The 57,671-nt window shown below is 69.9% G+C and carries 41 protein-coding genes, 2 tRNA genes and 1 riboswitch (2 of these 44 only partly in view); of the genes, 23 read left to right on the forward strand and 20 right to left on the reverse strand.

Features of this window, described 5'->3' with window-relative positions; genetic code table 11:
- Positions 1–251, forward strand: partial view of a phosphatase PAP2 family protein gene (locus tag BLR05_RS07550; RefSeq protein ID WP_092833319.1) — the 3' portion only. The gene continues 1,696 nt to the left of window position 1, outside the view; only the last 251 of its 1,947 coding nucleotides appear in the window; its start codon lies off the left edge, out of view; it ends in the stop codon at positions 249–251.
- Positions 252–300: 49 nt separating this feature from the next.
- Here the strand turns inward: BLR05_RS07550 and BLR05_RS07555 are convergent, their stop codons facing one another.
- The 16 genes from BLR05_RS07555 to BLR05_RS07630 form a co-directional block, all read right to left on the reverse strand.
- Positions 301–1,212: an EamA family transporter gene (locus tag BLR05_RS07555; protein WP_092833321.1), complete on the reverse strand. Its 912-nt coding sequence runs from the start codon at positions 1,210–1,212 to the stop codon at positions 301–303.
- 3 nt (positions 1,213–1,215) lie between these two features.
- Positions 1,216–2,040, reverse strand: a complete 825-nt coding sequence (gene hutG, locus BLR05_RS07560; RefSeq protein ID WP_092833457.1) for an N-formylglutamate deformylase — start codon at positions 2,038–2,040, stop codon at positions 1,216–1,218.
- Between the two features lie 27 nt (positions 2,041–2,067).
- Positions 2,068–3,489 (reverse strand): formimidoylglutamate deiminase, encoded by a 1,422-nt coding sequence (locus BLR05_RS07565; protein WP_092833323.1) that lies wholly within the window; start codon positions 3,487–3,489, stop codon positions 2,068–2,070.
- On the reverse strand, positions 3,486–4,742 hold the full coding sequence (gene hutI, locus BLR05_RS07570) for an imidazolonepropionase (protein WP_092833459.1): 1,257 nt from the start codon (positions 4,740–4,742) through the stop codon (positions 3,486–3,488). The genes BLR05_RS07565 and hutI overlap by 4 nt, the downstream gene beginning before the upstream one ends.
- A 32-nt stretch (positions 4,743–4,774) precedes the next feature.
- The gene (locus tag BLR05_RS07575) at positions 4,775–5,383 is read right to left on the reverse strand and encodes a HutD/Ves family protein (protein ID WP_192883913.1); all 609 of its coding nucleotides are present in this window, start codon (positions 5,381–5,383) and stop codon (positions 4,775–4,777) included.
- A gap of 4 nt (positions 5,384–5,387) precedes the next feature.
- Positions 5,388–6,248, reverse strand: a complete 861-nt coding sequence (locus BLR05_RS07580; protein WP_092833326.1) for a phytanoyl-CoA dioxygenase family protein — start codon at positions 6,246–6,248, stop codon at positions 5,388–5,390.
- A 27-nt stretch (positions 6,249–6,275) separates the two neighbouring features.
- Entirely contained in the window at positions 6,276–7,058 is a 783-nt protein-coding gene (locus tag BLR05_RS07585; RefSeq protein ID WP_092833328.1) for an amino acid ABC transporter ATP-binding protein, read from the reverse strand.
- Entirely contained in the window at positions 7,055–7,723 is a 669-nt protein-coding gene (locus BLR05_RS07590; RefSeq protein WP_092833330.1) for an amino acid ABC transporter permease, read from the reverse strand. Before BLR05_RS07590 ends, BLR05_RS07585 begins: the two co-directional genes overlap by 4 nt.
- 26 nt (positions 7,724–7,749) lie before the next feature.
- Positions 7,750–8,499: a transporter substrate-binding domain-containing protein gene (locus tag BLR05_RS07595; RefSeq protein WP_192883935.1), complete on the reverse strand. Its 750-nt coding sequence runs from the start codon at positions 8,497–8,499 to the stop codon at positions 7,750–7,752.
- A 65-nt stretch (positions 8,500–8,564) separates the two neighbouring features.
- Positions 8,565–9,314 (reverse strand): IclR family transcriptional regulator, encoded by a 750-nt coding sequence (locus tag BLR05_RS07600; RefSeq protein WP_092833334.1) that lies wholly within the window; start codon positions 9,312–9,314, stop codon positions 8,565–8,567.
- A 147-nt stretch (positions 9,315–9,461) separates the two neighbouring features.
- Entirely contained in the window at positions 9,462–11,195 is a 1,734-nt protein-coding gene (gene hutU / locus BLR05_RS07605; protein ID WP_092833336.1) for a urocanate hydratase, read from the reverse strand.
- Positions 11,196–11,231: 36 nt separating this feature from the next.
- Positions 11,232–12,770 carry a histidine ammonia-lyase gene (hutH, locus tag BLR05_RS07610; protein ID WP_092833338.1) on the reverse strand — a complete coding sequence of 513 codons (1,539 nt, stop codon included), beginning with the start codon at positions 12,768–12,770 and terminating at the stop codon, positions 11,232–11,234.
- A 118-nt stretch (positions 12,771–12,888) separates the two neighbouring features.
- Complete coding sequence (hutC, locus tag BLR05_RS07615; RefSeq protein WP_092833340.1) at positions 12,889–13,671, reverse strand: histidine utilization transcriptional repressor HutC; 783 nt, start codon at positions 13,669–13,671, stop codon at positions 12,889–12,891.
- A gap of 43 nt (positions 13,672–13,714) precedes the next feature.
- A complete protein-coding gene (locus BLR05_RS07620; protein ID WP_092833342.1) occupies positions 13,715–14,494 on the reverse strand; it encodes an ABC transporter ATP-binding protein in 780 nt (259 codons plus the stop codon).
- A 1-nt stretch (position 14,495) separates the two neighbouring features.
- Positions 14,496–15,347, reverse strand: coding sequence for an ABC transporter permease (locus BLR05_RS07625; protein WP_377778510.1), 852 nt, complete (start codon positions 15,345–15,347; stop codon positions 14,496–14,498).
- Between the two features lie 44 nt (positions 15,348–15,391).
- Entirely contained in the window at positions 15,392–16,357 is a 966-nt protein-coding gene (locus BLR05_RS07630) for an ABC transporter substrate-binding protein (protein ID WP_092833344.1), read from the reverse strand.
- Between the two features lie 403 nt (positions 16,358–16,760).
- Here BLR05_RS07630 and BLR05_RS07635 point away from each other — a divergent pair, with 403 nt between their 5' ends.
- From BLR05_RS07635 to BLR05_RS07710, 16 genes are all read left to right on the forward strand, one after another.
- Entirely contained in the window at positions 16,761–17,624 is an 864-nt protein-coding gene (locus BLR05_RS07635) for an STAS domain-containing protein (RefSeq protein ID WP_092833346.1), read from the forward strand.
- 15 nt (positions 17,625–17,639) lie between these two features.
- A complete protein-coding gene (locus BLR05_RS07640) occupies positions 17,640–18,014 on the forward strand; it encodes an STAS domain-containing protein (RefSeq protein ID WP_092833348.1) in 375 nt (124 codons plus the stop codon).
- Entirely contained in the window at positions 18,004–18,408 is a 405-nt protein-coding gene (locus BLR05_RS07645; protein WP_092833350.1) for an anti-sigma regulatory factor, read from the forward strand. Before BLR05_RS07640 ends, BLR05_RS07645 begins: the two co-directional genes overlap by 11 nt.
- Positions 18,408–19,484, forward strand: a complete 1,077-nt coding sequence (locus tag BLR05_RS07650) for an anti-sigma regulatory factor (protein ID WP_092833465.1) — start codon at positions 18,408–18,410, stop codon at positions 19,482–19,484. Before BLR05_RS07645 ends, BLR05_RS07650 begins: the two co-directional genes overlap by 1 nt.
- 28 nt (positions 19,485–19,512) lie before the next feature.
- Entirely contained in the window at positions 19,513–20,412 is a 900-nt protein-coding gene (locus BLR05_RS07655; protein ID WP_192883911.1) for a sensor histidine kinase, read from the forward strand.
- A 5-nt stretch (positions 20,413–20,417) separates the two neighbouring features.
- On the forward strand, positions 20,418–22,409 hold the full coding sequence (locus BLR05_RS07660) for a hybrid sensor histidine kinase/response regulator (RefSeq protein ID WP_092833352.1): 1,992 nt from the start codon (positions 20,418–20,420) through the stop codon (positions 22,407–22,409).
- 21 nt (positions 22,410–22,430) lie between these two features.
- Positions 22,431–25,100, forward strand: a complete 2,670-nt coding sequence (locus BLR05_RS07665) for an ATP-binding protein (RefSeq protein ID WP_092833354.1) — start codon at positions 22,431–22,433, stop codon at positions 25,098–25,100.
- Complete coding sequence (locus BLR05_RS07670) at positions 25,097–25,759, forward strand: biliverdin-producing heme oxygenase (protein WP_225979312.1); 663 nt, start codon at positions 25,097–25,099, stop codon at positions 25,757–25,759. Before BLR05_RS07665 ends, BLR05_RS07670 begins: the two co-directional genes overlap by 4 nt.
- Before the next feature lie 76 nt (positions 25,760–25,835).
- Positions 25,836–28,073 carry a GAF domain-containing protein gene (locus BLR05_RS07675; protein ID WP_092833356.1) on the forward strand — a complete coding sequence of 746 codons (2,238 nt, stop codon included), beginning with the start codon at positions 25,836–25,838 and terminating at the stop codon, positions 28,071–28,073.
- Positions 28,074–28,106: 33 nt separating this feature from the next.
- Positions 28,107–28,496: a response regulator gene (locus BLR05_RS07680; RefSeq protein WP_092833358.1), complete on the forward strand. Its 390-nt coding sequence runs from the start codon at positions 28,107–28,109 to the stop codon at positions 28,494–28,496.
- A 312-nt stretch (positions 28,497–28,808) separates the two neighbouring features.
- Positions 28,809–30,116, forward strand: a complete 1,308-nt coding sequence (locus BLR05_RS07685; RefSeq protein WP_092833360.1) for a glucose-1-phosphate adenylyltransferase — start codon at positions 28,809–28,811, stop codon at positions 30,114–30,116.
- Positions 30,113–32,269 (forward strand): glycogen debranching protein GlgX, encoded by a 2,157-nt coding sequence (gene glgX / locus BLR05_RS07690; protein ID WP_092833362.1) that lies wholly within the window; start codon positions 30,113–30,115, stop codon positions 32,267–32,269. Before BLR05_RS07685 ends, glgX begins: the two co-directional genes overlap by 4 nt.
- Positions 32,266–34,089: a malto-oligosyltrehalose trehalohydrolase gene (gene treZ, locus BLR05_RS07695; RefSeq protein ID WP_092833364.1), complete on the forward strand. Its 1,824-nt coding sequence runs from the start codon at positions 32,266–32,268 to the stop codon at positions 34,087–34,089. Before glgX ends, treZ begins: the two co-directional genes overlap by 4 nt.
- On the forward strand, positions 34,086–39,074 hold the full coding sequence (locus tag BLR05_RS07700; protein ID WP_092833366.1) for a malto-oligosyltrehalose synthase: 4,989 nt from the start codon (positions 34,086–34,088) through the stop codon (positions 39,072–39,074). The genes treZ and BLR05_RS07700 overlap by 4 nt, the downstream gene beginning before the upstream one ends.
- Positions 39,071–40,591, forward strand: a complete 1,521-nt coding sequence (gene glgA, locus BLR05_RS07705) for a glycogen synthase GlgA (protein WP_092833369.1) — start codon at positions 39,071–39,073, stop codon at positions 40,589–40,591. The genes BLR05_RS07700 and glgA overlap by 4 nt, the downstream gene beginning before the upstream one ends.
- A gap of 58 nt (positions 40,592–40,649) precedes the next feature.
- Positions 40,650–40,871, forward strand: a complete 222-nt coding sequence (locus tag BLR05_RS07710) for a hypothetical protein (RefSeq protein ID WP_092833371.1) — start codon at positions 40,650–40,652, stop codon at positions 40,869–40,871.
- 75 nt (positions 40,872–40,946) lie between these two features.
- Here BLR05_RS07710 and BLR05_RS07715 read toward each other — a convergent pair whose 3' ends face one another.
- Both BLR05_RS07715 and rnr read right to left on the reverse strand, forming a co-directional pair.
- The gene (locus tag BLR05_RS07715; RefSeq protein WP_092833471.1) at positions 40,947–41,711 is read right to left on the reverse strand and encodes an SDR family oxidoreductase; all 765 of its coding nucleotides are present in this window, start codon (positions 41,709–41,711) and stop codon (positions 40,947–40,949) included.
- A gap of 81 nt (positions 41,712–41,792) precedes the next feature.
- The gene (gene rnr / locus BLR05_RS07720; protein ID WP_092833373.1) at positions 41,793–44,108 is read right to left on the reverse strand and encodes a ribonuclease R; all 2,316 of its coding nucleotides are present in this window, start codon (positions 44,106–44,108) and stop codon (positions 41,793–41,795) included.
- A 19-nt stretch (positions 44,109–44,127) separates the two neighbouring features.
- On the opposite strand from rnr, the gene BLR05_RS07725 reads away from it, so the two are divergent.
- Positions 44,128–44,212, forward strand: a tRNA-Leu gene (locus BLR05_RS07725).
- Positions 44,213–44,413: 201 nt separating this feature from the next.
- Positions 44,414–44,498 (forward strand) — tRNA-Leu (locus tag BLR05_RS07730).
- Positions 44,499–44,985: 487 nt separating this feature from the next.
- On the opposite strand, the gene BLR05_RS07735 is transcribed toward BLR05_RS07730, so the two are convergent.
- Complete coding sequence (locus tag BLR05_RS07735) at positions 44,986–47,685, reverse strand: DUF349 domain-containing protein (protein ID WP_092833375.1); 2,700 nt, start codon at positions 47,683–47,685, stop codon at positions 44,986–44,988.
- Between the two features lie 212 nt (positions 47,686–47,897).
- Positions 47,898–51,845 carry a DUF748 domain-containing protein gene (locus BLR05_RS07740; RefSeq protein WP_092833377.1) on the reverse strand — a complete coding sequence of 1,316 codons (3,948 nt, stop codon included), beginning with the start codon at positions 51,843–51,845 and terminating at the stop codon, positions 47,898–47,900.
- A gap of 705 nt (positions 51,846–52,550) precedes the next feature.
- Between BLR05_RS07740 and BLR05_RS07745 the strand changes: the two genes are divergently transcribed.
- From BLR05_RS07745 to BLR05_RS07760, 4 genes are all read left to right on the forward strand, one after another.
- Complete coding sequence (locus BLR05_RS07745) at positions 52,551–53,441, forward strand: lytic transglycosylase domain-containing protein (protein ID WP_092833379.1); 891 nt, start codon at positions 52,551–52,553, stop codon at positions 53,439–53,441.
- A 41-nt stretch (positions 53,442–53,482) separates the two neighbouring features.
- Positions 53,483–53,641, forward strand: a riboswitch (ZMP/ZTP riboswitch).
- Between the two features lie 38 nt (positions 53,642–53,679).
- Positions 53,680–54,924 carry a serine hydroxymethyltransferase gene (glyA, locus tag BLR05_RS07750; protein ID WP_092833381.1) on the forward strand — a complete coding sequence of 415 codons (1,245 nt, stop codon included), beginning with the start codon at positions 53,680–53,682 and terminating at the stop codon, positions 54,922–54,924.
- Positions 54,925–54,957: 33 nt separating this feature from the next.
- The gene (gene nrdR / locus BLR05_RS07755; protein WP_092833383.1) at positions 54,958–55,407 is read left to right on the forward strand and encodes a transcriptional regulator NrdR; all 450 of its coding nucleotides are present in this window, start codon (positions 54,958–54,960) and stop codon (positions 55,405–55,407) included.
- Between the two features lie 133 nt (positions 55,408–55,540).
- Positions 55,541–57,671, forward strand: the 5' portion of a protein-coding gene (locus tag BLR05_RS07760) for a hypothetical protein (RefSeq protein ID WP_092833385.1). It continues 143 nt past the right edge of the window; 2,131 of the gene's 2,274 nt are visible here — the first part of the coding sequence; its start codon is at positions 55,541–55,543; its stop codon lies beyond the right edge, outside the window.

Consider the following 57,671-nt stretch of genomic DNA (forward strand, 5'->3'; position numbering starts at 1 on the left):
CGCTGTCGCTGCAGATGACTGCGGCCGGCGGCACGGCCGGCACGCTGACCGTGAATGGCCCGGCGGCGCTGGCGGGCACGCTCGAGGTGAATTTCGCCCAGGGCGTGCGCCCCGCCGTCGGTTCGACGATCACCGTGCTGCGCCATGGCGGCCTCAACGGGTCCTTCGATGCGGTGTCCGTGCCGGGCTACCGCGTGACGCCGGTGTATCTGAACAACGCCGTGCAGCTGCGCATCGACGCCGCCGCCTGAGGGTCTGGCCAGGTGCCTGCGGAGGGCGGCCGCAACAGGGTCTGAGCGGTCAGCAGCGCGAGGCCACCCCTGCGTCCGGTGATGGCTCGGTCTGCGGCCGCGGGGACCGCCGCGGTGCAGTGAATGCGCATCCCATGGAGGCCGCGACGATCATGCCGATGGCCAGCCACTGGGCCGGGCTCAGGTACTCGCCGAGCAGCACCAGCGCCAGCAACGCGGCGACGGCGGGCTCCATGCTGATCATGGTGCCGAAAGCCTGCTGGGGAAGGCGCTTGAGCGCCACCATTTCCAGCATGATGGGCACGGCGCTGGACAATGCGGCCACGCCGATGCCGGTGAGCAGAACACCCGGCGCGAGCAGGCCGGCCCCGGCATGCCCGATGCCCACGGGCACCACGACCAGCGATGCCGCGGCCAGCCCGAGGGATACGGAATGCCCGGTGTGCAGGTGCCCCAGGCGCTTGCCGAACAGGATGTAGCCTGCCCAGAACACGGCGGCCGCCAGCGCGAAGAGCACGCCCCGGAGGTCCAGCATTCCGGTACCCTGCTGCCAGGGCAGCAGCAGGCCCAGCCCCGCGACCGCCAGGACCACCCAGAGGAAATCCAGCGGACGGCGGGACGACAGCAGCGCCACCGCCAGCGGACCGGAGAACTCGATCGCCACGGCCACGCCGAAGGGAATGGTCTGCAGCGACAGGTAGAAGCAGAGGTTCATCGCGCCCAGGGCGGCGCCGTAGGCGGCGATGCGCGCCGCATCGGCCCGCGCGAGCTGCCGCCGCCAGGGACGCCACAGGAGCAGCAGCAACAGGGCCGAGAAGCCTACGCGCAAGGCCGTCGTGCCCTGGGCGCCGACCAGCGGGAACAGGGTGTGCTTGGCCCAGGACGTGCCGATCCCGAGGAAGGTCACGGAGCCCAGGATGGCGAGGGCCGGTATCAGCGGTGAATCATGCGATGCGGACATCGCTCAGGCCGCCGCGCGCTCCGCGGCGAAGTCCAGGCAGGCCTGCAGCATGCGCCGCAGGTGCGGCTGCACGCCCATGGCGGTATCGGGCAGGTAGTCGAACGGCAGGGCCTCCTGCATGTAGCTGGCCTGCGTCATCTCGAGCTGCACGGCATGCACATTGCGGCCCGGATCGCCGTAGTGCCGCGTGATGTAGCCGCCCTTGAAGCGGCCGTTGAGCACCGCGCTGTAGCCGGGCGCGGCCATGCCGATGGCGAGCAGTTCGCGCGCGAGCGCCGGATCGCAGCTGGCGCCGTCGGCGGTGCCGAGGTTGAGGTCGGGCAGCCGGCCGTGGAAGAAACGCGGCAGCACGGAGCGGATGGAGTGCGCATCCCAGAGCACCGCCACGCCGTGCTGCGCGCGGATGCTGTCGATCTCCGAACGCAACTGCGCGTGGTACGGGTCCCAGTAGCGGCGGCGACGCTCCTCGATCTCCGCGGCAGCGGGAACCTGGGCCGGGTCGGCGTAGAGCGGCGTGTCGTCGAAGGTGTCCACGGGGCACAGCCCGGTCACGCTCTGGCCCGGGTACAGGCTGCTGCCGTCGGGCGGGCGGTTCAGGTCCACCACATAGCGCGAGTGCGTGGCCACGAGCAGGGAGGCGCCCAGGCCGCGCGCGAAGGCATAGAGGCGCTCCAGGTGCCAGTCGGTGTCCGGCACCTGCCGGGCTTCCGGGGTCAGGCGGCCGGCGATCTCCGGCGGCACGTGGGTGCCGGCATGCGGCATGGACAGCAGCAGCGGCGCAGTGCCGGCGTGGAAATGGAAGAGCGGCGTGGCCGTTGCGTCGTTCATGGGCATTCTCGTGGCAAAGGGACAGGTTCAGGATTGCAGCAGGCCCGAGCGCACCGCGGCGAAGGCGGCCGCGCTCTCGCGATGCTGGGCGTGGCGGCCCGCGGTGACGCGCTGCACGCCGGCCGTCCAGACGGCATCGAGGGCCGACGTGCGGTGGCTGGCGAAGACATGGGCCGCGAGCTGGCTCTCGGCCGGCAGGCCGCGCAGTGCGATGTGCTCCGGATCGAGCGTAACGAAATCGGCCGGGGCGCCCTGCGCCAGCCCCGCCTGCGCGCCGGGCAACGGCAGGTGGCCGGCGGCCTGCGCGCCGCCCTGCACGGCCTGCAGCAGCATGGCCGTGGCCACCTGCGGCTGCGCATCGGTGCCCAGCACGTTGCGGCGGCGCAGGGCGAGCCGCTGGCCGTATTCGAGCAGCATCAGTTCCTCGGCCGCATTCACGCAGGCATGGCTGTCGGAGCCCAGGCCCCAGCGGCCGCCGGCCGACTGCCAGCGTGGCAGGTCGAAAAGGCCGTCGCCCAGGTTGGCCTCGGTCGTCGGGCACAGGCCCGCCACCGCGCCGGAGCGGGCCGCGCGCATGGCCTCGGCATCGCTCAGGTGCGTGGCGTGGACCAGGCACCAGCGCGCATCCACGGGCGCATGGTCCAGCAGCCACTCCACCGGCCGCTGGCCGCTCCAGGCAATGCAGTCATGAACCTCCTGGGTCTGTTCGGCGATGTGGATGTGCACCGGCGCCCCGGGGACGATGGCGTCCAGCCCCTGCAGCGCCGCCACCAGGCTGTCGGGCGGCACCGCGCGCAGGGAATGCGGCGCCAGGCCCAGCACGCCGCCCTGCGCCCGCACCACGGGCGCCAGGCGTTCGAGCAGCGCGAGCATGCCGTCGGTGCGGTGCAGGAAGCGCCGCTGGCCCTCGCGCGGCGGCTGGCCGCCGAAGCCGCTGGCCTGGTAGAGCACCGGCAGCAGCGTGATGCCGATGCCCGCGCGCCGCGCCGCGCGCAGCAGCGCGAGCGACATCTCGGCATCGTCGGCGTAGGGGCGGCCGTCCTCCGCATGGTGCAGGTAGTGGAACTCGCACACCGCCGTGTAGCCCGCTTCCAGCATCTCCACGTAGAGCCAGGTGGCGATCGCCTCCAGGGCCGCGGGCGACATGCGCGCGGCGAAGCGGTACATGAGGTCCCGCCAGCTCCAGAACGAGTCGTCGCTGGCCGCGCGGAATTCGGTCAGGCCGGCGAAGGCGCGCTGGAAGGCATGGGAATGCAGGTTGGGCAGGCCGGGCAGCAGCGGGCCGGGTGCGTGCGCCACGCCCGGCGGCGGCGTGCTGCCGGGCTGCACGGCGGTCAGGCGCCCCGCGGCGTTCCAGTGCAGCAGCACATCCTTCGCCCAGCCGCCGGGCAGCAGGGCCTGGGCGGCGAAGAGTGCGCCGCCACCGGTGCGGGAGGTATCGCCCGTCATCGCCGCACCACCCTGCCCTGCCGGACGATCGCCTGCGGCGGCTGGTGTCCGAACCAGTAGGCCAGCTCGGCCGCGTCCGCAAACGGCCAGAGCACGAAATCGGCCGGACGTCCGGCAGCGATGAGGCCGTGCGTATCCTGCAGGCCCAGGGCGCGCGCGGCATGGGTGGTGATGCCGGCCAGGGCCTCGGGCACGGTGAGCCGGAACAGCGTGCAGGCCATGTTGGCCATGAGCCGCAGGCTCAGCGCGGGCGAGGTGCCGGGGTTGTGGTCGGTGGACACGGCCATGGGAACGCCCGCGTCGCGCAGCGCCTGGATGGGCGGCAGGTGCGTGTCGCGCAACGTGTAGTAGGCCCCGGGCAGCAGCACGGCCACCGTGCCGGCCTCCTTCATTGCGGCAATGCCATCGGCGGACAGGTGCTCGATGTGGTCGCACGACAGGGCCCCATGGCGCGCCGCGAGCCTTGCGCCGCCCATGTCGGAGAGCTGCTCGGCGTGCAGCTTGACGGGCAGGCCCAGCGCCTGCGCGGCCTGGAAGACCTGCCCGGTCTCGGCCAGGCTGAAGGCGATGCGCTCGCAGAACACATCCACCGCGTCCACCAGGCCCTCGCCGGCCAGCGCGGGGAGCATTTCCCGGCAGACGAGGTCGATGTAGTCCTGGCTGCGGCCGGCGTATTCCGGTGGCAGCGCATGCGCGCCCAGGAAGGTGGTGCGCACGGTGACGCCGCAGGCCTCGCCCAGCCGCCGCGCGGCGCGCAGTTGCTTGCGCTCGTGCTCCAGCGCCAGGCCGTAGCCGGACTTGATCTCGATGGCGCATACGCCCTCGTCCAGCAGCGCCTGCAGGCGGGGCAGGGCCTGGGCGAACAGTTCGTCTTCCGTGGCGATGCGCGTGGCCTTCACCGACGAGACGATCCCGCCGCCGGCCCGGGCGACCTCCTCGTAGCTGGCGCCGGCCAGCCGCATGGCGAACTCGTTGGCACGGTGCCCGCCATAGACCAGGTGGGTATGGCAGTCCACGAGGCCCGGCGTGGCCAGGCTGCCGTTGCCGGGATGGCGCGGCAGTGCGGCGAAGGCATGCGGCAGGGAAGAGTCGGGGCCGACCCACAGCACCCTGCCCTGCTGCACGACCACGCAGGCGGCAGTGCCTGCGGGCACCGGTACATCGGCAAGGAAGAGGCCTTCCGCCAACCGCAGCCCGGTCCAGCAGCCGTCGGCCTCGGGAAGGGAAGAGAAAGGAGAGGAACTGGATTGCATGGGGTCCATCGGGCACCTTTGAGGGCGCCGTGTCAATTGCACGGGCAGGAGGATGCCGCACGGGCAGCCGCATCCGGCGCCAGTGCGATCCAGGCCAGCGCGGCTTGTGCGGGGTCATGGGGGATGAGGCTCTGCGGTTGCGGCAGCCGCTCGCTCCACCACACGCCATGGCCCGGCAGGAAGCCTGTGCGCTCGCCATGGCGCCATATGCCGGCGAGCACGAGGCAGACGCCCGCGGGCGTGGAGCCTGGCCGCACGTCGTCCGACACCACCTCGATGGCGCCCTGCCAGGCTCCGCGGCGCAGCATGAGGTTGAAATCCGTGGAGCGGCCCCCGAGGGGCGTGCAGTCGAGCGGCGCGCCTCCGTCGAACGACCAGGGCTGCCAGGGCTCGTCGAGCCGGTGGTCGATGCCCTGCGCCCGCAGGTGCACGCCGTCGCCGTCGAGCAGCATGATCTGCCGCTGTATGCCGGGATAGGCCGAGAACGGGCCGGCACGGTCGATGGTGGCCGCGCTCACGCGCCAGCCGAAACCGTCCATGCCCGCGCCCGGCGGCCAGCAGACGATCTCGCGGGTGGCGCCGCCGCCGTTCTTCCAGGGGGTGGGCACGATGGCGGCCAGGTCGAACCGCTGCAGCGCCATGGCGTCAGGCCCCCTCGCCGGCCAGCAGCGGGAAGAGCGGATGCACCAGGGGGGCGCCTGCTGGCAACTCGTCGGCCAGGCCGGGGAACTCCGGCGAAGTTCGCCAGGCGCGCGGCGCATGGCGCACGTCATCGCCCAGGAAGCGCACGGAGAACACGCGCCGCCGGCCCGGCCCCTCGAAACCGCCGGCCGCATGCAGCGTGAGCATGTGGAAGCACACCACGTCGCCGGGCTCGATGTCCCAGCCCAGGATGTCGAAGGCGGCGCGATCGGCCTCCACGTCGGGCAGGTCCTGCAGGCTGCCCTCGGGGAACCACTTCGCCTGGTGGTCCATGAAGCTGCGCGGCATGAGCCACGGACCCCGGTGCGAACCGGCCACGAACTCCAGCGTGCTGGCGCGCGGCACCGGGTCCACCGGGATCCAGCAGCTGATGTTCTGCGCGCCGTCGATGTTGTAGTAGGGCTGGTCCTGGTGCCACGGCGTGCGCTGGCGCGTACCCGGTTCCTTGACCAACACATGGTCGTGGTAGAGGCGCACGCTGCGCGACTGCATGAGCCGCTGTGCGGCCAGGGCCGCGGGCGACTCGGCGATGAAGCGGCCGAACGCGGGAATGTCCTGCCAGTTGCAGAAATCCTCGAAGAAGCGGCCCGGGTCGTCGGGGCGGCTGGCGACCTTGGCGCGCGGGCTGGGCGCGGCCAGGTTGGCGTCGATGCCATCCCGCAGCAGCGCCACCTCGCCCGGCATGAGCAGCTGGCGGATGCATACGACGCCGTCACGCGCGAAGTCGGCCACCAGGGCGGGTGTCACGCGGGCCTGCACGCGCTGGCGCAGGTCGTCGCTGAAGGCATGGGGTGCAGGTGCCATGGGCGGCTGTCTCCGTATTGGCCCCGGTCAGGCGCGCGTGAGCACGGCCTGCAGGAACGAGCGCGTGCGCTCCTGGCGCGGAGCGGTGAAGATGGTGGCCGGCGGACCCGATTCGATGATGCCGCCGCCATCCATGACGACCACGACGTCGCCGACTTCCCGCGCGAAATCCATCTCGTGGGTCACCACCATCATGGTCATGCCTTCGCGCGCCAGCACCTTCATGACCTGCAGCACCTCGCCCACCAGCTCGGGGTCGAGGGCCGAGGTGGGCTCGTCGAACAGCATCACGCGCGGCTTCATGGCCAGCGCCCGGGCGATGGCCACGCGCTGCTTCTGGCCTCCGGAGAGGCTGGCGGGCATGGCTTCGGCCTTGTGGGCCAGGCCGACCTTCTCCAGCAGCACCCGGGCCTGCGCCTCGGCCTCGGCGCGCGACACGCCGTGCAGCTTGCGCGGGCCCAGCGTCACGTTGTCGATCACCGACAGGTGGGGAAACAGGTTGAACGACTGGAACACCATGCCCACTTCCTCGCGCAGCGCGTTGAGGTCGCGGTCTGGCAGCATGCGGCCTTCGTCCGTCAGCGTGCGGCCGCAGATGTCGATGCGCCCGCCCTGGGGCTGCTCCAGCCCGTTGCAGCAGCGCAGGAAGGTGCTCTTGCCCGAACCGCTGGGGCCGATCACCACCACCACCTGCGAAGGCTGGACATCGAAATCGATGCCGTCGAGCACGACATGCTCGCCATAGGCCTTGCGCAGGCCGCGGATGCGCACCATGGGCCCGGCATCCGGGGAACCGGATTGCATCGTCATTGCACCATTCCTCCGGCGCGCAGGCGCAATTCGATGTGGCGCAGCACCAGCGTGGTAGCCCCGGTGAGGACGAAATACACGACCGCGATGGCCAGGTACACCTCCAGCGAGCGGTACGACACGCTGATGATCTTCTGCCCCTCGTGCATGAGATCGTGGATGGTGAGCAGCGACACCAGCGCCGAGTTCTTGATCAGCGCGATGAACTCGTTGCCCAGTGGCGGAATCATGCGCACCACGGCCTGCGGCAGCACCACGCTGCGCATCGCCTGGCCCGAGGACATGCCGATGGAGCGCGCGGCCTCCATCTGGCCCTTGTCGATCGACTGGATCGCGCCGCGCACGATCTCGGACACATAGGCGCCCGAATAGATGCCCAGGCCGATCACGCCGCACACGAAGGCCGGCAGCAGGATGCCGAACTGCGGCAGGCCGAAGAACAGGATGAACAGCTGCACCAGCAGCGGCGTGCCGCGGATGACCGCGACGTAGGCCGTGCACAGGCCGTACACGATGCGGTTGCGGGGGTTGAGGCGGCCGATGCCCACCAGCAGGCCCATGGCGCAGCCCAGCAGCAGCGAGGCGGCCGTGATCTCCACGGTCACCGCCACGCCCTGCAACAGTTGGGGCCAGCCGGCCCATACGGGGGAAAAATCGAGTTCCATCGCTTCAGGTCGTCACCGGGCCGTGCTTACTTGGCCGCAGGGGCGCTGAACCACTTCTTCTCGATGGCGGCATAGGTGCCGTCGGCCTTGAGCCGGGCGATGGCGCCGTTCACCGCGCGGGTCAGCTCGGGCGTGTCCTTGCGCAGGGCCATGCCGTATTCCTCGGTGGTGAGCTGTTCTTCGAGCACGCGCAGGCCGGGTCGCGTGCGGATGTACTGGTAGGCCGCGGGCTTGCCGGTGACGGCGGCGTCGGCGCGGCCGATGTCCACGAGGTTGAACATCTCCTGGTTCTTCTCGACCTCCACGCGCTGCACCTTGGGATGGTTCTGCGTGAGAAAGCCCACCGACTTCGTGCCCACCTGCACGGTGACCTTCTTGCCGTCCAGGTCGGACAGCTTCCGGATGGAGGTGTTGCCGTCCTTCACCATGGCCACGAGGCCGCCCGCATAGTAGGGCTCGGTGAAATCCACCACCTTCTTGCGGTCCTCGGTGATGTAGATGGCGGAGACGGCCATGTCGAAGCGCCTGGAGATCAGGCCCGGGATCAGGCCCTTGAAGTCGATGTCCACCCATTCGACCTGCTTGCCCATCGCCTTGCCGATGGCCTCGACCAGTTCGACGTCGAAGCCCGTGCGCTTGCCGTTCTCGACGAACTCCATGGGCGGGAACGTGGCATCGGTACCCACGCGCAGCACGTTGCCCTGGGCGTGCGCGCTGGCGCTGCCGAGAGCCAGTGCGGCCATGCTGGCGAGAAGGAGGTGGCGGCGGAGGGTCATCATGGGAAGTTCTCGGTTCAAGGGTCTGGGGAATCGGGAGACGGAGGGGAACAGGTAGAACGAAGTCAGTGCAGTACCAGCTGGCGGGAGATGCGCGCGGCGGCCACGACCGCCATGCGGATCAGCGCCTGCTCGTGCCCCTGGGCCCGCAGGATGGGCGCCATGAGCGTGATGGCGCCGGCGGCCTGGCGCGAGGCGCCGAACAGCGGCACGCTGCAGCCCCATACGCCCGGATCCACCTCGCCTTCGCTCACGGCGAAGCCCGCCGCGCGGATGGCGTCCAGTTCGTCCCGCGCGGACTGCCGTGCGGGCGTGTCCCGGCCCCACTGGGCATCGAGCACGGCCTCGCGCGCGGCCTCGGGCAGGTGGGCCAGCACGCATTTGGCCGAAGCACCCGCGCGCAGGGGCACGCTGCGCCCCTTCTCGAACGAGCACCGCAGCGAATGGTGGCTCTCCACCATGTCGAGGCAAATCGCCTGGTCGTTCACGGCGAGGATCAGGCCGACGCTTTCGTGCGACTGCTGCGACAGCTCCACCATGCCGGGGCGCGCCTGCCGCACGAGGTGCGAAGCCAGGTCGAACCCCAGCGCGAGTTGCAGGCTCAGGGGCCCCGGCGCATAGCAGCCGTCGCTTTCGAGCACGAAACCCCAGCGCTTGAGCCGCGCGAGCTGCCGGTACAGCGTGCTGCGCGCCAGGCCCGTGTGCGCCATGAGCTCCGCGGCCGACGAAGCCTTGCCCTGCTGGGCCAGCGCGGCCAATACCTGCAGAACACGGTCGGCGGTGGGGACGGCGGCAGGCAGGGCGCTCTTCGACATGCCGGCAGTATCAAAGGAAGCTGTCGCGCTTCACAGGCCGTCATTCCCAGAAACTGGGAACGCACGTCCCTTTTTTACCCTTCCGGGGAGATTTCCGTCCGTATTCCATTTTTCCCGCCATCGCCCTCTTCTTTCCCCGCATCTTCCTCATCGCACCATGGGCAGGTGCAGGCCGTTGCGCCGGGCGCAGGCCACGGCAGTCTCGTAGCCCGCGTCCGCATGGCGCATCACGCCGCTGGCCGGATCGTTCCACAGCACGCGGCCCAGGCGCGCGGCCGCCTCGTCGGTGCCGTCGGCCACGATCACCACGCCGGCATGCTGCGAATAGCCCATGCCCACGCCGCCGCCGTGGTGCAGGCTCACCCAGGTGGCGCCGCCTGCGGTATTGAGCAGCGCGTTCAGCAGCGGCCAGTCGCTCACCGCGTCGGTGCCGTCCTTCATCGCTTCGGTCTCACGGTTGGGGCTGGCGACGGAGCCGGTGTCCAGGTGGTCGCGGCCGATGACGATGGGCGCCTTGAGTTCGCCGCTCTTCACCATTTCGTTGAAGGCCAGCGCCGCCCTGTGGCGTTCGCCCAGGCCCAGCCAGCAGATGCGCGCGGGCAGGCCCTGGAAGGCGATGCGCTCGCGGGCCATGTCGAGCCAGCGGTGGGTGTACCGGTTCTCGGGGAACAGCTCCTTGATCTTGGCGTCCGTCTTGTAGATGTCCTCCGGATCGCCCGAAAGCGCGACCCAGCGGAACGGGCCCTTGCCTTCGCAGAACAGCGGACGGATATAGGCCGGCACGAAGCCGGGGAAGTCGAAGGCGTTCTTCACGCCCTCGTCGAAGGCCACCTGGCGGATGTTGTTGCCGTAGTCCACCGTCGGAATACCCATGGCCTGGAACTCCAGCATGGCCTGCACGTGGACGGCACAGCCCTGCGCGGCGGCCTGCTTCAGGTGCCCGTGCTGCGCCGGGTCGGCGGCGGCGGCCTGCCACTGCTCCACGGTCCACCCCACGGGCAGGTAGCCGTTGATGAGGTCATGGGCCGAGGTCTGGTCGGTCACGATGCCGGGCCTGGGGCCTCCCGCCTTTGCGCGCCGGACGAGCTCGGGCAGCACCTCGGCGGCGTTGCCCAGCAGCGCGATCGACACCGCCTCCCCCCGGGCCGTATGGTGTGCGATGAGCGCCAGCGCATCGTCGATGTCCTTCGCCTGCTTGTCCACGTAGCGCGTGCGCAGGCGGAAGTCGATGCTGGACTGCTTGCACTCGACGGCCAGCACGCAGGCCCCCGCCAATACGCCGGCCAGCGGCTGCGCTCCGCCCATGCCGCCCAGGCCCGCCGTCAGGATCCACCGGCCCGACAGGTCGTTGCCGTAATGCTGGCGGCCGGCCTCGACGAAGGTCTCGAACGTGCCCTGCACGATCCCCTGGGCGCCGATGTAGATCCAGCTGCCGGCCGTCATCTGGCCGTACATGAAGAGGCCCTTGCGGTCCAGCTCGTTGAAATGCTCCCAATTGCCCCACTTGGGCACCAGGTTGGAGTTGGCCAGCAGCACGCGGGGCGCGTTCTCGTGCGTCTTGAACACGCCCACGGGCTTGCCGGACTGGATCAGCAGCGATTCGTCGGCTTCCAGGTCCTTCAGCGATGCCAGGATCTGGTCGAAGCATTCCCAGTTGCGCGCCGCGCGGCCGATGCCGCCATAGACCACCAGCGACTGCGGGTTCTCGGCCACGTCCGGGTCCAGGTTGTTCTGGATCATGCGCCAGGCGGCTTCGGCCAGCCAGTTCTTGCAGTGCAGCTGGCTGCCGCGCGGGGCGCGTATCACGCGCGTGGGATCGTGGCGGGGGTCTGCGTGGGTGGACGCGGTGGCAGCGGACAGGATGGCGTCGTTGGCTTTCATGGCATCGCTCCTTGGGCGTTCGTGTACGGACCGGGATTACTGGAAGCTGGGCAGGCAGGCCGCGAGCGGCGCGGGCCAGGCCGATTCACTGGCCCAGCAGCGCATGGCCTCGATGTCGGGCGCGAGGTAGCGGTCCTGCTCCAGGAAGGCCACGCGCCCGCGGATGGCGGCGAACTGCGCCTCGATCAGCGGGGATGATTGCAGGCTGCGGTCGAACTCCATGCCCTGCGCGGCGGCCATGGCCTCGATGCCGACGATCACCGCCGTATTGCGCGCCATGTCCAGCAGCCGCCGCGCGGCGTAGGTGGCCATGGAGACGTGGTCCTCCTGGTTGGCCGAAGTGGGCAGGCTGGTCACGCTGCCGGGATGGGCCAGGCACTGGTTCTCGGCGGCCAGGGCCGCGGCCGTGACCTGGGCGATCATGAAGCCGGAGTTCACGCCGCTGTCCCGGATCAGGAAGGCCGGCAGGCCCGACAGGCCGGTGTCCAGCAGCAGCGCGAGGCGGCGCTCGGAGATGGCACCGATTTCCGACAGTGCCAGCGCGATGATGTCGGCCGCGAAGGCGACCGGCTCGGCGTGGAAGTTGCCGCCGGAGATCACCTCGCCCGTGTCCGTGAACACCAGCGGGTTGTCCGACGCCGCGTTGGCCTCGATGCGCAACACGCGGGCGGCATGCGTCAGGTTATCCAGGCAGGCGCCCATGACCTGGGGCACGCAGCGGATGGAATACGGATCCTGCACACGGCCGCAATCCGGATGCGACGGATCGATGGCGCTGCCTTCCAGCAAAGCGCGCACGGCGGCGGCGACGGCGATCTGGCCGGCCTGGCCGCGCGCTTCGTGAATGCGCGCGTCGAACGGCTTGACGGAGCCCTTGATGGCCTCCAGCGTCAGGCAGCCCGACACCAGTCCGGCGGCGAACACGCTCTCGGCCGCGAACAGACCCGCCAGCGCCAGCGCGGTGGACACCTGCGTGCCATTGAGCAGCGCCAGCCCCTCTTTCGGGCCCAGCACGAAAGGCTCGAGCCCGATCGCGGCCATGGCCTCGCGGCCGGAGACGACCTGGCCGTCCACCCTGGCAGCGCCCTCCCCGATCAGCACGCAGGCCAGGTGCGCGAGCGGCGCCAGGTCTCCCGAGGCGCCCACCGAGCCCTTGGCGGGGATGACGGGCAGCACGTCGGCATTGGCCAGCGCCAGCAGCGCATCGACCAGTGCCGGGCGCACGCCCGAATGGCCGCGCGCCAGGCTCACGGCCTTGGTGGCCAGCACCATGCGCACCACGCCGTCCGGCAGCGGATCGCCGGTACCCACGCTGTGCGAGAGCACGAGGTTGCGCTGCAGTTCGGCCATCCGGTCGTGCGCGATCTTCGTGCTGGCGAGCTTGCCGAAGCCGGTGTTGATGCCATAGACCACCTGGTCTTCCCGGGCGATGCGGTCCACCGTCGCCTGGGCGGCCTGCATGCCGGCCAGGGCGGAGGCGTCCAGCGCCAGGCGCTGGCCGCCGGCGGCAATGGCGCGCAGTTCGGCCAGGGAGACCCGGCCGGGGTGCAGTGCGAGGGTAGGCATGGCGCTCATGGCTCTTCCTGTATATACAAGTCGGTGTGCAAAATGTGCCGCCCGCTCTTCGTGCAGCAGCGGCAGCATTGAACCACGGAATCATCAACTTGTATATACAGGATGGACCCCATGCGGCTCACCCCACGAGCGGATGGCCGTCGGCACGGATGCGGCTGCCGAGCCGGTAGCGCGAGCCCGGGTGCAGGCAGCGCACCAGCGTGACCGGCATGCCCCGCGTCCAGGTCCGGCGCGTGAGCAGCAGGCACGGCTCGCCTCCCGCCATGTCCAGCAGGCGCGCCTGTTCGGGCGTGGGCAGCACGGCATCCACGACATGCTCCATCTGGTCGAACGGCACATTGCGCACCAGGTACTCGGACGGCTGCAGCCGCGTGAAGTCCTGCGCGCCGAACTGCGGCACCGCGCGGGGGTTCACGTAGCGGTCTTCCAGCTGTACCGGCACGCCGTCCTCGCGGTGAACGCAGACCGCGTGGAAGACCGACTCGCCCGTGCGCAGATCCAGCGCCGCGGCAATGTCCAGTGGCGCGGAGACACGCTCCACCGCCAGCACGTCGCAGCGGTAGTCATGGCCGCGCTGCCGGATCTCGCTGGCGAGGTTGGCGATCTGCAGCAGCGTGGACTGCGGCTTGTCCTCCGCCACGAAGCTGCCCACGCCGGCCACGCGCACGATGCGGCCCTGCTCCGCCAGTTCGCGCAGCGCGCGGTTCACGGTCATGCGCGACATGCCGAACTGCTGGACCAGTTCGCTCTCCGACGGCAGCCGGTCGCCTGCGCGCCAGGACCCATCCTGGATCCTGCGCACGATGTGGTCCTTGATCTGCTGGTAGAGGGCGAGCTCCGGCCCCGCGGCAGCCGGCACGCCGGCGGGACGGGAGGGGCGCTTGCGGGCGGTTGTCGTCATGCGCGGGACTCTATCAGCGCATCGCGCGATGGCCGGCCACGCATCAATGCGCCTCGGCCGCCATGGATTCGGCCCGGATTTCCTCGGTCAGCCGCGCCTTGAGTTCCATGAACTCGGGCGAGGTCTTGAGCGTGTAATGCCGCGGATGCGGAAGATCGACCGCGATCTCGGTCTTGATGCGCCCCGGCCGCGCGCTGAACACGGCCACGCGGCTGGCCATGAAGATGGCCTCGTCGATGTCGTGGGTGACGAACATCACCGTCTTGCGCTCGGCCTCCCAGATGCCCAGCAGCAGTTCCTGCATCAGCACGCGGGTCTGGTTGTCGAGCGCGCCGAAAGGCTCGTCCATCAGCAGGATCTTCGGATCATTGGCGAGCGCCCGGGCGATGGCCGTGCGCTGCTGCATGCCGCCCGAGAGCTGCTTGGGATAGTGCCGCTCGAAGCCGCGCAGGCCCACCTTGGCGATGAAGTAGGCCGCCCGTTCCTTCTGTGCGCTCTCGGCCATGCCGCGCTCGCGCAGGCCGAAGCGGATGTTCTGCTCGATGGTGAGCCAGGGGAACAGCGTGTAGCTCTGAAACACCATGCCCCGGTCGGCGCCCGGTCCCGTCACGGGCTGGCCATCCAGCAGCACCCGGCCGCTGGTGGGCTGGTCCAGCCCCGCCACGATGCGCAGCATGGTCGATTTGCCGCAGCCCGAAGGCCCCAGGATGGTGACGAAGTCGTTGTCGGCCACATGGAAATCGACCGGCAGCAGCGCCTGCGTGGCCGGTCCCCTGGCCGAGGTGAAGGTGCGCGAGACACCCTGGATATGCAACTCACTCATTTCAGATGGCGCTCCAGGCGAAGAGGCGGCGGTTGAGCGCCTTGAAGAGGAAGTCCGACACCAGGCCGATGACCCCGATCACGATGATGCCGAAGATGATCTGCCCGGTGTTCAGCAGCGCCTGGCTGTCGGTGATCATGTGGCCGATGCCCGAGGACGAGCCGATCAGCTCGGCCACGATCACGTAGGTCCAGGCCCAGCCCAGCACCAGGCGCAGCGTTTCGGCAATGTCCGGCGCGGCGCCGGGAATGAGTACGCGGCGCACGATGCCCGTGGGCGTGGCGCCCAGCGTGTACGCAGCCTCGACCAGGTCCTTGCGGGCATTGCCCACGATGACGGCCACCATCAGGATGATCTGGAACACCGAGCCGATGAAGATCACCAGGAGCTTCTGCAGCTCGCCCAGCCCGGCCCAGAGGATGAGCAGCGGGATGAAGGCCGAAGCCGGCAGGTAGCGGCAGAACGAGACGAAGGGCTCCAGGAAGGCCTCCACGCCCTTGTGTGCGCCCATCGCGATGCCCAGCGGCACGGCCACGATGGCGGCCAGGACGAAGCCGCCCAGCACGCGCCACACGGTCATGCCGATGTCGTGCAGGAAGCCGAACTGCGTGAACAGCAGCCAGCCTTCCTGCACCATCGTGACGGGGCTCGCCAGGAAGGTGGGCGACACGTAGCCGCCCAGCGTGGCGGCCGACCAGACGGCGACGAACAGCAGGAAGAACCCGGCGCCCAGCAGCCAGCGCGTGCGCGAAGCCACCGGCTCCAGCGGGCGCAGCGACCGGCGCCGCAGCGGGGCAGCCGGCAGCGCCGCGGGTTGATCGTCAGCGGGCATGGCGCCCATCACCCGGCTCATCGGCAGGGCCTCCACGGCAAGGCTCGGTGGTCCATCCCGTTACCTCACTTGATGAAGCTGTCATCGAACATGGCACCGAAGTTCTCCGGCTGCTTGCGCACCACGCCCGCCTCCAGCAGGATCGCGCCGGCATCCTTCATGAACTGCTGCAGTTCGCCCGCGAAGAACTTCTGGTTGGCGGCCTTGTCCTGCCAGCGCAGGTAGGCCGACGACTTGGCGAAGGCCTCGCCCGTCTGCTTGACGGCCGCGCCCATGATCTCGCTGGCCTTGGCGGGTTCTGCCTTGATCATCTCCAGTGCATCGAAATACGACTGCGTGAGCGCCTGCGCGGCCTTCGGGTTCGCCTTGAGCCACTCGGGCGCGCAGCCGACGGTGTCCATCACCATCGGGTAGTCGATGGTGGTGGCGAGGATCTTGCCCGCCTGCGGGTTGGCGCGGATGGTGGAGAGGTACGGCTCATACGTCATCGCGGCATCGTTCTGGCCCGACACGAAGGCCTGCGCGGCCGGCTGCGGCTCCAGCGACACGGTCTTCACGTCCTTGAGCGTCATGCCGTTCTTCGACAGCATCCAGGCCAGGCCGAAATACGGCGCGGTGCCCGGCGCGCTCACGGCCACGGTCCTGCCCTTGAGGTCGGCGAAGCTCTTCACGTCGTTGCGCACCGCGATGCCGTCGGCGCCGTAGGACTTGTCCATCTGGAAGATCTGCACGATGGGCACGCCGTTGGTGTTCCAGGCGACGTGCGTCTCCACCGTGGTGGCGGCGCACTGGATGGCTTTGGAGGCCAGGGCGAGGTGGCGGTCCTTCTGCGGAATCATCTTGAGCTCCACGTCCAGCCCGTTCTTCTTGAAGATGCCGGCCTTGTCGGCCAGGGTCAGCGGCGCGAAGCCGGTCCAGCCGGACATGCCCAGCGCGATCTTCGTCTCCTGGGCCTGGGCGGCCACCGCCAGCCCGGCCATGCCCGCCAACGCGGCGAACCGCGACACACCACTCCACACCGTTCTGCCCATCGTCCTGCTCCTCGTGAATGAATGCACCTGGAAAACCGACCACACGCGCGACACCGCACATTCTTGCCCCCTGCCCATGCTGTCTATACAGGTTTAACACGCACGCACCCTGCGGCGCCGGGACCGGCAAGGCATGGCGTTGTGGCCGCACGTTCGCCATGCAAGAAGGAGACCAGGGAATCTTTCCCGGGAAAACCCGGCCCGGTGCGCTTTTCAACGCCCCCGCTGCGGCCGCCGAATCCCCGGTCCGGTGCGCTGGCCGGGCAGCGCACACCACAAACGTGCAGCGCCATGGGAGCGCCATGTCGGAGAGTTCCGCAAAAGCAGCCCCTGCCCTCCGGGCGGGCATGCCCCGGCCTTTAGAATTTGCCATATCTACAACATTGAGCGAAAGCGCCCGGCCATGACCCTGCAGTACGAGGCCCTCCTGGATATCCTGGATCGCAAGGAAGAGGCCGTCATCCAGGAGTGGATGGCCGAGGCAGCGCACGGCGACGTCCCGCCGTCTTCCGCGAACGCCGTCTCCGACGCGCGCGACATCCTGCACGCGCTGCGCACCGCGCTGCGGAGCGCTCCGCCGCCCGCCGGCCACCCCCAGGCGGCCAGCGCATGGCACACGCTCAACGGCCTGCTGGAAGCCCTCTCCCGCTCCCGGGCCGCCCGGGGCGAGACCGCCGGCGACACCAGCCTGTTCGTGCTGGCGCTCAAGAAAGCCCTGTTCACCCAGCTGCAGTCGATTTCGCAGGACACCACCGCCCTGCAGGCCGCGCTCTGGAACACCACCGCGCTGGTGGACCGGATGGCGCAGCACACGGTCAACACCTTCCAGCTGGCGCGCGAGGACATCATCCGCCGCCAGCAGGAGGAACTGCTGGAGCTGTCCACCCCCGTGGTCAAGCTCTGGGAAGGCGTGCTCGCCGTCCCGATGATCGGCACGCTCGACAGCAACCGCACCCAGGTGGTGATGGAAACATTGCTGCAGCGCATCGTGGATACCGGCTCCGACATCGCCATCATCGACATCACCGGCGTACCCACGGTGGACACCCTGGTCGCGCAGCACCTGCTCAAGACGGTGGCCGCCATCCGGCTCATGGGTGCCGACTGCATCGTGAGCGGCATCCGTCCGCAGATCGCGCAGACCATCGTGCACCTGGGCATCGACCTGCAGGGCATCCACACGCGCGCCACGCTGGCGGACGCCCTCGCGTTCGCGCTGCAGAAGAGCGGCTGGCGCATCGACCGCGCCGAGCGCGCGCGCGCCTGAGCGGAAGGACACGGCATGGAACGCATACCGATCCTCCGCATGGGCGACACCCTGCTGGTCACGATCCAGCTGGACATGCAGGACCGCACCGCCCTCGCCCTGCAGGAAGACCTCGCCGCGCGCATCGCCGATACCGGCGCCACGGGCGTGATGATCGACATCTCCGGGCTGGAGATCGTGGATTCGTTCGTGGGCCGGATGCTCAGCAGCATTTCCGGCATCGCGCGCATCCTCTCGGCACATGCGGTCGTGGTCGGCATGCAGCCGGCCGTGGCCATCACCCTCGTGGAACTCGGCCTGTCGCTGGACGGCGTGCGCACCGCGCTCAACGTGGAGCGCGGCATGGAACTGCTGCGCCGCATCCGCGAGGAGGCCCCTCTTGGCCGATGAGACATCGGGCACGATGCCCCTCGAATCCGAACAGCACATCGTGCTGTGCCGCCAGGCCGTGCGAACGCTGTGCGGCAGGCTGCGTTTCTCGCTGGTGGACCAGACCAAGGTCATCACCGCCGCCAGCGAGCTGTCGCGCAACACCCTGGTTCACGGCGGCGGAGGCCGCATGCGCTGGGAACTGCTCGACCAGGCCGGGCGCTCCGGGCTGCGCATGCAGTTCGAGGACGAAGGCCCGGGCATTGCCGACCTGCAGCTCGCCCTGTCGGACGGCTGGACCTCCGGGGGCGGCATGGGCCTGGGACTGCCGGGCAGCCGCCGGCTGGTGAACGACTTCGACATCCGTACCGCCCCCGGCCAGGGCACCTGCGTGACCATCACGAAATGGAAGTGATGGACGCGACTTCCCACGCCTCCACCGAGGTCCTGCACGGCTGGACCCACGTGGCCTTCCCGATCGACGACGCCAGCCGCGTCGGCGAGGCACGGCGCTTCGGCGCGCACGCCAGCGGGGAGCTGGGCTGGAACGCCACCGACGCCGGCCGCCTCTCTCTGGTCGTCACCGAACTGGCCACCAACCTGCACCGGCACGCCCGGGGCGGCCGGCTGCTGATCGCGGCGATCCCCGGGCGGCGCACCGTGGAAGTGATCGCCATCGACAACGGCCCCGGCATCGACGATCTGCGGCTGGTGATGCGCGACGGCTACTCCACCGGCGGATCGCCCGGCACGGGTCTGGGCGCCGTGCGGCGCCTCGCGGACAGCTTCGACCTGCATTCCACGCCCCAGGGCACGGTCTGCGTCGCGCGGGTGCAGGAACGTCCCCGGGAGGAAGAGGATGGCTTCGCGGCCGCGGATGCCGTCCCGCGCCGCGGCGCGCCCCTCCCGGCAGTCCGCATCGGCGCGATCTGCCTGCCGCTGCGCGGGGAAACCGTCTGCGGCGACGCCTGGGCGGCAGCCATCGACGGTGAGCGCGTGGCGCTGTGCATGGCCGACGGCCTGGGACACGGCCCCGAGGCGGCCCGGCCTGCGCAGGCGGCACTGTCGGTCTTCCTGCAGTCGCCGTTCAGCGAGCTCGGCGGCGTGGTCGACCGGGCCCACCTGGCGCTGCAGGGAACGCGCGGCGCGGCCGTGTGCAGCCTGCGCTGGGACGGCCCGCAGACCTCCGTGCACAGTGCCAGCATCGGCAACGTGGCGGCGCGGCTGCTCTCCGGCGTGGCCGACCGCTCGGTGCCCGCACTGCACGGCACCGTGGGGCTGCACATCCGCAAGGCCACGGAGACCGCCACGCAGCCCCCCGACCATGCGCTCGCCATCGTGCATACCGACGGCATCGAATCGCGCTGGCCTCCCGCCGCGCTCCATCCCCTGCTCGGCCGCGACCCTGCGCTCGCGGCCGCCGTGCTGCTGCGCGACCACCACCGGGCCCGCGACGACGCCACCGTCGTCGTGATCCAGCGCACTGGCTGAGCAAGCCGCGCACACGAGGAACCGCACGATGACATCCGAGCACGAAGACCAGGCCACTGCCACCGCTCCCGAGGCGTTGCGTGCCGCCCTGGCGACGAGCCAGCAGGAACTCGAACTGCTGCGCACCGAGCTGGAGGAAACCAATCGCGGCGTGGTGGCGCTCTATTCCGAACTGGACGCGCAGGCCGAGCAGTTGCGCAAGGCCACCGAGATGAAGAGCCGGTTCCTGGCTTACATGAGCCACGAATTCCGCACGCCGATCAGCTCCATCCGCAGCATTGCGCGGCTGCTGGCCGACCACATGGACGGCCCGCTGAATGCCGAGCAGTCGCGGCAGGTGGCCTTCATCCAGGCCACGGCGGCGGAGTTCTCCGACATGGTGGACGACCTGCTCGACCTCGCCAAGATCGAGGCCGGCCGCGTCGACATCTCGCCTGCCTGGTTCGAGATGGTGGACCTGTTCCAGGCCCTGCGCGGCATGTTCAAGCCGGTCGCCACGAACCCCGAGCTCAACCTGGTGTTCGAGGAGCCCCGCAACCTTCCGCCGCTTTTCACGGACGACCGCAAGCTGTCGCAGATACTGCGCAACTTCATCTCCAACGCGCTCAAGTTCACGCCGCGCGGCGAGGTCCGCGTGTCCGCGCAGGCCTGCGACGGAGACCACGTGCGCTTCTCCGTGGCCGACACGGGCATCGGCATCGCGCCCGAGTTCCATGCCAGCGTGTTCGAGGATTTCTCGCAGGTCGGCTCTCCGCTGCAGAAGCGCCTGCGCGGCACCGGCCTGGGCCTGGCGCTGTGCCGCCAGCTCGCCGAGCTGCTCGGCGGTGCCGTGGAACTGCAGAGCACGCCCGGCGAAGGATCGGTGTTCTCCGTGACTTTGCCCGTGCGCCTGCCGGAGCCGGCGCCCGCCACCGGGATCGCGGAGTGACGCATATGCTGGACGTCGGAGCCATCCACGCGACCATCGAACGATCGGCCCATACCGTGCTGGTGGTGGACGACAACCCGGTCACCCGCTATTCCACCGCGCGCGTCGTTCGCGCGGCGGGCTTCCAGACCGTGGAAGCCGAAAGTGGCGCCCAGGCCCTGCAGATGGCGGGCGAGGGCATCTCGGCCGTGGTGCTGGACGTTCACCTGCCGGACATCGACGGCTTCTTCGTCTGCCGCGCGTTGCGCGCCCGGGAAGACACCGCCCAGTTGCCCGTGATGCACCTCTCGGCGGCCCACGTGCATGCCGAGGACCGCGTCACCGGCCTGAACGCCGGGGCGGACGCCTATCTCACCCATCCCGTGGAGCCCGCGGTGCTGGTGGGCACACTGCAGGCGCTCATCCGCGCGCGCACCGCGGAAGACAGCCTGCGGCGCAGCGACCGTCGCTTCCGCGCCATCTACAGCCAGGCCCTCAGCGGCATCGGGCTGCTGAAGCGCGACGGGTGCTTCACCGATGTCAATCCGGCGATGGCACGCCTGCTCGGGCGCACGCGGCAGGAAGTGCTCGGCCGCTCGATCAGCGACTTCGCACCGCCCGGCTGGGTGGACTTCGTCAGGGACAAGACCATGGACACCGGCCAGTCGGCCACGTGGCAGGGGGAATTCCCGCTCATGCGGCCATCGGGGCAGTGGGTGTACCTGGAATGGAGCATTTCCGCGCACGTGGAGCCCGGGCTGCGCATGGCCCTGGCCGCGGACATCTCCGAGCGCGTGGAGCTCGACAGCCGCCGCCAGGAGGTGCTGGAGCGCGAGCAGGCGGCCCGCGCCACGGCCGAGCGCCTGAGCCGCACCAAGGACGACTTCATCGCCGTGCTCTCGCACGAGTTGCGCACGCCGCTGAACGCGATCGCTGGCTGGGTGCACATCCTCAAGCGGCGCGGCGGCACGCCGGAACTCATCAAGGGCCTGGATTCGATCCACCGCAACGTCAAGGCGCAGGCGCGCATCATCTCCGACATCCTCGACGTCTCGCGCATCAACAGCGGCAAGCTGCACCTGGAGCGCGAATGGACACAGCCCATCGAGGTGGTGCGCTCCGCGATCGATGCACTGCAGGCCTCGATCGCCGAGAAGCACCTAGAGATCGTGCTGCGCGCAGGCGAGGACACCGGCCCCGCCTGGCTCGACCCGACGCGCTTCCAGCAGATCTTCTGGAACCTGCTGACCAACGCCATCAAGTTCTCGGACGACCGCGGGCGCATCGACGTGTCGATGGCCCGCGACGGCGACGTGCTCACGCTGTCCGTGCAGGATTACGGCCGCGGCATCTCGCCCGAGTTCATCGAGCACCTCTTCGACCGGTTCACGCAGAGCGATTCACCGGGCAACCGGCGCCACGGCGGACTGGGCCTCGGCCTGTCGATCGTCAAGCACCTGGCGGAACTGCACGGCGGCGACGTCGAGGCCTACAGTGCCGGCGCCGGGGAAGGCACCACGGTCACGGTCACGCTCACCGCCGCCTGCGAAGGCGACGGCGGCACGACCGCCCCCGCAGACCTGGCGTCCGACGAGCCGGCCCCGGAGCCCGCCGAGACCGAACGCCCGCTCAGGGGCCTGGACATCCTCACAGTCGAAGACCATCCGGACGCGAGCGAAATGCTGGCCGTGGTCCTGTCGGACGGGGGCGCCCGGCCCCGCCAGGCGGCAGACTTCGATGCGGCGGTGCGGGCGCTGCGCGAGCGCTGGCCCGACGTGGTCGTGAGCGACATCGGCCTGCCCGGGCGCGACGGCTACGAACTCGCACGCGCCCTGCGCGACATGCCCGTGCCCCAGGGGCTCAAGCCGCCCATCGCGATCGCGCTCACTGCGTTCTCGCGCCCGCAGGACGCGAACAAGGCCCTGGAAGCAGGTTTCGACGCCCACCTGGGCAAGCCCCTGCAGCCCCATGCCCTGATGGCCACCATAGCGCGCCTGATGGCCGCCCGCCAGTCCTAGTCCCCGACGTCCCCCGACGCCATGACAGCCCTATCGACCCCGCCCGCCGAACGCCATGCCGGCATCTTCATCGGCCAGAGCGAGATGGCACGCCACATGCGCCAGCACGACTGGGATGCCACGCCGCTGGGGCCGCCCGAACACTGGCCGCAGGGGCTCAAGGCAGCGCTGCGCATCCTGCTGACCTCGCGCTTCGAAATGTGGGTGGGCTGGGGCCCGGACATCGCCTTCTTCTACAACGACGCCTACCGTCCCACCCTGGGCATCAAGCATCCCCATGCGCTGGCGCGTCCCACCGCGGAGGTCTGGGCCGAGATCTGGGACGACGTGAAGGACCGGATGCACGCGGTGTACCAGCGTGGCGAGTCCACCTGGGATTCGTCCCTCATGCTGCTCATCGACCGCGCCGGCACCGGCAACCTCGAGGAGACCTACCACACGTTCTCGTACAGTCCGCTGCTGGACGACGACGGGCGCGTCAACGGCCTGTTCTGCGCGGTGTCCGAAGAAACGCGCCGGGTCATCAGCGAACGGCGCCTGGCGGTGCTGCACGAACTGGGCGCGGCAATGTCGCTGGGCGGCACCCGCCAGCAGGTCGTGGACGGCGCCTGCGCCACCCTGGCGCGCGCGCAGCACGACCTGCCCTTCTCGCTGATCTATCTCCACGATGCCCACGGCACGGCGCGGCTGGCCTGCAACGCCGGCGTACCCTCGGGCCACCGGCTGGCGCCGCGCGAGATCGCCCCCGGCGCGCCATGGCCCTGGCGGCTGGACCGGCTTGCTGCCGGCGAGGCCGCATACCCCGTTCCCCTGGAGCCGGCGGCCGATACGCCCACCGGCGCGTGGCAGGTTCCACCGCAGACCGCCTTCGTGGTGGCGCTGCCCCCGCAAGGCGATGCCCGTTCTGCGGGCTTCCTCGTGTGCGGCGTCAATCCGCTTCGCCCCGGGGACGACGCCGAGACCCGGTCGTTCGTGCAATTGCTCGCCGGTCAGGTGGCGCCGGCCATCGCGCAGGCCGAGGCACTCGAATCCCGCACGGCCGAGCGCGACCGCCTGCGCGAACTGTTCAGCAAGGCGCCGGGCTTCATGTGCGTGCTGCGCGGGTCCGAACACGTGTACGAGTTCGTCAACGATTCCTACCAGCAGCTCATCGGGCGCCGGGACCTCGAAGGCAAGTCCATCCGCGATGCCCTGCCGGAACTGCAGGGCCAGGGCATCCACGAACTGCTCGACGAGGTGTACCGCACCGGCAAGCCCTACATCGGCAAGAACCTCAAGGTCATGCTGCAGCGCGAGCCGGGCGGCCCGCTGACGGAGCACTATCTGAACTTCATCTACCAGCCCACGCTGGATGGCATGGGGGCGGTGAACGGCATCTTCGCCGAAGGCTACGATGTGACCGACCAGCGCGTCGCCGAACAGGAACTGCGCGCCCTCAACAGCCACCTGGAAAGCCGGGTGGCCGAGCGCACCCGCGACCTGGAAGATGCCCTGGCGCGCCTCACCGCCGAATCCCGCGAGCGCGAGGCCATCCAGGAGGCGCTGCGGCAGTCGCAGAAGATGGAGGCGGTGGGCCAGCTTACCGGCGGCCTCGCGCACGATTTCAACAACCTGCTGGCCACCATCAGCGGCAGCCTCGAACTGCTCAACCGGCGCGTCGCGCAGGGGCGCTTCGACGACCTGGCCCGCTACGTGACGGTCGGCCAGGGCGCCGCGCGCCGCGCCGCCTCGCTCACCCACCGCATGCTGGCGTTCTCGCGCCGGCAGACGCTCGACCCCAAGCCCACCGACGTGAACCGCCTGGTGCGCGGCATGGAGGAGCTCATCCGCCGCACCATCGGCCCCGAGACGGAGCTGGAAGTCGTGAACGCCGTGGGCCTGTGGACCACCCACGTGGACCCGCACCAGCTCGAGAGCGCGCTGCTGAACCTGTGCATCAACTCCCGCGACGCCATGCCCGGCGGCGGGCGGCTCACCATCGAGACCGCCAACGCCTGGATGGACGAGCGCGCAGGACGCGAGCGCGACCTGCCGCCGGGCCAGTACGTGTCGCTGTGCGTGACCGATACCGGCACCGGCATGGCGCCCGAAGTGATGCGCCGGATCTTCGAGCCCTTCTTCACCACCAAGCCGATCGGCATGGGCACAGGCCTGGGCCTGTCGATGGTGTACGGGTTCGCCCGGCAGTCCGGCGGGCAGGTGCGCGCCTATTCCGAGCCGGGCATGGGCACCACGATGTGCATCTACCTGCCCCGCCACGAAGCCCAGCCCGAGGACTCCGACATCCCGGCTCTGCAGCTCCCCGAGGCGGGCGAGGGATCGGGCACCGTGCTGGTGGTGGACGACGAGCCGAGCGTGCGCTCCCTGGTGGTGGAGGTGCTGCACGAGATGGGTTACCAGACCATCGAGGCGCACGACGGCCCCTCCGCCCTGCAGGTGCTGCAGTCGCGCACCCACCTGGACCTGTTGATCACCGACGTCGGCCTGCCCGGCGGCATGAACGGGCGCCAGCTGGCCGATGGCGGACGCCTCACCCGGCCCGACCTGCAGATCCTCTTCATCACCGGCTATGCCGAGAACGCGGCCGTGGGCAACGGTCACCTGGAACGCGGCATGCACGTGCTGACCAAACCCTTCACGCTCGACGCGCTGGCCCACCGCGTGCGGAACCTCATCCGGCAACCGTCATGAGGCCTGCCGCGCCCCGCGCTCCGGCCCTGCCGGGCGATGCCCTCCGTCCGGAGGGCGAGCCCGCGGCCGACTGCCTGAGCGCCCTGCGGGATGCCACGCGCACGCGGCACGAGCGCCTCGACGCAGCCCTGCCCATCGCCAGCCCGGGGGCCACGCTGGAGGACTACGTCCGCCACGCATGCGCCCTGGCGGCCTGGCTCCAGACGCTGTCCCCGCTGCTGGGAGTGCTCGACGACGGTGCGTCCGCCTGGCGGCTGGACGATCCGGCGCGGCGCAATGCCCTGCGCGACGATCTGGCGGACGCCGCGGCCCCCCTGCCGCCCTGCGCGGCCCCGGGCGCACGCGCGGCCATCGAATCGGCGCTCGTGCCGTTTCCCGGGCGGCATGCCGCCGTGGCCTGGGGAATGGCCTACGTAGTGGAAGGGTCTCAGCTCGGAGGACAATGGCTCTACCGGCAACTGGCGCAGCCCCTGGCGCCCCACCCCCTGCGGTACCTGCAGGGCAGCGGCACCCGCACGGCGGAACGCTGGAAGGATTTCACGGCCCGCCTGGCCCGCAATGTGCGGACGCCGGCCGACATCGAGGCCGCCTGCGCCGGAGCGCGCGCGGCCTTCGATGCCCTGCAACGGCTATACGATCCACAGGAAACATCCGCATGACCGCTCCACGCCATTGCGCCCACGCCACGACCCCGACTGCAGACCTGATCCCATGCGGCTCGATGGAGCCCTTTCCATGACCCTTCCGCTCCACACCGCGGCCCCCGCGGCAGCGACCCTCGACAACTGCGACCGCGAGCCGATCCACATTCCCGGCAGCATCCAGGACCATGGCGCGCTCATCGCGTTCGACGCAGACGGCATCGTCCACTATGCGAGCGCCAACGCGGAGGATCTGCTGGGCTGCCCCGTGGTGCCGGGCAGCGTGCTTGAGGCGCTGCTGCCGCTGGCCCCCTGCTCGGCCGTGGCCGACAAGGTGCGCGAAGGCATGACGGCGCTGCAAGGAGCAGCCGAGGTGCCCATGCCCGCGGAACTGCAGGTGGGTGCCCGGCATTTCGACGTGGTGCAGCACATCAGCGACAAGCTGCTCGTGGCCGAATTCGAATCGCGCCGGCACAGCAACGCCGAACTGGCCGTGTTCGCGGTGCAGGCGCACCGGGCCATGGAAAAACTGCGCAGGCCCCGTGCCATCGACGACCTGCTGCAACTCGCCACACAGGAGCTGAGCGCGCTCACCGGTTTCGACCGCGTGATGGCCTACCGCTTCCGGCCCGACGGCAGCGGCGAAGTAGTCGCCGAAACCTGCATTCCCACGCTGGACCCGTACCGGGGGCGTCGCTACCCCGCCAGCGACATCCCCGCCCAGGCCCGGCGCCTGTATGTCGTCAACACCCTGCGGCTCATCGCCGACGTGGGCGCGCCCGTGGTGCCGCTCCTGCAGCGGGAAGCCAGGCCCCTCGACCTGAGCGCCAGCATCCTGCGCAGCGTCTCGCCCATCCACATCGAGTACCTCGTCAACATGGGCGTGGCCGCCTCGATGAGCGTGTCCATCGTCATCAACGGCCAGCTCTGGGGCCTGCTGGCCTGCCACCACATGCAGCCGCGCCAGGTGCCCTACAGCGTGCGCATGGCCTGCGACGTCATCGCGCAGGTGCTGTCGTCCAATATCCAGAACTCCCTGCTGCGCGCCCAGACGGAACGCACGGAGGCCGCCGCCGCCGTGCGCTCGCGTCTCGTCGCGGACATCCTGCATTCGGACGACGAGTACGCTGCCCTGGCCCGCCACGCGCCCGAACTCTGCACGACCCTCCACGCCGAAGCGGCCGTGGTGGCCACCGGCGCCAAGCTGCAGCTTTTCGGCAGCATCCAGGAAGAGGCCGCCCAGGCCATCCTGGAGTGGCTCGGCGCCGGCCCGGACGATGTCTCCCCGGACCGGCTGTTCCACACCCATTCCCTGCCCCGCCGCATGGCGGCCCTGGCCGCACGGGCGGCGCCGTGGTGCGGCCTGCTGGCCCTGCCGTTCGACCGCGAACGCGGAGGCTGGGCCCTTTTCCTGCGCCGCGAGCAGATCGAAACCATCCACTGGGGCGGCCGGCCCGAGAAGGAAGTCCGTCCCGGCCCGCTGGGCCCGCGACTCACGCCCCGGGGTTCCTTCGATCTGTGGAAGGAGACCGTCCGCGCCAAGGCCGAGCCGTGGGAAAGCGTGGAACTCGACATCGCCGGGCAGGTGCTGGACGAACTGCAGCGCGCGCAGCACGCCCGGCATGCCGAACTCAACCGGGCCCGCACCCAGCTCATGGCGGTCCTCGGCCATGACCTGCGCGACCCCCTGCACTCCATCAGCATGGCCGCGCGCGTGCTGGAGAAGGACGGCGACGCCGGCGGCCGAACCGGCCGGCTGGGCCAGCGCATCCAGTCGTCCAGCAGCCGCATGCAGCGCCTCGTGAGCCAGGTCATGGACATGTCGCGGCTGCAGAGCGGCCTGGGCCTGGACCTGCAGATCGCCCACACCGACCTCTCCGCCCTGCTCGCCGACCTCATCGACGAAGCGCGCACGGCCCACCCCGACATCGAACTGCGCACCCAATTGCCGCCGCTGCTGGAAGCCAGCGTGGATGCCGACCGGATCGCCCAGGTGGTCGTGAACCTCATGAGCAATGCACGCCACCATGGCCGGCCCGGTCATCCGGTCCACGTCGCTGCCGATCCGCTGCCGGAAGGCGGGGTGGCCATCTCCGTGCGGAACGTGGCCGCGCCCATCGACGAAGCCATCGCGAACAACCTGTTCAGCCCGTTCAAGGCCTCTTCGTCCGGCAACGCCCGCAACCGCTCCGGCATGGGCCTGGGGCTCTACATCGCCTACGAGATCGTGCGGGGCCACCGCGGCGCCATCGCCTATACCTACGATGACGGCCATGTGGTTTTCTCGGTACGGATTCCTCCGGCGGGCTCGGGCACAATCGCCGGTTCCTGAAACGGCCGCCCGGCCGGGGAACGGCCTCTCTTCATGCACGCAGACATTCTCATCGTTGACGACAACCACGAGGCGGCCGAGCTGCTGCGGGATCTGCTGGAACTCAACGGCCACGGCGTGCGGGTGGCGCTCGACGGTGCGCAGGCGATCGCGCTGATGCGGTCGCAGCCCGCGCCGCTCCTGCTGGTGGACCAGCACCTGCCGGACATGCTGGGCGCGGAGCTGGTGCCGCAGCTCAAGGCGATTGCCGTCAACGCCGGGCTTCCGGCCTGCATCGCCATCGGGATCACCGGCATGAACACGGCCGAGCGCGCCGCCCTCGGAGGCTTCGACCACGTGCTCGGCAAGCCGCTCAACTTCGACGCGTTCGACGCGCTCATCGAGCGTTCGCTCGCCAGCCTGCGCCAGCCCGGCGGCGCCTGAAGGCCGCTGCCGCAGCCTTTCCTGGCCGCCACCCCGGCCGCCTGGAATCCCGCGTCCACGCCCCGCAACCGGCACCGCTCACCGCACGTAGGTGGCCACTGACAGCGCCTCGTAGGAACTTCCTGCAACCTTTTGTTGCGGCGCAACAGAACATGGCGGGGTAGCCCTCCTGCCATGACGCACCCCTCCTTCCCAGCCCTGCCCGCGCGACGCCCCGACCGGCGTGCGCGGCTGCGCCTGGACGGCAGCGGTTCGGCAGCGGCATTCCCCGTTTCCGCGCCCTTCAACGTTTGATCCTTCGGGAGTCCCACCATGTCCAGCACCAAGAACGTTCTCGCCATCGTCATGGCCGGCGGCGAAGGCTCGCGCCTGCATCCGCTCACGGCCGAGCGCTGCAAGCCCGCCGTTCCCTTCAACGGCAAGCACCGTATCGTCGATTTCGTGCTCTCGAACCTCGTCAACTCCGAGATCTACTCGATCTACCTGCTGGTGCAGTACAAGTCGCAGTCGCTGATCGAGCACATCCGCCAGTCCTGGACGATGACCCGCTTCATCCCCCAGCACTTCGTCACCGTGGTGCCGCCGCAGATGCGCAATGGACCGGAATGGTTCCAGGGCACGGCCGATTCGGTGTACCAGAACATCCACCTGATCGAATCCTTCAAGCCCGACATCGTCGCGGTGTTCGGGGCCGACCACATCTACCGCATGGACGTGCGCCAGATGATCGACTTCCACACCAAGAACAACGCCCACGTCAGCGTGGCGACGCTGCCGGTGAAGCTGGCCGACTGCAACCAGTTCGGCATCGTGGAGACGGATGACAACCACCGGATCGTCGATTTCGTCGAGAAGCCGCAGACGCCGCCGCGCCCGATGCCCGGCAGCTCCACCCACGCGCTCGCCTCGATGGGCAACTACCTCTTCAACGCCGACATCCTGCTGGACGCCCTGCGCGAGGCCCACGAAACCGGCCACAGCGACTTCGGCAAGCACATCCTGCCCTCGATGCTCAAGTCGCACCGCCTGATGGCCTACGACTTCGATACCAACACCATCCCCGGCACCGAACCCTACGAAGAGCACGGCTACTGGCGTGACGTTGGCACCATCGACGCCTACTACCAGGCCCACTTCGACACGCTGGGCGCCACGCCGCGCTTCCGCATGACCAACCGCCACTGGCCCATCTACGCCAGCCCCGACCAGGCCGAATCGGCCCAGATCGAGAACGGCGTCATCCACCGCTCGGTGGTGGGCTCGGGCAGCATCGTGGACGGCGCCTCGCTGGACAACGCCATGCTGCGCCGCTCCGTGGTCGTCGAGCGCGACGCACGACTCGAGCACTGCATCGTCATGGAGCGCTCGCGCATCGGCCGCGGGGCGCAGGTGCGCCGCGCCATCATCGACCAGGACAACGACATTCCGGCGCACGAACGCATCGGCTTCGACCTGGAGGCAGACCGCAAGCGCTTCCACGTGACCGAGAGCGGCATCGTCGTCGTGCCGCGCCAGTTCTTCAAGCCGCAGAGCCTGCAGTCCACCACCCCCAGCATCGGACGGGCCCGTCCCTCCGTGGCCTGCGCGTCGGACAGCTCCGGCCTGAAGGTGGCCGCATGAAGGCAGGCGACGCCGCACCGCACATGACCTCCCGCCGCCCCCGCGCCACCCGGCATGTCGCCGAGGCAGGCCGGCCGCTGCCGCTCGGCGCCACGGCCGACCGCAACGGCGTGAACTTCGCCGTACACGCGCCGGGCGCGGAACGCGTAGAAGTCTGCCTTTTCGCGGACGGCGAGAACGAAACGCAGCGCATCGCCCTGCCGGCTTTCACCGCCGGCACGTGGCACGGGCACGTCAAGGGACTCAAGCCGGGCCAGCGCTACGGCCTGCGTGTCCATGGCCCCTACGCCCCCGCGCAGGGCCAGCGCTTCAATCCCGCCAAGCTGCTCATCGACCCCCATGCCCGTGCGCTCGACCGGCCCGTGCTGGGCGCCGACGACCAGTTCGGCTATGAGCTCGGCCACGAGGACGAGGACGACGCCATCAGCGGCGTGGACAACGGTGCCACCGCGCCCAAGGCCATCGTGGTGCGCTCGCGCTTCGACTGGGGCGACGACGCACCGCCCCGCGTACCGCCCTCCAAGACCGTCTTCTACGAAATGCACGTCAAGGGCTTCACGCAGACACTGTCCGGTGTGCCGGAAGCCCAGCGCGGCACCTATGCCGGGCTGGGATCGGAGGCCGCCGTCGCCTACCTGAAGGGCCTGGGCGTGACCAGCGTGGAACTGCTGCCCGTGCAGGCCTTCGTGGACGACAAGCGGCTCGTGGACGCGGGCCTGGCCAATTACTGGGGCTACAACACCATCGCCTTCTTCGCACCCGAACCCCGCTATGCCGCCAGCCGTGGCGACGGCGGCACTGACGAGTTCAAGGGCATGGTCAAGGCCCTGCACGCCGCAGGCATCGAAGTGATCCTGGACGTGGTGTACAACCACACGGCCGAAGGCAACCACCTGGGCCCCACGCTCAGCCTCAAGGGCATCGACAACGCCGCCTACTACCGCCTCTCCCCGGAAGATCCGCGCTTCTATGTGGACTACACGGGCACGGGCAACACCGTGGACACCAGCAGCCCCGCTGCCCTGCGGCTCGTCATGGACAGTCTGCGCTACTGGGTCACCGAGATGCACGTGGACGGCTTCCGCTTCGACCTGGCCTGCTCGCTGGGGCGCGACGTTTCGGGCGCCTTCACCCACCGCGCGGCCTTCTTCGCCGCAGTGGCGCAGGACCCTGTGCTCTCGTGCGTCAAGCTCATCGCCGAACCCTGGGACCTGGGCCCAGACGGCTACCAGGTGGGTGGCTTCCCCGACGGCTGGGTGGAATGGAACGGACGCTACCGTGACGTGGTGCGCGACTACTGGCGAGGCACCGACGGCAGCCTGCCCGCTTTCGCCGCCTGCCTGTGCGGCAGCGCCGACATCCTGGAAGCCCGCCGCCGCCCGGCGACGGACAGCGTCAACATCGTCACCGTGCACGACGGTTTCACCCTGGCCGACCTCGTCAGCTACAACGAAAAGCACAACGAGGCCAATCAGGAAGACAGCCGCGACGGCGAAAACCACAACCGCAGCTGGAACTGCGGCGCGGAAGGCCCGACGGAGGATACCGCCATCCTGGCCCTGCGCGAGCGCCAGATGCGCAACTTCCTCGCCACGCTCTTCGTATCGCACGGCACGCCACTGCTCCTGGGCGGCGACGAGCACGCCCGCACCCAGCAGGGCAACAACAACGGCTACTGCCAGGACAGTCCCCTGTCCTGGTACGACTGGGAGCACGCAGGCCGCAACGACGCCCAGCGCCGCTTCACCGCGGCCCTGATCTCCCTGCGCACCGAGCTGCCGGCCCTGCGCACCGCGGTCGCCGACGGCGGCCGGGCCGATTGCGTCGGTGTGCACTGGCACAGCGTCTGGGGGCTGCCGATGACTCCCGAGGAATGGGACGACCCGCAATCGCGCTGCGTCGCCGCCCTGATGGAGGCGGATGCCGACGGATGCGCGGCCCTCGTCCTTTTCAACGCCACCGGCGAAGACGCCACCTTCACCCTGCCCCAGGAGGAAGGTGGCCGCTCCTGGACCGTGCGTGTGGACACCCGCACCGCCGACGTGCCGCCCGCGGATACTGCGCCGGTGGCTTCCGGAAGCCAATACGTGCTGCCAGGGCATGCCATGGCGATCCTCACCGCACTGGGCGCTTCCGGCGATCCCGCTCCATGAAGCACCAGCACGACATGCAGATCGGCGCCCGCCTCCTGCCTGAGGGTGGCGTCCACTTCACGCTCTGGGCTCCCGCCGCTTCGCGGCTCACCCTCCACCACCGCAGCGCACCCGGCGAGGAACCCGCCCAGGTTGCGGCCCGCCGGGATGCGGACGGCTTCTGGCAGGCCACCGTGCGGGAGGCCGGCCCGGACACGCTCTACCAATGGCAGGCGGACGGCGGCCCCCTGGTGCCCGATCCGGCATCGCGCAGCAATCCCGACGGCCCGCACGGCCCGAGCCGCGTGACCGATCCGGCCGCCTTCGACTGGACGACCGAGGGCTGGTCGGGCCGGCCGTGGAGCGACACCGTCCTCTACGAACTGCACGTGGGCACCTTCACGCCCGAGGGCACGTTCACCGCCGCCATGGAGCGGCTGCCCTGGCTGGCGGAGCAGGGCTTCACCGCCGTCGAGCTCATGCCCGTGGCCACCTTCGGTGGGCGGCATGGCTGGGGCTACGACGGCGTGCTGCCGTTCGCGCCGCACCCGGCCTACGGCACGCCGGACGACATGAAGCGGTTCATCGACCGGGCCCATGCGCTCGGCCTGATGGTGTTCCTGGACGTCGTGTACAACCACTTCGGCCCGGACGGCAACTACCTGGGCAGCTACGCCCCGGCCTTCTTCTCCGAAACCCACCACAGTCCCTGGGGCGCGGCCATCAATTTCGACGGCAGGGACAGCGGGCCGGTGCGCGAGTTCTTCATCCAGAACGCGCTCTACTGGGTGCGGGAGTTCCGCATCGACGGCCTGCGCCTGGATGCCGTCCACGCCATCGTGGACGACGGATCGCCCCACGTGCTCGAAGACCTCGCGCAGCGTGTGCGGCAGGCCGCGGAAGACCGGCACGTGCACCTCGTCCTCGAGAACGAGAAGAACGAGAGCCAGCGCCTGGCCCCCCGGCCCGAACCCACGCGCTACGACGCGCAGTGGAACGACGACTTCCACCACGCCCTGCACGTCGCCCTCACCGGTGAACGGCAGGGCTACTACGCCGACTATGCCCATGCACCGCTGGACGGGCTCGCGCACAGCTTCGCGGGCGGCTACGTCTTCTCGCCCTCCCACCGCGACGGCGATGGCAGGCGCCTGGCACGGGCACCTGCCGCACCGCAGCCCCTGGCCACGATGGTGAACTTCTGCGGCAACCACGACCAGATCGGCAACCGCGCCTTCGGCGAGCGCCTCTCGCACCTGGTGACGCAGCCCGCAGCCGAACTGGCATTGCTGTCCGCGCTGCTCACGCCCGCCACGCCGCTGGTGTTCATGGGCGATGAATTCGGAGCGGAAACACCGTTCCTGTATTTCGCCGACTGGACGGGTGAACTCCGCGAAGCGGTGCGCCAGGGACGCCAGCGCGAATTCCGGCTGGAAGCCGGCTCCGGCCGGGAACTGCCCGACCCGTGCGACGCCGCCACCCTGGAACGCAGCCGCCTCGACTGGCGGCAGGCGGAAGGCCCCGCCGGGCAGGAACGGCTTGCGCTGGTGCGCAGCGCCCTGTCGGCGCGCCGGCAATGGATCGCTCCGCGGCTGCCCCGGCTGCGCTCCGGCCCCCATACGGCGCGCCGCATCGGTGCGACCGGGCTGCAGGTGGAGTGGGACTACGACGATGGAGCACGCCTCGTGATGCAAATGAACCTGGGCAGAGAATCCGTGGGCCGGGAACCCCGGCAGCCGGACATCGTGCCCGGCAAGCCGGTCTTCGAGCACCGCTGGGAAGGCGGCAGCGCCTGGGCCCCATGGTCGGCCCTGTGGACGCTGCAGGAGGTGCCCGCATGAACGCGCCCCGCTTCGAAGGCCATGAAGGCCTGCACGAGCGCGCCCGCAGGGCCGGCATCGCGCTCCAGTACGCCAGCTTCTGGGGCGAGAACCGCGACGTGCCGCCCGAGGTGCTCGAGCGGGCCCTGTCGGCCATGGGGTCGCACGCCGACGCCGATGCGCTGCCGGCCACCATCGTGGTGGAAGAAGGCCAGGCAGCCGAGATCGAATGGCCTGGCGCGAGCTCCTGGAGGCTGGTCACCAGTGAAGTCGAAGCCGAGGAAACCGTCTGCGAGGGCCAGGGCGCTGTCGCTCGGCTGCCGGCCACGCTGCGCGCGGGGTACTACCGGCTCGTCGGGTCCGGCATGCAGGAAGAGCGCTTCGTCATCGTGGCCCCCGGGCGCTGCTGGTCGCCCGAGCCGCTGCGCCATGGTGAGCGCTGGTGGGGCCTGAGCGTGCAGCTCTATTCGCTGCGCTCGGACCGCAACTGGGGCATCGGCGACTTCTCCGATCTCTGCGACCTGGTGGCGACCGCCGCCGCCCAGGGCGCCGCCTTCGTCGGCCTGAGCCCGCTGCACGCCTTGCGCATGGACCGCCCGGACCTGGCCAGCCCCTACAGCCCGTCCAGCCGCCTGGCGCTCAACCCGCTGTTCATCGACGTCACCGCGATGCCGGAGTTCCTGCGCAGTGGCGCCGCCCAGTCGCTCTACGCCGACGGCGGGTTCCAGCAGCGGCTGCAGGCCCTGCGCGCCGCGGAGACAGTGCAATATGCCGAGGTCGCCGCCGCCAAGGAGGAGATGCTCGCCCTGCTGTGGGACGAGTTCCGCCAGGGCGACTGGGAATCACTGAGTCCGCGCGGCCTCGCCTTCCAGGCCTTCCTGAAGGAACATGCCGCCACCCTGGCGCCCCATGCGCTGTTCGAGGCCATCCAGCGCCACCTCGTGCGCACATCGCCCGACACCTGGGGCTGGCCCGCCTGGCCCGAGGAACTGCGGGATCCCCAGGGCCCGGCCGCCCAGGCCTTCTCCAAGGACCACGCGGAAGCCGTGGCCTACCACATGTGGCTGCAGTGGACCGCATACCTGCAGCTCGAGCAGGCCGGCGAACGCGCCCGGGCCCTCATGCCGCTCGGCCTGTACTGCGACCTGGCCGTCGGCGCGAGCGACGGCGGCTCGGAAACCTGGACCCTGCAGAACCTGTACGCGCGCGGCATGAACGTCGGGGCGCCGCCCGATCCGCTGAACACCCAGGGCCAGGACTGGGGCCTGCCGCCGCTCAATCCGGTCGCGCTGGCCGCGGCCCGCTTCATGCCGATGCGCCGCCTGCTGCACGCCGTCATGCATCCCGCCGGGGCGCTGCGCATGGACCACGTGATGGCGCTCATGCGCCTTTTCTGGACCCACGGCGGCGGCGGCACCTACGTCGCCTATCCGCTGCAGGCATTGCTCGCGGTGGTCGCAGTGGAAAGCCACCGCCACCAGTGCCTCGTCATCGGCGAAGACCTCGGCAACGTGGCACCGCAGATGCGCGAGGCCATGGCGCAGCGCACCATCCTCTCCTACCGCCCGCTGATCTTCGAACGCATGGATGGCGGCGCCTTCCGCCCGCCCGCACAGTGGCCGGTGCAGGCCCTGGCCGTGGTGAGCACGCACGACCTGCCCACGCTGCGCGGCTACTGGTCCGGCGAGGACATCGAGGTGCAGCGGCGCCTGGGCTGGCTGCCGGATTCGGAAGCCCACGCGCGCAGCCTGATCGAGCGGGCGCAGGACCGTGTCCGGCTGCTGATGGCCCTGCAGGAAGAAGGCCTGCTGCCTCCCGGTGCCACGGTGGATGCGCAGTCCGTGCCCGAAGCCACGGCGGAATTTACGGCCGCGGTGCATGCCTACCTCGCACGCACGCCCTCCTGGCTCGCGGCCGTGCAGATCGAGGACGCCGTCGCGCAGCTCGAACAGGTGAACGTGCCCGGCACCACCGAGGACATGCAGCCCAACTGGCGCCGGCGCCTCGCCGTGCCGCTGGACCGGCTGGCCACGCACCCCTGCTTCGCCGCCGTGGCCTCGGCCATGCGCGGGCACCGGGGACGCCCTGCCATGCAGGCGGCCGTGGAAGAGCTGCCCGCACTCGACACCGCGGACGTGCCGCTCGCGACCTACCGCGTGCAGTTCCACAAGGACAACACCTTCGCGGCCATGACCGCCGCCGTTCCCTACCTGCAGGCGCTGGGCATCAGCCATCTCTACAGCTCGCCCTACCTCAAGGCCGCCCCCGGCAGCACGCACGGCTACAACGTCGTCGATCCCACGCAGCTGAACCCGGAAATCGGCGACGAGGCCAGCCATGCCGCGCTGTGCGATGCCCTGCAGGCACACGGCCTCGGCCAGTTGCTGGACATCGTGCCCAACCACATGGGCGTGATCGACGCTCCCAACCCCTGGTGGGACGACGTCATGGAGCACGGGCGGTCCTCCGCCCATGCCGGCTTCTTCGACATCGAATGGGAACCCGCCACCGCCAGCCTGCAGGGCCGCGTGCTGCTGCCCATGCTCGGCGGCCAGTACGGCCACGTGCTCGAATCCGGCGAGCTGCGCCTGGATTTCGACGCGCAGGCCGGCCGCTTCCTGGTGTGCTACTGGGACCACCGGCTGCCCATCGATCCCCGGCACTACGCCCGCATCTTCGCGGCCGTGCCCGCGCCGGCGCCCGGGGAGGCCGATGGCGACAGCGCGCTGCAGGTGCAGTCCCTCATCGACGCCTTCGGCCGCCTGCCCGACCGCGACACCGGCGATGAAGGCGAGCGCACCATGCGCCGGCGCGATGCGCCCCTGCACCAGCGGCGCCTGGCGGAACTGGCCGGCGCCCACGCCTGGCTGCGCCAGTGGATCGCGGCCTGCCTCGCCCACTGGAATGGCCGGCAGGAAGAGGCCGGCAGCTTCGACGCGCTGGACGGCCTGCTGCGCGACCAGCCCTACCGCCTGGCAGACTGGCGCGTGGCGGGCGACGACATCAACTACCGCCGGTTCTTCGACGTGAACTCCCTCGCCGCGCTGCGCATGGAGGAAACCTCCGTGTTCGAGGCCGCGCACGCCTGCATCTTCCGCTGGCTGGCGGAGGGGCGCATCACCGGCCTGCGCATCGACCACCCCGACGGCCTGGCCCATCCCGCGCAATACTTCGACCGCCTGCAGCGGCGTTATGCCGCGCTCGCCCGCGCTGCCGGCCGCGAGCCCACGGCGCTCTACCTCGTGGTGGAGAAGATCCTGGCGGACCACGAGCCCCTGCCGGCCGACTGGCCCGTGCATGGCGCCACGGGCTACCGGTTCAGCAGCCTGGTCAACGGCCTCTTCGTGGACACCGCCTCGCAGGCCGCCTTTGACGACGCCTACACCAGCTTCACGGGCGACACGAAGGACTTCGAGGAAGCGGTGTACGAGTGCAAGAAGCACATCATCCAGACCTCGCTCTACAGCGACCTCGGATGGCTGGCCGACACGCTCTACCGCATCGCCCAGGCGGACCGGCGCACCATCGATTTCACGCGCAACCAGTTGCGCATCGCCCTGACGGAGGTGGCCGCGGTCTTTCCCGTGTACCGCACCTACCTCGTGCCCGACGGTACGCCGCCCAGCGACACCGACCGGCGCCACGTCGCCTGGGCCATCGCAGCCGCGCGGCGGCGCATGGGCACCAGCGAAGGCGGCGTGCTGGCCTATCTCGAGGGTGTCCTGCTCGGCGACGAAGGTGCGGCCCCGCCCCTGCGCGCGCGTTTCATCCGCCGCTGGCAGCAGTTCACGGCCCCGGTCATGGCCAAGTCCGTGGAAGACACCGTCTTCTACCGCTACGTGCGCCTGGTCTCCCTGAACGACGTCGGCTCCGAGCCGCGCCGCTTCGGCCTCACCTGCGCGGCCTTCCACCAGGCCAACCTGCAGCGTGCCCGCCACCGCCCGCACAACCTGCTCGCCACGTCCACGCACGACAGCAAACGCTCCGAAGACCTCCGGGCCCGCCTCAACGTGCTCTCGGAAATCCCCGCCCTGTGGGAAGACACCGCCCTGCAGCTGCGCGAACTGGGCGAGCGCTTCACCACCGAGGTGGACGGTGTCCAGGCCCCGCGGCCGCATGACCTCTGGGCCCTCTACCAGGCGCTGGTCGGCATCTGGCCCACCCACGCCACCGAGCCGCAGGAGCGCCAGGAACTGCGCGAACGCATCCAGCAGTACATGGTCAAGGCCATGCGCGAGGCCAAGCAGCAGACCAACTGGCTGTTCCCCGACGAGGCCTACGAGGGCGCCGTGGCGCGCTACATCGACGGCGCGCTCTCGACCGAACGCTTCGTGCGCGAACTGGAAAGGTTCGTGCAGTCCATCGCGCCCTACGGCTTCCGCAACAGCCTCTGCCAGCTCGCGCTCAAGCTGACGGTGCCGGGCGTACCGGACATCTACCAGGGCTGCGAACAGTGGAACTTCAGCCTCGTGGACCCGGACAACCGCCGTCCCGTGGATTTCGGCGCCATGGCACAGGCGCTCGGACAGGTGCAGGCGCTCTACGGCGAGGGCGTGCATCCGTCGCAGGCGGACTGGGAGCGCCTCATGGGCCCGGTGCCCGGCCCGGATGCCAAGCAGTTGGTCACCTGGCGCCTGCTGCAGTTGCGGCAGGCCCTGCCGGACCTGTTCCGCCACTCCACCTATCTGCCGCTCGCGCTCGACGGCCCCGGTGCCGAGCACGCGTTCGCCTTCGCCCGCATCCGCGATGGCCGGGCCATCGTGGTGGTCTGCGCGCGCCTGCTCTATGGCCTGGCGGCGGCGGGCTGGCGCGGCACCCGGATATCGGTCGCTTCCGCCCATCCCGTGCTGGCCAAGACCGGCGGCTGGCAGGAGTGGATGACGGGCCGACGCATCGGCGCCGACACCGGCGAAGGATGGAGCGTGGAGGAAATCCTCGGAGAAGTGCTTCCGGACCGTCCCGGCCTGCCGTTCGCGGTGCTCGTGGGCGGAGAATCCGGCGCATGAAGATTCTCTTCGCCACATCGGAATGCGCCCCGCTGGTCAAGACCGGCGGCCTGGGCGACGTCAGCGCCGCGCTGCCGCCCGCCATCGCGGCCCTGGGCCACGAGGTGATGCTGCTCATGCCCGCCTATGCAGGCATGCCGCTGCAGGGTCGGATCACCGGCTGGCACTCGCTGCCCGCCGAAGGCCCGTGGCCTGCCGCCCAGTTGCTGAGCGTGGACCGCGGCGAACACGAAGTGCCGCTGCTGCTGCTCTGCTGCCCGCAGCTCTACGCACGCCCGGGCTCGCCCTACGCCGGTGCACAGGGCGACCATGCGGACAACGCCCTGCGCTTCGGCCTGCTCGCCCACGTCGCCGCACGCATCGGCACGCCGCAATCGCCCTGCGGCTGGACCGCGGACATCGTCCACGCCAACGACTGGCCCACCGCGCTGGCGCCGCTCTACCTGCGGCAGTTCCGCGACGCGGCCGGCCCCCGGGCGGACACGGTCGCCTGCAGCATGGTCACCATCCACAACCTGGCTTTCCAGGGTGTGTTCCCCATGGACTGGGCGCAGCGCCTCGGCATCGAGGAGCAGCACCTGGGCATCGAGGGGGCGGAATTCTGGGGCCAGCTCTCCATGCTCAAGGCCGGCCTGCAGTACACGGACGCCATCACCACGGTCAGCCCCACCTACGCACGCGAGATCCAGACGCATGAACTCGGCTTCGGCCTGGACGGCGTACTGCGCGCCCGTGCCGACCGCCTGCAGGGCATCCTCAACGGCATCGACACCGCGCTCTGGAATCCGCTGCGGGATCCCTTGATTTCGGAGCCCTTTTCCGCCGACCGCCTCGACGGCAAGGCGGCCTGCAAGGCCGCCTTGCGCCGCATGCTGGGACTTTCGCAGGACGGCGACTGCATGCTGTTCGGCCTCGTCGGCCGGATGACCGAGCAAAAGGGCATCGACTGGGTGATCGGCGGGGCCGAGCGGCTGCTGCGCCACGGCGGGCAGCTCGCCATCCTGGGCAGCGGCGACCCGGCGCTGGAAGGCGCCCTGCGGGCGCTGGCGAAGCGCCATCCTCGCCACATGCACGTCACCGTGGGCTTCGATGAAAGCCTCGCCCACGGCATCGAGGCCGGCAGCGACAGCTTCCTGATGCCATCGCGCTTCGAGCCCTGCGGCCTGAACCAGATGTACAGCCAGGCCTACGGCACGCCGCCGGTGGTCACACCCACCGGCGGCCTCGCCGATTCGGTGTTGGATGCCGACGCGCCGGCGGGCGACGGCACGGGCTTCGTCCTGCGCGGGTCCAGCCAGGCCGCGTTCGACGAGGCCGTCGACCGCGCCCTGCACCTCTGGAAAACCGTGCCCGACGCCTGGCGCCGCCTGCAGCGCAACGGCATGCGGCGCGATTTCGGTTGGACGGCCTCGGCAAGAGCGTACGTCCAGGCTTATGGCAGCGCACGTAACCGTGCGGAAACCGGCCCGCAAACGACCACAGCCTTGTCCTACAAGGAGCCCCTGCCCGCGGCGTGAATATTGGCGTCACGTCGGCAGACCACCGGCGCTACCCGCGTTCTCTAGGAGCCCCGACATGATCCGCAAAACCTGGCCTTTCCTGTCGTCGTATCAGGAGCGTGGCGAAGCCGGCGACACCGTCGCGCCGGCATCGGCCGCGCCTGCAGATCCATCGTCCGCCCTTCCCGCGGTCGCGTACGCCGATGCAAGGCCCCACATCCGGCCTGCCCACGCTGTCTCGACGGGCAGCCCTGTGTTCCAGGGGTCTCTGACGCAAGCCTCGGGCTGCGCGGGCTGAAGCATACCGATCCAGCGCCCGCCCGCCTTTGCGGGCAGGCCCAGTTCCCCCAAGCCATCCCCTGAGGGGAGTGTCTCATCCCCTGCCGACGAAAGGCATCTTGGTGGCCATCACCGTGTGGAACAGCACGTTGGCCTCCAGCGGCAGCTCCGCCATGTAGAGCACCGACCGTGCGACGATGTCCACGTCCATCAGCGGCTCGGCCGCGATTTGCCCATTGGCCTGTGGCACGCCCTGTGTCATGCGTTGCGCCAGTTCCGTGCCGGCATTGCCCACGTCGATCTGGCCCACGGCAATGTCGTACTTCCGGCCGTCCAGCGAGGCGGTCTTGGTCAGGCCCATCACCGCGTGCTTGGTGGCCGTGTAGGCGATGGAGTTCGGCCTCGGGGCATGCGCCGAGATCGAGCCGTTGTTGATGATCCGGCCGCCCCGCGGGCCTTGGGCCTTCATCACCCGGAATGCCTCACGCAGGCAATAGAACATCCCGTTCAGGTTGATGTCCACCACGCGTCTCCATTCGTCGATCGGCAGCTCTTCCAGCGGCACGGCAGGTGCACCCACCCCGGCGTTGTTGAACAGCAGGTCCACCCGGCCGAACCGCTGCACGGCCTGCGCGAACAACCGCTCCACGGCTTGCGGGTCCGCCACGTCCGTCGGCACGGCCAGTGCGCGATCGGCCGCTCCGCCCTCCTCCACCATGGCCTGCAGCAGTGCTTCGCGGCGCCCCGCCAGCACCACCGACCAGCCGGCGCCCAGCAGGGCCAGCGCCGCCGCCTTGCCGATGCCCGAGCCGGCCCCCGTCACCACCGCGATGCGCGGCGCCCCGTTCGAAACCTTCATCATTTTCGTCCTGTTGCTGGATGTACGTCGCCCCGGCGGGTACCGAAATGCCAGAGGGCACCCCGATCCCCTGCCGGAGGCTCAGCGGCGCGACTTGCCGCGCTTGGCCGCCCCGGAACGGCGTCCGGAACCCTTGGCTGCCGCCTTGCGCGGTGCCGGCTGGGCGTCCTGGGACCGGGCAGGCCTGGCGTCACCCTTGCGGGCCTTGCTGCGGCTGCGATCCGCCCCCGGGCCGTCCACGGAAGCCGGGAGCATGGGCTCGGCCGGTTCGCGCCCGCCACGGCTGCGGGAATTGCGCGCGGGCGCCGGGAATTCCTCGCCCTCGCGCACCAGCCGGAAGTCGATGCGGCGCCCATCCAGGTCCACGCGGCTGACCTGCACGCGCACCCGCGTGCCGATGGCATAGCGGATGCCCGTGCGCTCTCCACGCAGCTCCTGGCGCGCCTCGTCGAACTTGAAGTACTCGCCGCCGAGCTCCGTGATGTGCACCAGTCCCTCGACGTACATCGCGTCCAGCGTCACGAAAATGCCGAAGCTGGTCGCCGCCGTGACCAGGCCGCTGAACTCCTCGCCCAGGTGCTCGCGCATGTACTTGCACTTCAGCCAGGCCTCCACGTCGCGGCTGGCCTCGTCGGCACGGCGCTCGTTGGCGCTGCAGTGCAGGCCGGCGGCCTCCCAGGCCTGCACCTCGCGGGCCGCGGCGGCGGACAGCGGCTTGCGCGGCTGCTGCGTCGGCGCCGGCACGCGCGCGGCAAGGCGCTTGGCCAGCTTGGCATGGGCCTCGCCCGGCACCGGCAGTGCCGGCAGCCGGTACCTGGTCTGGCCCAGGATCGCCTTGATGACCCGGTGCACCAGCAGGTCCGGATAGCGGCGGATCGGACTGGTGAAATGCGTGTACGCCTCGTAGGCCAGCCCGAAGTGCCCGCTGTTGACGGGCGTGTAGATGGCCTGCTGCATGGACCGCAGCAGCATCGTGTGGATCTGCTGCGCATCCGGGCGGTCCTTGGTGGCTGCCGCGATGGCCTGGAAGTCGCCGGGCTTCGGATCGTCGCCGATGGTCATGCCCACGCCCATCGCCTTCAGGTAGCCGCGCAGGATGTCCTGCTTCTCCGGCGTGGGCCCCTCGTGCACGCGATAGAGCCCCGGCTGCCCGCCCTGGGCAATGAAGTCGGCGCTGCACACATTGGCGGCGAGCATGGCCTCCTCGATCAGGCGGTGCGCGTCATTGCGCGTGCGCGGCACGATCTTCTCGATGCGGCCGTTGTCGTCGCAGACGATCTGCGTTTCGGTGGTCTCGAAATCCACGGCCCCGCGTGCATGCCGCGACGACAGCAGAGCGCGGTAAACGTCGTGCAGGTTCAGCAGGTCCTGCACGCGTGCGCGGCGCTTCGTCGCCTCCGGGCCGCGCGTGTTCGCGAGGATCGCGGCCACTTCCGTATAGGTGAAGCGCGCATGGCTGAACATGGCGGCCGGGTAGAACTGGTAGGCATGCACCTCGCCCTTGGCGGTGACCAGCATGTCGCACACCATGCAAAGCCGCTCGACTTCCGGGTTGAGCGAGCACAGCCCGTTGGACAGCTTCTCGGGCAGCATGGGAATCACGCGGCGCGGGAAATAGACGCTCGTGGCCCGGTCGTAGGCATCCACGTCGATCGGGCTGCCCGTCTCCACGTAGTGGCTCACGTCGGCGATCGCGACCAGCAGGCGCCAGCCCTTGGCGCGGCCGACGCGCGCCGGCTCGCAATACACCGCATCGTCGAAGTCGCGGGCATCTTCGCCGTCGATGGTCACCAGCGGCACGTCGGTGAGGTCGATGCGGTGGCGCCTGTCCTGCGCGCGCACCTTGTCGGGCAGCGCCCTGGCCTGGGCCAGCGCCTCCTGCGAAAACTCGTGCGGGACGCCGTACTTGCGCACGGCGATCTCGATCTCCATGCCGGGATCGTCCACCTCACCCAGCACTTCCGTGACGCGGCCCACGGGCTGCCCGAACAAGGCGGGCGGCTCCGTCAGTTCCACCACCACCACCTGCCCCGTCTTGGCCGATCCGGTCGCACCCTTGGGAATCAGCACATCCTGGCCGTAGCGCTTGTCTTCCGGCGCCACCAGCCACACGCCGCTCTCCTGCAGCAGGCGCCCGATGATCGGGTGCTGGGGACGTTCGATGATCTCGACGATGCGGCCCTCGGGCCGGCCGCGCCGGTCGTGCCGCGCGATGCGCACGCGCACGCGGTCCTTGTGGAGCACCGCCCGCATCTCGTTGGCGGGGATGTAGATGTCGGCTTCGCCGTCGTCGCGCTGCACGAATCCATGGCCGTCGCGGTGTCCCTGCACGCTGCCTTCGATTTCGTCATCGGAGTGCACGACGTTTGCTACGGCTTTCGTTTTTTTGATATACAATCTGAGTCTTTCCTGAAATGCCCAGGTGGCGGAATTGGTAGACGCACTAGTTTCAGGTACTAGCGAGTAACATCGTGGAGGTTCGAGTCCTCTCCTGGGCACCAAGTTTAACGAGAACCAGACCGGTTTTTCGGCAATCGAGCCGCTTCCTTGTGGAGCGGCTTTTTTGTTGGTGACGGCCCCACGATGTTGCCGCTCCGGATCGGGGTGATCCCCGAAACGCCGGCTCCAAAGTTTTTTCAAAAAAATCGTCAACTTGCCTGGAAGGGCGAAAAAAGACGCTAGAATTCAAGGATTCCTGAGATGCCCAGGTGGCGGAATTGGTAGACGCACTAGTTTCAGGTACTAGCGAGTAACATCGTGGAGGTTCGAGTCCTCTCCTGGGCACCAAAATTCAAAAGCCGCTGCTTCGCCAGCGGCTTTTTCTTTTTCCGCACGCCGCCATGTTTTCGCGGCCCGCTCAAGCACAAAGCGTCCCAGCTGGCGGCAGCCCCTCCCCGTGCGGCACCACGGGGCGCCATGTTGCTGCGTGACCGTGGATGACCCCAAGGCCCTGCGGGCACATCCTTTCCATCCATTCAGCAACAGGCCACCTGGCATGGCAGCCTCGCGAACCCCGCGTGCGACCGGGCCTCCGCGGCGAGCGATGAGTAAAAAGCAATGCATGGCCTGGAGCACGCGCCAGGGAAAGGAGAAAAAGAATGCGCCCGCGGCGCAGAGCGCAGAACGACGGCCTGACGCGCAGCAGGCACTGCAATGCAGGGAATGCGCCCGGGCGCCTTGCGCCATGACGCCATGGCCTGCGCCGGGATCATGCGCCGCAAGCAAGGCATGCCGGGGGCAGGTTTTGTTGCCACTCCCCCGGCAGCCAGGGCGATCAGCCCTTGAGCAGGGCCTTCAGCGCCTGCTGGAAGCGACGCGCATTGCCGGGCTCGCTTGCGCTGGCGAGCACACGCGCGGCGTCCTGGGCCCAGGTCTGCGCCGGCGGCGGATCGTTGCGGCGCGTCAGCAGTTGCAGCTGCAGGGCGCGGCGCGCGGGCAGCTGCTCCGCGGGCGTGGGCACCTCGGCAGCCATTTCCAGCCGCAGCAGCGCTTCGGACGCATCGCCTGCGGGCCCTGACGACACCGCCTGCGCCCAGGTGCTGCGCACGCCGGCGGGCACCTGGGATCCCAGCTCCTGCGTGGACGGCAACTGCGATGCATCGCGCTTTTCCCATGCCGCGAGCAACTGGGTCAGCGCTTCGCCATGCGCCTGCGCGGCCAGCCTGCGCAGCGCTGCCTGGGCGTGCTCCTGTGCCTCGCGCTGCGCGCGGAATGCGGCATCGCCCAGGCGCGGCCCGCGGGCCTGCGCCGTGCGGTCGCGGTCGCCGAAGCGGTCACCGCGGTCGCCACCGTCCCGGCCATCACGGCCGTCGCGTCCAGGACGGCCGTCCCTGCGGTCCCGCTCACCGGGGCGACCCGGGCGGCCTGCCGGTGCGGGAACATCGCGCCTGGCGCCCGGGCGGTCATCGCCACGCACCGCCACCACGGGGCGAGCGGGCTTCGGCGCCGCGGCGGGCGCAGCACCGGCATCGCCCGCCGCCTCCGCGCCTTCGGCCGGGGCAGCCTCGGGAGCGGCAGCCTGTGCGGCGGCCGCCGAATCGGCCGCTGCCTGCTGCTGGCCCCGGATGGACGCTTCCAGTGCGGCCAGCGCCGTGCGGATCTGCTGGGCATCGCCGGAAGCATTGGCCTCCTCCACCGCCCTGGACGCATCCAGGACCGCCCGGTCGTGGGCGCTCATCTCGCCCGCAGCCTTCTGGCGATCGGCCGTCTTGCGGTTGAAGGCCTCATCGATGGGCTTGCGGAACGCATCCCAGAGCTTCTGTTCCTGCTTGCGGTCCAGCGGCACGGCCTGGGCTTCGGCCTGCCAGCGCTGCTGCAGCGCCTTCACGGCATCGATGCGCAGCGCCGGTGCGGCACCCAGGGCCACGGCTTCCTCGATCATGGCATGCCGGCGTGCGAGGCTCTGCTTCTGGGCCGCTTCCAGCGGCGCTGCCGCTTCGGAGAGCAACTGCTTCCACTGCGGCTGCAGTTCCGCATAGACCTTCTCGTTGACGTGGCCGCCTTCGCGCCAGCGATCGGAAAACTGGTGCAGCGCACGGCTCACCTGCTTCCAGTCGGGCTGCGCGCCGCCCGCCGCCTGCGCGGCCGTCCAGGCCTGCAGCTCCTGGACGAGTGCCAGGCGCTGCGCCTTGTGCTCGGCCGCGTCGGAGCGCACCTTCTCCAGCCAGGCCTCCACCACCTTGTGGGCGGCATTGCAGGCCTCGTCGAATTTCTTCCACAGCGCATGGTTCGCCGGGCCGCCCTGGTCGGTCTGCTTCCACTGCTCGCGCAGCTGCCGCAGGCTTTCCTGGATCTTGCGGCCGCCCAGTGCCTGGCCTTCGGGGCGCTTGAGCAGTCCTTCCGCCTTGGCCACGAGGTCTTCGCGCACCTGGTCGGCGCTCCAGCGCTGCCAGCCCTGCAACTCACCCGCAGCCACGAGCGCGGTGTGCACGTCGTGTTCCAGGGCCGTGTCGATATGGCGGCCGTGCTGCTTCAGCACCGTGCGCAGGGCCGTGGCAGCGCCAGCGGACGCCTTGCCATGGCCCTGGGCGGTTTCCTCCTGCAGCTTGGCCAGCGCGGCGCGCACGGCCTGCTCGGCCTTCTCGCGCACCACCGGATCGGTCTTGGCCGCGGCACGGGCGGGTGCGGCCGGCGCAGCGCCGGACGCAGCCGCCTCGGCCAGCGGCTCGCCGCCGCGCGCGAGGCGCAGCTCCTCCGCCCACACCGGCACGGGGGGCAGCGGCGCCTCGGGGTTCTCTGCGGCCGCCGCTGCCTGCGCGATGGCCGGCTGGAAGGCGTTCCACACCACGAGGAGCTGCGTGCGGGAGGCCTCCAGCTGGGGCGGGAAGCGGGCCTCGACACTGGGCCATGCGGGATCGCCCGACAGCTCGTCGGCCTGCTGCTGCCAGCGCTCGACGTCGGCGCGCAGCGCCTCCAGTGCCGACTGCGCGTCGCGCCAGGGCTTGGTGGAGAGCACGTCGATACGCTGGGCCAGCAGCACCGCCGCCTCACGCTGCACCTGAACGCGGTGCTGCAGGTCCTCGATGACCTTCATGCGCTCGGCCAGGCGCGCCTTGAGCGATGCCAGGGGCTCGCGGGACAGGGGCGCACCGGCCTTGGCCGCATCGCGCTGCCAGGCAAGCGCGTCGGCAATGTGGAAGCGGGACGCGTCGAGCAGCGCGGTCGCTTTTTCGGCCCACTCGGCCGCGATGGCTTCCTGGCCCTTGGCGCGGCGCATCTCGTCGAGGCGCTCGCGCACGGCACGGGCTGCTCCCTTGTCGCGTCCGCTCAGTTCCTTGAACACTTCCTGCAACTGCTCGGGCGTGGGCTGGGTGGCCAGCCAGTCGCGGATGCGCGAAGCACGCTCGCCCGACGTGGCGGCGGAAAAGGCCCCGCCCGTCAACGCGTCCAGCGGGTGCGGCTCGGAAGCTTTGGCCGGGGCCGGGTTCACTTCAGGGGCGTCAGACATTTTGTTGCGAGAAGAAAAAGGAAACATGGTTCTGGTCAGGAGGGGCGAGGTGCCGGAGGCGCCAGCGCCCGTACGCCGGGATCACGGCCCGGCGAGCGTCGAAGGTGCTATTTTGGCCCGGTTTTGTCCGCCGGTCCGGAGATATGCCTGGCGCGCCCGGGAAACGGAGGTCCGGAAAGCGGTCCGAGCATGCCATATGGGGCCGGGCCACCTGGGCACAACCACCCCCGCGGGCCGCTTCAGCGCGCGGAAAGCGCCAGCTCCGCCTGGGGCACGGCACCCTCCCGGCGCGCATCCACGCGCGGAGCCGCCACGAACAGCCGCTCCAGCGGCACGCCGCGCCGCGCCAGTTCGTCGCGCACCGCCACCGCGCGCGCCTGGGCCAGTTCGCGCAGGGCGCCCCCGGGCACCTTCATCCGGGCCAGCAGCAGCGCCTCCATCTCGGGGACGGGAATATCCAGCGCCAGGCCCAGCAGGTTGCGGGGCTTGGGGATGTCCGTGCGGCGGTAGAGCTCCCGCAGGGCATCGGCATAGGCCTGCGCCTGGGCGGCGTCCGTACCCCCCGGGGCCGCCGGTACGACCTGCACCTCCGCATCCGCGCGGGCCCCCGGCTGGCGCCGCTGCTGCACTGCCTGCACCTGCGAGCGCAGGCGCTCGCGCTTCCAGCCGTCTTCCTCGGCTTCCGCCAGGGCATGGCCGGTCACGGTCAATTGCAGGGCCGGCCGGTCACGCAACGATTGCGCCACCTTGTCCAGCCCCTGCAGGGCCGCGGCGTCCAGTACCGCACTGCCGGGCGCGAAAGCCACGGCCCCCTGCTCCGCCGTCCCGCCCGCGAAGGCCTTGGCCAGCAGCGAAAACGGAGAGGTCACGGCCTTCAGGACCAGGCTGCCCAGGGTCCGCAGGATCACCGGCCCCAGGCTGAACTGGGGATCGTTGAGCGAGCCGCTGATGGGCAAGTCCAGATCGATCACCCCGTTGCTGTCCGCCAGCAGCGCCGCGGCCAGCCGCACCGGCAGGCTGGCGGAAGCGCCCTCCACGGGATCGCTGAAGGTGAGCTGGTGCAGCACCAGCCGGTTGCCGGCGGTGAGCTGCCCGTCGGGCTGGACCTTGTAGCGCACGTCCATGCTCAGCTTGCCGCGTTCGATGCCATGGCCGGCGTACTTGACGGCATAGGGCGACAGCGGCGGCAGCTCCAGATCCCGCACCCGGCCCTGGATGTCCAGCGCCAGCGGCTTCGCCAGGGGGTTGATGCGTCCCGAAATCTCCAGCGGCGCCGAGCCCTGCGCCTTCCCGCTGAGCTCCAGCTCCGCCATCGCGGGCTCGCCGCCTCCGGGCGCAGGCTCGGAGGAGAACGCGCCGATGCGTCCCGCCAGATCGCCGAGATCGGCGGAGTAGTTGGGCTCGATGAAGTAGTCGGTGAAGCGCACGGCTCCGGAGGACAGCACCACCGGCCCGAAACGCAGCACCGGGCCGGCGTTTGCGGCCGGGGCGGCCGGGGCGGCCGGAGGAGCGCCCGCGCCCAAGATGGCGCCGGGACGGGCCGCGGCGCTGCCGCCAACGCTGGCCTGGGCCGACGCGGCCCCGGGCCCTCGCTCCTGCGCGGTGGCTGCATCCGGGCTGCGAACCAGGTCCTGCAGGTTGAGACGGCCGTTCTTCTGCAGCACGATGCGCGCGAAGAAATCCCGCAATGCCGCTTCCCGCACATCCACGCGCGCGGGCATGCCGGGCGCCATCTCCCACTGCACGCCCTGCAGCGCCAGATTGCGCCAGCGCAGCAGTTCCTCGCCACGGGGCGGTGTGGACGGGGTTCCCGCACTGGTTTGCGGCTCCGGCTCCGGCACCGGTGCACGCACGCGCACCTCGTCCAGCGCGGCATTGCCGCGCACCGAGGCTTTCGCTCCCGCGGCCGTGGCAGCATAGTCCACGTCGCCCTCGAAACCCGCTTCCGCCCGCATGATGCGCACGCTCAGCCATGGCGCCGCATACGGCTCCAGCAGATGCAGGGGCAGCCGCTGGGCCTGCAGGCGCCCCTGCAGGCCCAGCGGTGCCACCGTCAGACGGCCTTCGTATGCCAGGCGTCCGGGGTCGCGACGGCCGGCCTCCCACTGCCCGGACAGGGACAGTTGCACCGGCACGGCGTCCGGGCCGGTGGCCGCCTGCGGCCAGCGCAGCCCCCGGGCCTGCAGCGCGATGCCGGACCACCGCAGGTCCACGGGGGAGGCTGGCACCGCATCGCGCAGGGCCACCGCGCCGCGTTCCACCGACAATTCGCCAACCCGCACGGACCAGGGCCCCTCGCTGGTGGAGGCCCGCGCTTCCCGGGATGCAACCCGGCCGGCCGCGTCCTGCAGCGGCCAGGCATCGAACATCCAGCGCCCTTGCGCATCGCGCTCGGCCCGCACCCGGGGTGCGCGTGCCACGGCCCGCTCCACGGATACCGCGCGGGCCGGCACATCGATCCACGCGTTCTCGATTTCCAGCTGCTCCGCCTGCGCCCAGGCACCCGGAAGCGTTCCCGTGCCTTCGGGCGGCCGGCCTGCCTCGGCGGACGGCGCGGCACAGGGACCGCCGGCCGGACAGGCCAGGCTGACGCCATCCGCCACGAACCGCGCCACCTTCGCCACCAGCGCACCGTTGGCATGGTTCCAGGCAACGCCGGCGTCGGCGTCGATCCGCGCCCTGGCGCGCGGAGCGAACGCCCCTGCCGCATAGGCCTCCACCGCTGAAAACGGCATGCCGCGCAGCGAGGCCGCCACCTGCCCCCGGCCGGGCCACGCCGTTCCGGCCACCTTCAGCGTGGCGGGCGCCTCCCCGGCCCCGGTGGCGCCAGGCCCGCTGCCGGCCCCGTCGGCAGGCCGCATGCGGGCCTGCAGCCGGAACGGAAGCCCGCCCTTCCACGGCCAGGCCAGCGACTGCGCCTGTGCATGGACACCGTCCCATGCCATTGCGACAGGGCGGACAGCGCTCTCGTCGCGCCACGCCACGCGCCCCTCCCGGACCGCGAGCCGGTCTATCGCCACCACCCACGCACCGGAAGACGGTCCGGCACCGGCGGCCGGCGGCACAGCGGCCGGAGCGCGGAGCGCGGCACCCCGGGCGTCTCCAGCACCCGCGCCCGTGGCGACGGCGGCCCAGTCCCACCGCCCCTGCGCATCCCGCCGCACCGCGATGTCCGGCCCGGACCATTCGACCGACGACAGGTGCACCGACCTGCGCAAAGGCTCCACCGAGGCCGCATGGACGTCCAGCGCCCGGAATGCAAGGGGCGCGGAGCCCGGCGGCCCATCCAGGAGCACACCGGACAGGCGCGCATGTCCACCCACCGTCAGGCGGGGCTCCGGACCCTGGAGGAAACCGATGTCCAGTTCCGCTTCCAGCGTTCCGGCCTGGGGCCGGAGCGGCGTTCCCGCGGGCCAGTAGGCACGCAATGGAGACAGATCAAGCCCCCGAATCTGCAGTCGGGCCTGCGTGTTGCGGTCTTCCGAGAAGGGCGTACTGCGCGCGCCGGTATCGAAGGTGCTGCCGTCCAGGCTGAAGGCGAGCCGCGGTGTCACTGTGACCTGGCGGTCGGCAGGCAGGTTGCTGAGAAAGGGAATGCCCAGTTCCAGCCCCGCCAGCCGGTGTGCCTGATCCGTCGTCCTGTCGGTGAACTCGACAACGCCATCGCGCAGCATCAGGTTGTAGAGCGCGAACCGGGCGCCGCTGCCCTCCCCGCTCCCCGGGCGGGCGGCACCACGCTGCAGCAGGTCGTCGATGTCATAGCGCCCATCCTGCCCACGGACCACGCGCAGCCGCGGCGCATCGATTTCCAGCGCGTCGAGCACCGGGGCCCAGCGCACCAGGGACTGCATTTCCATGTCTATATAGAGACGCCGGATGTCCGCCTGCGCAGGTGCCCCTGGGACGGCCCCTGACAGGGCAATGTCGTACACGGTGAGTTCCAGGGTCCAGGGACGGAACTGCACCCGCCCGACCGTGACGTCGCGCCCGGCGAAGCCGCTGCCCCAATGCTGGATGCCCCAGCGCACGAGGGGCGGTACGGCCATCCACGCCAGGCCCCATGCCAGCATCAACGCCGCGGCGCCAATGGCAGTCCAGCGCATGGCCATGGCCGCCGCCCTGCGCGCAGGCCGGCGGCCGACTGCGGGCTCGTGCGCCCGGTCCTCGCGTGATTCGATTGCACCCATGGCCGGGATTGCAGCAGATGCGAAGCCCGGCAAACCGTAACAAGGTGAAAAACAGAAAGCCCGGCAGGGCCTGATGGCCACTGCCAGGCTTGACGGCTGACACAACGGTCTTTTGCCATCGTTTGCACCATGGAGGGTGAAGGTCCATGGGGCAGGAGGCAAGGTATTGCCTCCAAGGGTTTGCCGTGGAAGTTTCTGCCTGCCCACCCAGGGCACTGCATGCCGTTTGGATGGTGGCGTCCCCTTCGTCGGGCCATGCCTGGTCACTGCCAGACGCCTCCAATTTAACCAATCTCCGGGGCCCGTCCAACCGATATTTGCAATCAAACCGAGCATCCCGATTGCCGAAAACTCCCCCCGTCGCGGGAGTATCACAAGAGTTTTCACTGTCGGGTGTACGAAAGCGTTGCCGGACACCCGAAAACTGTGTTTGCATCCATACTTTTTAGAATAAATTGATCTAATGAATGGCAACCTTAGTATTGACCAGGCATTTTGACCCCTCCTAGAATCCGCCAGCTTCGAAAACCGGGGCTGACCACTATCTCCATCGCTGCCGAATCCGGCGAAGTCGTTCCCCCTGCACCGCTGCGCAGGCCGTTTCCACGGGAACTGGATGGCGTACCAATCCAGGCGAGATGCCTGGCACGGGAGTTCCCCTTCATGGGGATCCCGCAACAGGCCTCGACTCAGAAAGGAAGAGCTATGACAGCGTCAGGACGGGTGATCGGCGGAATGCAGACCTTCGCATCCGATGTGATCGACGGTTTCCTCGAAATCACCCACAGCAGTTTCGCCCTGGTCGGGCTGACGGTCGCGTTCGGCGTGATCACCCTCGCGGCCCGCCCGGATCTGCGGCAGGCCGGTGAGGAAAAGCTCATGGGCTGGCTGCAGGCGCGCCAGGTGGCGATGATCGGCGTGCCCATGGAGCCCGAGGCCAGCGAGCGCGCCACCGCCACGAATCCGAAGGACCTGCCCAAGGAGCAGGCCGCCGTCGCGTTCTGGCTCAGCAAGAAGTACCGCGTGGCGCCCGAACCCCTCGCCGCGCTGGTTTCCGAGGCCTACGAGATCGGTGGCCGCACCAAGCTCGATCCCACGCTGATCCTGGCCATCATGGCCGTGGAGTCGAGCTTCAATCCCTTCGCGCAGAGCGCCGTGGGAGCCCAGGGCCTGATGCAGGTCATGACGCGCGTCCACACCGACAAGTACGAGAACTTCGGCGGCCATTTCGCCGCCTTCGATCCGGTGAGCAACCTGCGCGTCGGCGTCCGCGTGCTGCAGGAATGCATCGCCCGCGCCGGCTCCCTCGAAGGCGGCCTGCGCTACTACGTGGGCGCGGCCAACATGGCCGACGACGGCGGCTACGCGATCAAGGTCATGGCCGAACACATGCGCCTGCGGCAGGTGGCCAATGGCCGCAGCGTGCCCATCTTCACGCCGCCCGCGCCGGCCGCGCCCGCAACGACGCCTCCGATGCTGTCCACCCAGGCTCCGGCGCAGACCACGCTGCCGGCCAAGGCCGCGGGCACCGCCGATGCGTCGCCCGCCGCTTCCCCGGGCGAGGACAAGCTCGCGTTGCTCACCCCGGGGCTCTGACGCTCGCGGCGGTGCCATCCCGCCCTGCCGTCCGCTACACTCGAGGGGTACGCGACTGGCGATAGGCGCGGTGCATCCGTGAAGGCGGAGGCCGCCGCTGACGTGGAAACCGGCAGGCACTTCATCCTGCGAACCACTGGGAAGCGTGCCGCACGGGCTGCAAGGCCCGTTGTGTTCCGCCGTTCGCCTGGGCAGCCCTTGTTTTTCCAAGGGACACCATTCACAGGACTGCCACGCCATGTATCAACGCAATATTCTTGTCGAACAAGCCGATCCCGAAGTGTGGGCCGCCATCCAGGCCGAGAACCTGCGCCAGGAGCAGCACATCGAACTGATCGCCAGCGAGAACTACGCCTCCCCCGCCGTCATGGCGGCCCAGGGCTCGCAGCTCACCAACAAATACGCAGAAGGCTATCCCGGCAAGCGCTACTACGGCGGCTGCGAGAACGTGGACGTGGTCGAGCAGCTGGCCATCGACCGCGTGAAGAAGCTCTTCGGCGCCGAAGCCGCCAACGTGCAGCCGAACTCCGGCTCCCAGGCCAACCAGGCCGTGCTGCTCGCCTTCCTGAAGCCCGGCGACACCATCCTGGGCATGAGCCTGGCCGAAGGCGGCCACCTGACCCATGGCATGCCGCTCAACATGAGCGGCAAGTGGTTCAACATCGTGTCGTACGGCCTGAACGAGAAGGAAGAGATCGACTACGATGCACTGGAAGCCAAGGCCCGCGAGCACAAGCCCAAGCTGATCATCGCCGGTGCTTCCGCCTATTCGCTGCGCATCGATTTCGAGCGCTTCGCGAAGATCGCCAAGGAGATCGGCGCGATCTTGTGGGTGGACATCGCCCACTATGCTGGCCTGGTGGTCGCGGGCGAATACCCCAACCCCGTGCCCTTCGCCGATGTGGTCACTTCCACGACGCACAAGAGCCTGCGCGGCCCGCGCGGCGGCATCATCCTCATGAAGGCCGAGCACGAGAAGGCGATCAATTCCGCCATCTTCCCGGGCCTGCAGGGTGGCCCGCTGGAGCACGTCATCGCTGCCAAGGCGGTGGCCTTCAAGGAAGCGCTGACGCCCGAGTTCAAGGCCTACCAGCAGCAGGTCGCGAAGAACGCCAGGGTGTTCGCCGAGACGCTGATCGAGCGCGGCCTGCGCATCATCAGTGGCCGCACCGAAAGCCACGTCATGCTGGTGGACCTGCGCGCCAAGGGCATCACCGGCAAGGCGGCCGAAGCGGCCCTGGGCCAGGCCCACATCACCATCAACAAGAACTCCATTCCGAACGACCCGGAAAAGCCGATGGTGACGAGCGGCATCCGCGTGGGCACGCCCGCGATCACGACGCGCGGCTTCAAGGAAGAAGAGACGCGCATCACCGCGAACCTGGTGGCCGACGTTCTGGAGAACCCGAACGACGAAGCCAACCTGGCCGCGGTGCGCGAGAAAGTGCACGCGCTCACGAGCCGCTTCCCGGTCTATCGCTGACCGCAGCGCAGCCCCGAGACCGCCGCCCCAGCGATGAAGTGCCCTTTCTGCAGCCACCCCGAGACGCAGGTCGTCGAAACGCGAGTGGCCGAGGACGGGGACTTCGTGCGGCGGCGCCGGCAATGCGGGGCCTGCGACAAGCGCTTCACGACCTACGAGCGCCCGGAAGTCAGCTTCCCCAGCGTGGTGAAGAAGGACGGCCGGCGCATCGAGTACGACCGCAGCAAGCTCATCGGCTCGTTCAGCATCGCGTTGCGCAAGCGGCCGGTGAGCACCACGCAGATCGACAGCGCCATCGAGCGCATCGAGGAAAAGCTGCTCAACCTCGGGCAGCGCGAAGTGCTGTCCAGCCGCATCGGCGAGCTGGTGATGCGCGAGCTCAAGAAGCTCGACAAGGTAGCCTACATCCGCTTCGCGAGCGTGTACCGGAGCTTCGAGGACATCGACGAGTTCCGGGCGCTCGTGGACGAAGTGCGCAAGTAGGCCGAAGGCGCCCGCCATCCGGACGGGCGGCGGTGCGTCGGCCCTGGTCCTACGCACCGGACGCCGCATGCCCTGCACAATCGACCAGCCCGTCAGGCGCCGCCAGGCACCTTCCGATTCCCCGTACCGATCCATGCAGTCCGACGCACCGACTTCCCCGTCTTCCGCACATCCGTGGCAGTTCTTCCGCGCCGGCGGCGTGGACCAGGTCCTCATCCGCACGGGCGCGGACATCGCGCACCTGGCCGAGCTGGACCAGAAACTCTGGGTGGCCCTCGCCTGCCCCACGCGGGGCGTGGAGTTCGACCCGCGCACGCTCGACCTCATCGATACCGACGGCGACGGGCGCATCCGCCCGCCCGAACTGCTGGCGGCCTGCGCCTGGGCCTGCGAGCGGCTGCGCGATCCCGATGAGCTGGCCCGGCCGGGCCCTGCGATGGCCCTCTCCGCCCTGGACGACGCCACCGAGGACGGGGCAGCCCTCGCCGCGCAGGCCCGGCGCATCCTGGCCCTGGCGGGGCGGGAGGACGCGGAATCCATCACGCTGGACGAGGTGCTGGAGCGCAGCGAGAAACTGAACGCCCAGCGCTTCAATGGCGACGGCGCGGTGTCTCCCGCCACGGCCGAGGACGATGCGGAGGCCCTCGAGGCGCTGAAACGCATCATGGCCACCCACGGCAGCGTGCCGGCGGTGGCCGACCAGCCGGCCGGCGTGGACCGGAAGACGGCCGAGGCCTTCTTCGCCGAGGTGGACGCGCTGCAGCAGTGGGCAGACGGGGTGCAGGCGCATCCGGAGGGAATGCCGCTGGGAGACCGCACGCTGCAGGCGGCCCAGGCCGTGCAGGCCGTGCGCCACAAGGTGGACGATTTCTTCACGCGGGCGCGGCTGGCTGCCTACGATCCACGGGTGCGCACGGCGATGCACCCGTCGGACGACGACTATGCCGCGCTGGCCCGGATGGAACTCTCGCCCGGCTCGGATGCCGTGGCGGCCCTGCCGCTCGCGCCCTTCACGCCCGACGGCACCCTGCCCCTGGAGCGCGGCATCAATCCCGCCTGGGCCGGGGCCGTGCAGGCGCTGCGCGACAAGGCCCTGGTGCCGCTGCTGGGCGAGCCAGCGCGCGCGTCGCTGTCGGAAGCAGACTGGAAGCGGACGCTGGACGCGCTGCAGCCCTGCCTGAAGCAGCTGTCGGCCCGCCCCGCGACGCACCTGGACGCGCTCGATGCGGACACCGTGCGCCAGCTGCATGGCAGCGGCGTGCGCGAGCGGGTGATGGCACTGATCGAGCAGGACGAAGCCGAAAAGGCGCACAACGGCCACACGCTGGCGCTGGAAAAGCTGCTGCGCTTCAAGCGCGATCTGCTGCGGCTGCTGAACAACTTCGTCTCGTTCTCGGCCTTCTACCAGCGCGAATGGGCGATCTTCCAGGCGGGCACGCTCTACCTGGACGCCCGCAGCTGCGACCTGACGGTGCAGGTGGCAGACGCGGGGCGCCACGCCAAGCTGGCGGGGCTGGCCAAGACCTACCTCGCCTACTGCGACTGCACGCGCAAGGGACGAAAGATGGGCATCGTCGCGGCCTTCACGGCCGGTGATGTCGATTTCCTCTTCGTGGGCCGCAATGGCGTGTTCTATGACCGCGACGGCCTCGACTGGGACGCGACCATCACCAAGATCATCGAGAACCCCACGAGCATCGCCCAGGCCTTCTTCTCGCCGTACAAGAAGTTCCTGCGCATGATCGAGGAACAGGTGGCCAAGCGTGCGGCCACCAGCGACTCCCGGGTGGAGAAATCGCTGGGCGCCACGGCCGGCAGCCTGGCCACCGCGCCCGGCAAGACCCTGGCGAACGCGGCGGCACCGGCAGTGCCGGCGGGCCCACTCGACAACATGCAGCGCCGCATGGACGTGGGCACGGTGGCCGCGATCGGTGTGGCCCTGGGCAGCCTGAGCGCCGTCGCCGTGGGCATCTTCGCGAAGTTCGTGGACCTGGGCGCCTGGATACCGATCGCGCTGCTCGGCATCGTCGTGGCCATTTCGGGGCCGAGCATGCTGATCGCCTGGCTCAAGCTGCGTCAGCGCAGCCTGGGCCCGATCCTGGATGCGAGCGGCTGGGCCATCAACGGCCGGATGCGCATCAACACCCGACTGGGCGGATCGCTGTCGCAGACAGCCCATGTGCCGCCGGGCGCACGCCGCATGCTGAACGATCCGTTCCCCGAGTCGCGCACGCCGGCATGGACGGCGGCCTGCGTGGCGGTGG

This window comes from Paracidovorax cattleyae, from assembly GCF_900104515.1.
Classification (GTDB): Bacteria; Pseudomonadota; Gammaproteobacteria; order Burkholderiales; family Burkholderiaceae_C; genus Paracidovorax; species Paracidovorax cattleyae.

Bases quoted from the DNA above. Each gene is read 5' to 3' on its own strand.
- BLR05_RS07565 (WP_092833323.1), bottom strand. From the start codon at position 3,489: ATGACGGGCGATACCTCCCGCACCGGTGGCGGCGCACTCTTCGCCGCC.
- hutG (WP_092833457.1), bottom strand. From the start codon at position 2,040: ATGAACGACGCAACGGCCACGCCGCTCTTCCATTTCCACGCCGGCACT.
- BLR05_RS07595 (WP_192883935.1), bottom strand. From the start codon at position 8,499: ATGACCCTCCGCCGCCACCTCCTTCTCGCCAGCATGGCCGCACTGGCT.
- BLR05_RS07625 (WP_377778510.1), bottom strand. From the start codon at position 15,347: ATGAGCCGGGTGATGGGCGCCATGCCCGCTGACGATCAACCCGCGGCG.
- BLR05_RS07670 (WP_225979312.1), top strand. From the start codon at position 25,097: ATGAGGCCTGCCGCGCCCCGCGCTCCGGCCCTGCCGGGCGATGCCCTC.
- BLR05_RS07745 (WP_092833379.1), top strand. From the start codon at position 52,551: ATGACAGCGTCAGGACGGGTGATCGGCGGAATGCAGACCTTCGCATCC.
- BLR05_RS07635 (WP_092833346.1), top strand. From the start codon at position 16,761: ATGACCCTGCAGTACGAGGCCCTCCTGGATATCCTGGATCGCAAGGAA.
- BLR05_RS07700 (WP_092833366.1), top strand. From the start codon at position 34,086: ATGAACGCGCCCCGCTTCGAAGGCCATGAAGGCCTGCACGAGCGCGCC.
- BLR05_RS07660 (WP_092833352.1), top strand. From the start codon at position 20,418: ATGCTGGACGTCGGAGCCATCCACGCGACCATCGAACGATCGGCCCAT.
- hutC (WP_092833340.1), bottom strand. From the start codon at position 13,671: ATGACGACAACCGCCCGCAAGCGCCCCTCCCGTCCCGCCGGCGTGCCG.
- BLR05_RS07675 (WP_092833356.1), top strand. From the start codon at position 25,836: ATGACCCTTCCGCTCCACACCGCGGCCCCCGCGGCAGCGACCCTCGAC.
- BLR05_RS07590 (WP_092833330.1), bottom strand. From the start codon at position 7,723: ATGGAACTCGATTTTTCCCCCGTATGGGCCGGCTGGCCCCAACTGTTG.
- BLR05_RS07740 (WP_092833377.1), bottom strand. From the start codon at position 51,845: ATGGGTGCAATCGAATCACGCGAGGACCGGGCGCACGAGCCCGCAGTC.
- hutI (WP_092833459.1), bottom strand. From the start codon at position 4,742: ATGCAATCCAGTTCCTCTCCTTTCTCTTCCCTTCCCGAGGCCGACGGC.
- BLR05_RS07580 (WP_092833326.1), bottom strand. From the start codon at position 6,248: ATGGCACCTGCACCCCATGCCTTCAGCGACGACCTGCGCCAGCGCGTG.
- BLR05_RS07555 (WP_092833321.1), bottom strand. From the start codon at position 1,212: ATGTCCGCATCGCATGATTCACCGCTGATACCGGCCCTCGCCATCCTG.
- glyA (WP_092833381.1), top strand. From the start codon at position 53,680: ATGTATCAACGCAATATTCTTGTCGAACAAGCCGATCCCGAAGTGTGG.
- BLR05_RS07640 (WP_092833348.1), top strand. From the start codon at position 17,640: ATGGAACGCATACCGATCCTCCGCATGGGCGACACCCTGCTGGTCACG.
- BLR05_RS07680 (WP_092833358.1), top strand. From the start codon at position 28,107: ATGCACGCAGACATTCTCATCGTTGACGACAACCACGAGGCGGCCGAG.
- BLR05_RS07685 (WP_092833360.1), top strand. From the start codon at position 28,809: ATGTCCAGCACCAAGAACGTTCTCGCCATCGTCATGGCCGGCGGCGAA.
- BLR05_RS07630 (WP_092833344.1), bottom strand. From the start codon at position 16,357: ATGGGCAGAACGGTGTGGAGTGGTGTGTCGCGGTTCGCCGCGTTGGCG.
- BLR05_RS07710 (WP_092833371.1), top strand. From the start codon at position 40,650: ATGATCCGCAAAACCTGGCCTTTCCTGTCGTCGTATCAGGAGCGTGGC.
- glgA (WP_092833369.1), top strand. From the start codon at position 39,071: ATGAAGATTCTCTTCGCCACATCGGAATGCGCCCCGCTGGTCAAGACC.
- BLR05_RS07665 (WP_092833354.1), top strand. From the start codon at position 22,431: ATGACAGCCCTATCGACCCCGCCCGCCGAACGCCATGCCGGCATCTTC.
- BLR05_RS07655 (WP_192883911.1), top strand. From the start codon at position 19,513: ATGACATCCGAGCACGAAGACCAGGCCACTGCCACCGCTCCCGAGGCG.
- glgX (WP_092833362.1), top strand. From the start codon at position 30,113: ATGAAGGCAGGCGACGCCGCACCGCACATGACCTCCCGCCGCCCCCGC.
- BLR05_RS07600 (WP_092833334.1), bottom strand. From the start codon at position 9,314: ATGTCGAAGAGCGCCCTGCCTGCCGCCGTCCCCACCGCCGACCGTGTT.
- nrdR (WP_092833383.1), top strand. From the start codon at position 54,958: ATGAAGTGCCCTTTCTGCAGCCACCCCGAGACGCAGGTCGTCGAAACG.
- BLR05_RS07715 (WP_092833471.1), bottom strand. From the start codon at position 41,711: ATGAAGGTTTCGAACGGGGCGCCGCGCATCGCGGTGGTGACGGGGGCC.
- hutH (WP_092833338.1), bottom strand. From the start codon at position 12,770: ATGAGCGCCATGCCTACCCTCGCACTGCACCCCGGCCGGGTCTCCCTG.
- BLR05_RS07650 (WP_092833465.1), top strand. From the start codon at position 18,408: ATGGACGCGACTTCCCACGCCTCCACCGAGGTCCTGCACGGCTGGACC.
- hutU (WP_092833336.1), bottom strand. From the start codon at position 11,195: ATGAAAGCCAACGACGCCATCCTGTCCGCTGCCACCGCGTCCACCCAC.
- treZ (WP_092833364.1), top strand. From the start codon at position 32,266: ATGAAGCACCAGCACGACATGCAGATCGGCGCCCGCCTCCTGCCTGAG.
- BLR05_RS07620 (WP_092833342.1), bottom strand. From the start codon at position 14,494: ATGAGTGAGTTGCATATCCAGGGTGTCTCGCGCACCTTCACCTCGGCC.
- BLR05_RS07585 (WP_092833328.1), bottom strand. From the start codon at position 7,058: ATGACGATGCAATCCGGTTCCCCGGATGCCGGGCCCATGGTGCGCATC.
- BLR05_RS07735 (WP_092833375.1), bottom strand. From the start codon at position 47,685: ATGTTTCCTTTTTCTTCTCGCAACAAAATGTCTGACGCCCCTGAAGTG.
- BLR05_RS07575 (WP_192883913.1), bottom strand. From the start codon at position 5,383: ATGGCGCTGCAGCGGTTCGACCTGGCCGCCATCGTGCCCACCCCCTGG.